General features: G+C 67.5%; 53 protein-coding genes (2 of these 53 only partly in view). 39 read left to right on the forward strand and 14 right to left on the reverse strand.

The features are described from left to right. The 3 genes from moaA to fdhD form a co-directional block, all read right to left on the reverse strand. Window positions 1–2: a 2-nt sliver of a GTP 3',8-cyclase MoaA gene (moaA, locus tag WT53_RS29800; RefSeq protein ID WP_034209319.1), read on the reverse strand. Its footprint begins 1123 nt before the window's first position; only 2 of the gene's 1125 nt are visible here; only part of the start codon is in view: it crosses the left edge, with 2 bases visible at window positions 1–2; its stop codon lies off the left edge, out of view. 217 nt (window positions 3–219) lie between these two features. Then, window positions 220–1434, reverse strand: a complete 1215-nt coding sequence (gene glp, locus WT53_RS29805; RefSeq protein ID WP_060262551.1) for a gephyrin-like molybdotransferase Glp — start codon at window positions 1432–1434, stop codon at window positions 220–222. After that, window positions 1431–2294, reverse strand: coding sequence for a formate dehydrogenase accessory sulfurtransferase FdhD (gene fdhD / locus WT53_RS29810; protein ID WP_034209317.1), 864 nt, complete (start codon window positions 2292–2294; stop codon window positions 1431–1433). The genes glp and fdhD overlap by 4 nt, the downstream gene beginning before the upstream one ends. Window positions 2295–2715: 421 nt before the next feature. Here fdhD and WT53_RS29815 point away from each other — a divergent pair, with 421 nt between their 5' ends. From WT53_RS29815 to WT53_RS29830, 4 genes are all read left to right on the forward strand, one after another. Continuing rightward, window positions 2716–4116, forward strand: coding sequence for a cytochrome ubiquinol oxidase subunit I (locus WT53_RS29815; protein ID WP_034209316.1), 1401 nt, complete (start codon window positions 2716–2718; stop codon window positions 4114–4116). Window positions 4117–4118: 2 nt separating this feature from the next. Continuing rightward, the gene (gene cydB, locus WT53_RS29820; protein WP_034209315.1) at window positions 4119–5126 is read left to right on the forward strand and encodes a cytochrome d ubiquinol oxidase subunit II; all 1008 of its coding nucleotides are present in this window, start codon (window positions 4119–4121) and stop codon (window positions 5124–5126) included. Window positions 5127–5287: 161 nt separating this feature from the next. Then, the gene (locus WT53_RS29825; protein ID WP_034209314.1) at window positions 5288–6208 is read left to right on the forward strand and encodes a bestrophin family protein; all 921 of its coding nucleotides are present in this window, start codon (window positions 5288–5290) and stop codon (window positions 6206–6208) included. Between the two features lie 93 nt (window positions 6209–6301). Then, window positions 6302–6715: a VOC family protein gene (locus tag WT53_RS29830; protein ID WP_034209313.1), complete on the forward strand. Its 414-nt coding sequence runs from the start codon at window positions 6302–6304 to the stop codon at window positions 6713–6715. A gap of 61 nt (window positions 6716–6776) precedes the next feature. Here the strand turns inward: WT53_RS29830 and trpS are convergent, their stop codons facing one another. Both trpS and WT53_RS33945 read right to left on the reverse strand, forming a co-directional pair. Continuing rightward, a complete protein-coding gene (gene trpS, locus WT53_RS29835; protein ID WP_034209312.1) occupies window positions 6777–7790 on the reverse strand; it encodes a tryptophan--tRNA ligase in 1014 nt (337 codons plus the stop codon). Between the two features lie 209 nt (window positions 7791–7999). After that, window positions 8000–8155 (reverse strand): hypothetical protein, encoded by a 156-nt coding sequence (locus tag WT53_RS33945; protein ID WP_179949060.1) that lies wholly within the window; start codon window positions 8153–8155, stop codon window positions 8000–8002. Window positions 8156–8701: 546 nt separating this feature from the next. Here WT53_RS33945 and WT53_RS29840 point away from each other — a divergent pair. The 9 genes from WT53_RS29840 (at window position 8702) to WT53_RS29880 (ending at window position 18952) form a co-directional block, all read left to right on the forward strand. Next, window positions 8702–11587: a type VI secretion system Vgr family protein gene (locus WT53_RS29840; RefSeq protein WP_230624967.1), complete on the forward strand. Its 2886-nt coding sequence runs from the start codon at window positions 8702–8704 to the stop codon at window positions 11585–11587. A gap of 35 nt (window positions 11588–11622) precedes the next feature. Further along, window positions 11623–13698 carry a phospholipase D-like domain-containing protein gene (locus WT53_RS29845; protein ID WP_034209311.1) on the forward strand — a complete coding sequence of 692 codons (2076 nt, stop codon included), beginning with the start codon at window positions 11623–11625 and terminating at the stop codon, window positions 13696–13698. Between the two features lie 107 nt (window positions 13699–13805). After that, a complete protein-coding gene (locus WT53_RS29850) occupies window positions 13806–15368 on the forward strand; it encodes a tetratricopeptide repeat protein (RefSeq protein WP_034209310.1) in 1563 nt (520 codons plus the stop codon). Window positions 15369–15378: 10 nt separating this feature from the next. Next, window positions 15379–15681: a hypothetical protein gene (locus tag WT53_RS29855; RefSeq protein WP_034209309.1), complete on the forward strand. Its 303-nt coding sequence runs from the start codon at window positions 15379–15381 to the stop codon at window positions 15679–15681. Beyond that, entirely contained in the window at window positions 15678–16181 is a 504-nt protein-coding gene (locus tag WT53_RS29860; RefSeq protein WP_034209308.1) for a pentapeptide repeat-containing protein, read from the forward strand. Before WT53_RS29855 ends, WT53_RS29860 begins: the two co-directional genes overlap by 4 nt. Before the next feature lie 675 nt (window positions 16182–16856). Next, window positions 16857–17498 carry a hypothetical protein gene (locus WT53_RS29865; RefSeq protein WP_060262553.1) on the forward strand — a complete coding sequence of 214 codons (642 nt, stop codon included), beginning with the start codon at window positions 16857–16859 and terminating at the stop codon, window positions 17496–17498. Between the two features lie 79 nt (window positions 17499–17577). Next, on the forward strand, window positions 17578–17913 hold the full coding sequence (locus WT53_RS29870) for a RebB family R body protein (protein ID WP_034209306.1): 336 nt from the start codon (window positions 17578–17580) through the stop codon (window positions 17911–17913). A 190-nt stretch (window positions 17914–18103) separates the two neighbouring features. Continuing rightward, complete coding sequence (locus WT53_RS29875) at window positions 18104–18454, forward strand: RebB family R body protein (RefSeq protein ID WP_034209305.1); 351 nt, start codon at window positions 18104–18106, stop codon at window positions 18452–18454. 174 nt (window positions 18455–18628) lie between these two features. After that, entirely contained in the window at window positions 18629–18952 is a 324-nt protein-coding gene (locus WT53_RS29880) for a RebB family R body protein (protein WP_034209304.1), read from the forward strand. An 86-nt stretch (window positions 18953–19038) separates the two neighbouring features. Here the strand turns inward: WT53_RS29880 and WT53_RS29885 are convergent, their stop codons facing one another. After that, window positions 19039–19713, reverse strand: a complete 675-nt coding sequence (locus WT53_RS29885; protein WP_034209303.1) for a Crp/Fnr family transcriptional regulator — start codon at window positions 19711–19713, stop codon at window positions 19039–19041. 382 nt (window positions 19714–20095) lie between these two features. Between WT53_RS29885 and WT53_RS29890 the strand changes: the two genes are divergently transcribed. The 8 genes from WT53_RS29890 (at window position 20096) to argE (ending at window position 26420) form a co-directional block, all read left to right on the forward strand. Beyond that, a complete protein-coding gene (locus tag WT53_RS29890; protein ID WP_257127890.1) occupies window positions 20096–20683 on the forward strand; it encodes an RNA polymerase sigma factor in 588 nt (195 codons plus the stop codon). A 114-nt stretch (window positions 20684–20797) separates the two neighbouring features. After that, window positions 20798–21091, forward strand: a complete 294-nt coding sequence (locus tag WT53_RS29895; RefSeq protein WP_034209497.1) for a RebB family R body protein — start codon at window positions 20798–20800, stop codon at window positions 21089–21091. A gap of 29 nt (window positions 21092–21120) precedes the next feature. After that, the gene (locus tag WT53_RS29900; RefSeq protein WP_034209301.1) at window positions 21121–21732 is read left to right on the forward strand and encodes a hypothetical protein; all 612 of its coding nucleotides are present in this window, start codon (window positions 21121–21123) and stop codon (window positions 21730–21732) included. Between the two features lie 230 nt (window positions 21733–21962). Beyond that, window positions 21963–22409 (forward strand): hypothetical protein, encoded by a 447-nt coding sequence (locus tag WT53_RS29905; RefSeq protein ID WP_034209300.1) that lies wholly within the window; start codon window positions 21963–21965, stop codon window positions 22407–22409. A gap of 325 nt (window positions 22410–22734) precedes the next feature. Next, window positions 22735–24057 carry an NAD(P)/FAD-dependent oxidoreductase gene (locus WT53_RS29910; RefSeq protein WP_034209299.1) on the forward strand — a complete coding sequence of 441 codons (1323 nt, stop codon included), beginning with the start codon at window positions 22735–22737 and terminating at the stop codon, window positions 24055–24057. 83 nt (window positions 24058–24140) lie between these two features. Then, window positions 24141–24578 (forward strand): RidA family protein, encoded by a 438-nt coding sequence (locus WT53_RS29915; protein ID WP_034209298.1) that lies wholly within the window; start codon window positions 24141–24143, stop codon window positions 24576–24578. 8 nt (window positions 24579–24586) lie between these two features. Beyond that, window positions 24587–25264, forward strand: coding sequence for a DUF1028 domain-containing protein (locus tag WT53_RS29920; protein ID WP_034209297.1), 678 nt, complete (start codon window positions 24587–24589; stop codon window positions 25262–25264). Beyond that, window positions 25257–26420, forward strand: coding sequence for an acetylornithine deacetylase (argE, locus tag WT53_RS29925; protein ID WP_034209296.1), 1164 nt, complete (start codon window positions 25257–25259; stop codon window positions 26418–26420). Before WT53_RS29920 ends, argE begins: the two co-directional genes overlap by 8 nt. Before the next feature lie 82 nt (window positions 26421–26502). Here the strand turns inward: argE and WT53_RS29930 are convergent, their stop codons facing one another. Beyond that, a complete protein-coding gene (locus WT53_RS29930; RefSeq protein WP_034209295.1) occupies window positions 26503–27444 on the reverse strand; it encodes a LysR substrate-binding domain-containing protein in 942 nt (313 codons plus the stop codon). Between the two features lie 383 nt (window positions 27445–27827). On the opposite strand from WT53_RS29930, the gene WT53_RS29935 reads away from it, so the two are divergent. Then, entirely contained in the window at window positions 27828–29249 is a 1422-nt protein-coding gene (locus tag WT53_RS29935) for a cytosine permease (protein WP_034209294.1), read from the forward strand. Window positions 29250–29345: 96 nt separating this feature from the next. Here WT53_RS29935 and WT53_RS29940 read toward each other — a convergent pair whose 3' ends face one another. From WT53_RS29940 to WT53_RS29960, 5 genes are all read right to left on the reverse strand, one after another. Continuing rightward, window positions 29346–31625 carry an FdhF/YdeP family oxidoreductase gene (locus tag WT53_RS29940; RefSeq protein WP_034209293.1) on the reverse strand — a complete coding sequence of 760 codons (2280 nt, stop codon included), beginning with the start codon at window positions 31623–31625 and terminating at the stop codon, window positions 29346–29348. 123 nt (window positions 31626–31748) lie between these two features. Continuing rightward, the gene (locus WT53_RS29945) at window positions 31749–34616 is read right to left on the reverse strand and encodes an ATP-dependent Clp protease ATP-binding subunit (RefSeq protein WP_034209292.1); all 2868 of its coding nucleotides are present in this window, start codon (window positions 34614–34616) and stop codon (window positions 31749–31751) included. 631 nt (window positions 34617–35247) lie between these two features. Continuing rightward, window positions 35248–35517, reverse strand: coding sequence for a hypothetical protein (locus WT53_RS29950; protein ID WP_034209291.1), 270 nt, complete (start codon window positions 35515–35517; stop codon window positions 35248–35250). Between the two features lie 104 nt (window positions 35518–35621). Next, complete coding sequence (locus tag WT53_RS29955; RefSeq protein WP_034209290.1) at window positions 35622–36437, reverse strand: family 1 encapsulin nanocompartment shell protein; 816 nt, start codon at window positions 36435–36437, stop codon at window positions 35622–35624. Then, complete coding sequence (locus WT53_RS29960) at window positions 36430–37479, reverse strand: Dyp-type peroxidase (RefSeq protein ID WP_034209289.1); 1050 nt, start codon at window positions 37477–37479, stop codon at window positions 36430–36432. Before WT53_RS29960 ends, WT53_RS29955 begins: the two co-directional genes overlap by 8 nt. A 441-nt stretch (window positions 37480–37920) precedes the next feature. Here WT53_RS29960 and WT53_RS29965 point away from each other — a divergent pair, with 441 nt between their 5' ends. The 6 genes from WT53_RS29965 (at window position 37921) to WT53_RS29990 (ending at window position 43181) form a co-directional block, all read left to right on the forward strand. Beyond that, entirely contained in the window at window positions 37921–38298 is a 378-nt protein-coding gene (locus tag WT53_RS29965; RefSeq protein ID WP_034209496.1) for a LysR family transcriptional regulator, read from the forward strand. Beyond that, window positions 38295–38747 carry a phosphate-starvation-inducible protein PsiE gene (locus WT53_RS29970; RefSeq protein ID WP_034209288.1) on the forward strand — a complete coding sequence of 151 codons (453 nt, stop codon included), beginning with the start codon at window positions 38295–38297 and terminating at the stop codon, window positions 38745–38747. Before WT53_RS29965 ends, WT53_RS29970 begins: the two co-directional genes overlap by 4 nt. A gap of 84 nt (window positions 38748–38831) precedes the next feature. Next, on the forward strand, window positions 38832–39287 hold the full coding sequence (locus WT53_RS29975) for a DUF1269 domain-containing protein (protein WP_034209287.1): 456 nt from the start codon (window positions 38832–38834) through the stop codon (window positions 39285–39287). Window positions 39288–39321: 34 nt separating this feature from the next. Further along, the gene (locus WT53_RS29980) at window positions 39322–39570 is read left to right on the forward strand and encodes a hypothetical protein (RefSeq protein ID WP_034209286.1); all 249 of its coding nucleotides are present in this window, start codon (window positions 39322–39324) and stop codon (window positions 39568–39570) included. Window positions 39571–39942: 372 nt separating this feature from the next. After that, a complete protein-coding gene (locus WT53_RS29985) occupies window positions 39943–41367 on the forward strand; it encodes a PLP-dependent aminotransferase family protein (RefSeq protein ID WP_060262556.1) in 1425 nt (474 codons plus the stop codon). 284 nt (window positions 41368–41651) lie between these two features. Then, window positions 41652–43181, forward strand: coding sequence for an FAD-dependent oxidoreductase (locus WT53_RS29990; protein WP_034209284.1), 1530 nt, complete (start codon window positions 41652–41654; stop codon window positions 43179–43181). A gap of 119 nt (window positions 43182–43300) precedes the next feature. On the opposite strand, the gene WT53_RS29995 is transcribed toward WT53_RS29990, so the two are convergent. Continuing rightward, window positions 43301–43519: a DUF6566 family protein gene (locus WT53_RS29995; RefSeq protein WP_034209283.1), complete on the reverse strand. Its 219-nt coding sequence runs from the start codon at window positions 43517–43519 to the stop codon at window positions 43301–43303. Between the two features lie 358 nt (window positions 43520–43877). On the opposite strand from WT53_RS29995, the gene WT53_RS30000 reads away from it, so the two are divergent. Further along, entirely contained in the window at window positions 43878–45083 is a 1206-nt protein-coding gene (locus WT53_RS30000; protein ID WP_034209282.1) for a zinc-dependent alcohol dehydrogenase, read from the forward strand. 29 nt (window positions 45084–45112) lie between these two features. Beyond that, entirely contained in the window at window positions 45113–45436 is a 324-nt protein-coding gene (locus WT53_RS30005) for a four-helix bundle copper-binding protein (RefSeq protein ID WP_034209281.1), read from the forward strand. Between the two features lie 10 nt (window positions 45437–45446). Here the strand turns inward: WT53_RS30005 and WT53_RS30010 are convergent, their stop codons facing one another. Further along, a complete protein-coding gene (locus tag WT53_RS30010; protein WP_034209280.1) occupies window positions 45447–47045 on the reverse strand; it encodes an ATP-binding protein in 1599 nt (532 codons plus the stop codon). A gap of 294 nt (window positions 47046–47339) precedes the next feature. Here WT53_RS30010 and WT53_RS30015 point away from each other — a divergent pair, with 294 nt between their 5' ends. The 9 genes from WT53_RS30015 to WT53_RS30055 all read left to right on the forward strand — a co-directional run. Continuing rightward, entirely contained in the window at window positions 47340–47702 is a 363-nt protein-coding gene (locus WT53_RS30015) for a hypothetical protein (RefSeq protein ID WP_034209279.1), read from the forward strand. A gap of 185 nt (window positions 47703–47887) precedes the next feature. Next, entirely contained in the window at window positions 47888–48751 is an 864-nt protein-coding gene (locus WT53_RS30020; protein WP_034209278.1) for a BON domain-containing protein, read from the forward strand. Between the two features lie 46 nt (window positions 48752–48797). Further along, the gene (locus WT53_RS30025; RefSeq protein ID WP_034209277.1) at window positions 48798–51590 is read left to right on the forward strand and encodes an ABC transporter transmembrane domain-containing protein; all 2793 of its coding nucleotides are present in this window, start codon (window positions 48798–48800) and stop codon (window positions 51588–51590) included. Then, entirely contained in the window at window positions 51532–52059 is a 528-nt protein-coding gene (locus WT53_RS30030; RefSeq protein ID WP_034185503.1) for a hypothetical protein, read from the forward strand. Before WT53_RS30025 ends, WT53_RS30030 begins: the two co-directional genes overlap by 59 nt. Window positions 52060–52257: 198 nt before the next feature. Then, a complete protein-coding gene (locus tag WT53_RS30035; protein WP_034209495.1) occupies window positions 52258–53007 on the forward strand; it encodes an SDR family oxidoreductase in 750 nt (249 codons plus the stop codon). Beyond that, the gene (locus WT53_RS30040; RefSeq protein WP_034209276.1) at window positions 52998–53609 is read left to right on the forward strand and encodes an HAD-IIIA family hydrolase; all 612 of its coding nucleotides are present in this window, start codon (window positions 52998–53000) and stop codon (window positions 53607–53609) included. The genes WT53_RS30035 and WT53_RS30040 overlap by 10 nt, the downstream gene beginning before the upstream one ends. Continuing rightward, window positions 53606–54808, forward strand: a complete 1203-nt coding sequence (locus WT53_RS30045; protein WP_034209275.1) for a glycosyltransferase family 9 protein — start codon at window positions 53606–53608, stop codon at window positions 54806–54808. Before WT53_RS30040 ends, WT53_RS30045 begins: the two co-directional genes overlap by 4 nt. 3 nt (window positions 54809–54811) lie before the next feature. Further along, complete coding sequence (locus WT53_RS30050; protein WP_034209274.1) at window positions 54812–56557, forward strand: carbamoyltransferase C-terminal domain-containing protein; 1746 nt, start codon at window positions 54812–54814, stop codon at window positions 56555–56557. Beyond that, a protein-coding gene (locus WT53_RS30055; RefSeq protein ID WP_034209273.1) for a glycosyltransferase family 2 protein crosses the window boundary here: on the forward strand, window positions 56554–57148 show its 5' portion. The gene runs 407 nt beyond the window's last position; 595 of the gene's 1002 nt are visible here — the first part of the coding sequence; its start codon is at window positions 56554–56556; its stop codon lies beyond the right edge, outside the window. The genes WT53_RS30050 and WT53_RS30055 overlap by 4 nt, the downstream gene beginning before the upstream one ends.

The following is a 57148-nucleotide window of genomic DNA, read 5'->3' on the forward strand; positions in this document are numbered from 1 at the left end:
ATGAAGTAAGCGGAGGGGCATCGCCGCTCGGCCGTGCGGGTGCCGACGGGTCGGCGCACAGGTCGTGACGAGCCTCATCGTGAGCATAGTCCGGCGGGTTTTCCCGGCAGAGACACAATCGCGCCCGAATGGCAGGAATACAGTTCGCCGCGCGGGACGCGCGACAGGCGCGACGAACGGCGCGAAGGCGTCGCGCCGGGCGGGTAGTCGGCGTCGCGCTCATGCGAGCCAGTGCGCGAATTCGTAGTACGGAACCGCGTCGCCGCGCGCGAGGGTGCGCCCGGCCGGCAGCCGCGCGAGCCCGCTGGCCAGCACGAGCGACGCCAGCGTGCCGGCGCCTTGCTGGCGCAACGTATCGAGCACGGGCGCGCCGTCGGCACCCACCGTACGGCGCACGCGCACGAAGCGCTCGCGCTGCGCATCCGGCTCGAAACCGGTGTCGATCGGCAGCGACGGCACGATCGGCACGCACGCGTCGCGCCCCTGCAGGCGGCGGATCAGCGGCGCGACGAACAGCGCGAACGTCGACATCGCGGCGCCCGGATTGCCGGGCAGCAGCACCACCGGCCGCGTATCGAGCCGCGCGAGCGCGACCGGCTTGCCGGGCTTCATGCGCACGCCGGCGACGATGAACGACGCGCCGAGCGCGGCCAGCGCGGGACGCAGCAGGTCCTTGTCGCCGACCGACGCGCCGCCGACGCAGATCACGAGGTCGCAGTGCGCGTGCAGGTCGCGCAGTGCCCGATCGACGGCGGCCGCCGTATCGGCGGCGTGCATGCACATCGCGACGTCGGCGCCGGTGCCCGCGACCAGCGCGGCGAGCATGGGTGCGTTGCTGTTGTAGATCTGCTGAGGCGCACGCGGCTCGCCGCATGCGACCAGTTCATCGCCGGTCGTCAGGATGCCGACGCGCAGCGTCGCGCGTACGTCGATCCGCGCCATCCCTTGCGCGGCGGCCACGCCGACGTGCATCGCACCCATCCGCACGCCGGCCGGCACGAGCCGGTCGCCGGCGCGCACTTCCTCGCCGCGGCGGCGGATGTGCGACCCGCAGCGTTGGGGCGCGTCGAACGTGACGCCGCCGTCCCGTTCGTGCGCATGCTCCTGCATCACGACGGTGTCGGCGCCGGGCGGAATCAGGCTGCCGGTGAAGATGCGTGCGGCCGTGCGCGGCGCGAGCGGCGCCGGCATGTCGCCGGCATAGCAGCGCTGCGCGACCCGCAGCGGTTCGCCGTGCGCGAGGTCGGCGTACCGCACGGCGTAGCCGTCCATCGCGCTCTGGTCGGCCGGCGGCTGGTCGAGCAACGCGGTCAGCGGCGCGGCCAGCACGTGGCCGGCCGCTTGCGCGACGGGCACGGACGCGGCGGCCTCGAGCGGCGCGAATGCGCCGGCGAATTGCTGCTGCGCGGCATCGAAATCGAACAGGTGTTTCATGACGAGTGGGCCGGGTGCGCCGGGGCAGGCGCCGGTGGGTCGAGGCGAACGGCGGCGGGCGACACGTATTCGACGAAGCCGTCGTTGCGGCAGAAACCGAGCAGCCGCACGCCGGCTTCGCGGGCGACGTCGATCGCGAGCGACGTCGGCGCCGAGATCGTCGCGAGCATCGGGATGCCGACCCGCGCGGCCTTGCGCACCAGTTCGTAGCTCGCGCGGCTCGACAGGAACACGAAACCCGCGCGCAGGTCGGCGCGGCGGCGTGCGAGCCGCCCGATCAGCTTGTCGAGCGCGTTGTGGCGGCCGACGTCCTCGAACACGTCGAGCACGGCGCCGTCGCGGTCGCACCACGCGGCCGCGTGGATGCCGCCCGTCTCGCGCATCAGCGTCTGTCGCGCCGGCAACGCACGCGCGGCGCGCGCGATCGCGTCGGCGCCGATGCCCGCGGCCGTGCCGGCGGCCGCGATCCGCGGCGGGTGCAGGTCGAGCTGCGCGATGCTTTCGATGCCGCACACGCCGCAGCCCGTGCGGCCGGCCAGCGCGCGGCGGTGCGCCTTCAGCGCCATGAAGGCCTGCTGCGACACGGTGAGCCGCACTTCGGCGCTGCCGCGCCGGCATTCGCTTTCGACGTCGAAGACGTCCGACGCGCGCTCGACGATGCCTTCGCTCAGCGCGAAGCCGAGGCCGAACGCGTCGAGATCGATCGGCGTCGCCATCATCACCGTGTGCGCGATGCCGTTGAACACGAGTGCAACCGGGGTTTCGTCGACGACGCGATCGACGGTGTCGCACGCGTCGCCGGCACGATGGCGCGTCACCTGACACGCGGTGCTGCCGGTCGGATCGTCGCGGTGGGTCATGCAGGTTTCTCCAGGCGGGGCGGCCGGCGGGCCGGCCGGGTACGGCGCATGCGCCGAACGACGGGAATCGATGCCGCCGGGCGGGCGCCGAAGGGCGCGCGGCCGCCGCGGCAGGCGTTGCATCACATGTTAAGCGGGGTGAACAGTGCGCCGCAGGCACAGCGCCGCCACGCGGAAAGCAGTACAGCTGACCGTCCCGCAGGCACGGAACATGTTTTCCGTGCACACATCTTCGGCGGCGCCAGCAGCACAGTTTCAGCGCACGTTCGAGTGATTGCGAGTATCGTTGCAAACGCGATATCGTCATTCACGCTTCGATGCCATGCGGGTGACTGTTTGTGTTCGCATGGGTTGTCGCCAAGTCGTCGCGCGATTTCCTGCTTCGGGCGTACGTCCTCACAACCACGAGCAAATTACGGTCATGGAAATCTTCGATGCGTTCCATCTCGCCCGATTGCAATTCGCATTCACGGTGTCGTTCCACATCGTGTTTCCCGCGATCAGCATCGGCATGGCGAGCTTCCTGGCGGTGCTGGAATGGCGCTATCTCGTCACCGGCGACGCCGCCTACAAATCCATGTTCCAGTTCTGGTCGAAGATCTTCGCGATCGGCTTCGGGATGGGCGTGGTCTCCGGCGTCGTGATGGCGTACGAGTTCGGCACCAACTGGGCCGGATTCTCGCGCGTCGCGGGCAACATCACGGGGCCGCTGCTCACGTACGAAGTCCTGACGGCGTTCTTCCTCGAAGCCGGCTTCCTCGGTGTGATGCTGTTCGGTTGGCAGCGCGTCAGCCCGCGCGCGCACTTCTTCGCGACGCTGATGGTCGCGGTCGGCACGCTGATCTCGACGTTCTGGATTCTCGCGTCGAACAGCTTCATGCAGACACCGCAAGGCTACAGGATCGAGAACGGCCTCGTCGTGCCGGTCGACTGGTTCAAGGTCATCTTCAACCCGTCGTTCCCGTATCGCCTCGTGCACATGACGATCGCGGCGTTCATCGTCGCGGGCTTCATCGTCGCCGCGTGCGGCGCGTGGCATCTGCTGAAGGGGCGCCGCGACGAGCCGGTGAAGCGCAGCTTTTCGATGGCGCTGTGGATGCTGCTGGTGCTCGCGCCGATCCAGATCGCCGTCGGCGACGCGCACGGGCTGAACACGCGCGAATACCAGCCGGCGAAGATCGCGGCGATCGAGGGACTGTGGGAAACCGAGAAGGGCGGCACCGCGCTGAACCTCGTCGGGCTGCCCGACATGCAGGCTGAAACCACGCGCTATGCGATCCAGGTGCCGCACCTCGGCAGCCTGATCCTCACGCACAGCTGGGACGGCGAGATTCGCGGGCTGAAGGAATTCCCGCCGCAGGACCGCCCGTATTCGCCGATCGTCTTCTGGACGTTCCGGATCATGGCCGGCCTCGGGATGCTGATGTTGCTGACCGCGCTGCTCGGGCTGCTGCTGAGAAAGGGCGGGCGCCTGTACGAGACGCGCTGGTTCCAGTGGTTCGTGGTGGCGATGGGGCCGTCGGGCATCGTCGCGTTGCTGGCCGGCTGGATCACGACCGAGGTCGGGCGCCAGCCGTGGACCGTCTACGGCGTGCTGCGCACCGTCGATTCGGTCGCGCCGCTCAGCGCGCAACAGGTCGGCGTGTCTCTGCTGATCTTCGTGGTCGTGTATTTCCTGGTATTCGGAACGGGGATCTACTACATGATGAAACTGATGAAGCGCGGGCCGGCTGCCCAGGCCGGCTACATCGAGCTGCACCGGCATCCGGGGCTGCGCAAGAGCGCGCTGTCCACGCCGCTGAACGTCACCGAGGCGGAGTAACCATGCACATCGATCTCCCTGTCGTCTGGGCCGCGATCATCGGCCTCGGCGTATTCATCTACGTGATGCTGGACGGCTTCGATCTCGGCATCGGGCTGCTGTTTCCGTTCTTCGACGCGAAGGCCGAGCGCCAGGTGATGCTCGACACCGTCGCGCCGGTGTGGGACGGCAACGAGACGTTCCTCGTGCTCGGCGGCGCGGGCCTCTACGGTGCGTTCCCGGTCGTGTATTCGACGCTGCTGCCGGCCAACTACCTGCCGCTGATTCTGATGGTGGTCGGGCTGATTTTCCGCGGCGCGGCGTTCGAGTTGCGCGCGAAGGCCAATCGTACGCAGCATCTGTGGGATCTCGCATTCATCGGCGGCTCCGCGCTCGCCGCGTTCTGCCAGGGGATCACGCTCGGTTCGCTGCTGCAGGGCATCCGGATCGTGAACAACCAGTTCGCGGGCGGGCCGTTCGACTGGCTGTCGCCGTTCAGCCTGTTTTGCGGGATCGGCGTGCTCGTCACCTATGCGACGCTCGGCTGCGGCTGGCTGATCCTGAAGGTCGACGGCGAGCTGCAGCGCAAGATGCGGCTGCTGATGAAGCCGCTCACGGGCGTGCTGCTCGCGGTGATGGGCGTGGTCAGCCTGTGGACCGTGATTGGGCTGCCGGCCGTCGCGCACCGCTGGTTCGGCAGCGGCAACCTCGGCTGGTTCCTGCCGGTGCCGATCCTCGTCGTCGCATGCGTGTGGGGCATCTTCCACTCGGTGAAGCGTGCGCACGAGGCCACGCCGTTCCTGCTGACGCTCGCGCTCGTATTCCTCGGCTACACGGGGCTCGTGATCAGCATCTGGCCGAACATCGTGCCGCCGTCGCTGACGATCTGGGACGCGTCGTCGAGCCATTCGAGCCAGTTGTTCGCGCTCGTCGGCACCGTGATCGTGCTGCCGATCATCCTCGTGTACAACGCGATGCAGTACCGCGTGTTCCGCGGCAAGGTGCGCGAGGGCGACATCGGCTATCACTGAGCGGCAAGCAGCGTGACGCGGCGCGGCGCGCGCGTATCATCACGCGCAGCGCGGCGCCCGCCCCGGCATCCGACCGAACAGCGGCCCGCCACGCGCGGGCCGTTGCGCATCGGGTGCGGGCGCAACGGGTTGCGTATTCCTTCGGCAGTCGAGAAAACATCATGATCGTCAGACCACGACAGAACTGGCTCCGGATGCTGTTCGTATGGAACGGCTCCGTGCTGCAATCGATCATTCCGCAGCTCGTGTTCATGGCGATCGTCAGCACGCTGGCGGTCTTCACGAACGGGCGCATCTTCGGCGAGAAGATTCCGCTCAACACCGCGCCGTTCACGCTGTTCGGGCTCGCGCTCGCGATCTTCCTAGGGTTTCGCAACAACGCGAGCTTCGAGCGCTTCAAGGAGGCGCGGCATCTGTGGGGCAACCTGCTGATCGCCGCACGCGCGGTGACGTCGCAACTGCATCGCTACCTGCCCGACAGCGTGAGCGACGCCGAGCGCAACCGGCTTGCCGATCTGCTGATCGCGCTCGCGTATGCGTTGAAACATCAACTGCGTCATACCGATCCGACCGAAGACCTGACGCGCATTCTCGGAGCGGCGCGCACGGCCGCGCTCGGCGGCAAATGCTACAAGCCCGTCGCGATCCTCGACGAACTACGCGGCGGCATCGTCCGTGCACTGGGGCGCGCGCCCGGCAGCGACGCGACCTGCTGGATGTTCGAGACGCAACTCGACGAGCTCGGCAAGTCGGTCGGTGGTTGCGAGCGCATCCTGTCGACGCCGATCCCGTTTTCGTACAGCGTGCTGCTCCATCGCACCGTGTATGCGTATTGCGTGCTGCTGCCGTTCGGGCTCGTCGATTCGACGGAGTTTTTCACGCCGCTGATCTGCGTGTTCATTTCCTACACGCTGATCGCGCTCGAAGCGATTGCGAACGAAGTGGCCGAGCCGTTCGGCCTCGCGCCGAATGCGCTCGCGCTCGATGCGATGACGCGCACGATCGAGCGGTCGGTGCTCGAACTCGGCGATCGGCCGTTGCCCGAGGAATTCGTGCCGGCGTCGACGTATCAGATCACGTAGGCGGCTTGGTCGGTAGTGTAGTCGTCGGTAAGGTTGCTCGGCCGGATCGACGACGGGTGTGTAGACTCGTGCTCGTTCAATGGAGCCAACACCATGCAACTGCTCGATCACGTGTCGATCGGTGTGCCGGATATCGACCGGGCACGCCCCTTCTACGATGCCGTCATGGCTGCGCTGGGCGCGACCAAGGTCTATGACCGGCCCAATGCGCTCGGCTATGGCGAACGTTGCAGCGCGAACGACCCTGCATCGACTTTTCTGGCGGTGTATCTGGATCCCGCCGAAGTCGGCGCGAGCAAGCGGCACTGGTGCTTCAAGGCTGCTTCCCGCGAGCAGGTGCATGCGTTTTTCGAGGCAGGGCTGGCGACGGGCGGACAGTCCGACGGCGCCCCCGGCTTGCGGCCGCAGTACCACGGCGACTACTACGCGGCTTTTCTGATCGATCCGGCCGGCAACCGGATCGAGGCCGTGTGTCACGCGGCGGCGCCGGAGCGCGAGCGGCCGTGACGGCGCTGGAGCGCGAGCGGCCGTGACGGCGCTGGAGCGCGAGCGGCCGTGACGGCGCCGCTCAATCGAAATACGTCAGCCCCATCGCCCCCTTCACCTCCGCGAGCGTTGCGCCCGCCACTTCTCGTGCATGTAGCGTGCCGCGCTTCAGGATCGCCATCACTTCGGCCTTGTCGGCCTCGAACTCGCGGCGGCGCGCGCGGATCGGCTCGATCAGCGCCTGCAGCCGCTCGTTCAGCACGCGCTTGACGACGCTGTCGCCGAGGCCGCCGCGGCGATAGTGGGCCTTCAGCTCGTCGACCTTCTCCACGTCCGGCTCGAATGCATCGAGGAACGTGAACACGACGTTGCCTTCGACCTGGCCCGGGTCGCTCACGCGCAGGTGATTCGGATCCGTGTACATGTCCTTCACGGCCTGCGCGATCTCGTCAGGCGTCGAGCCGAGCGTGATCGCGTTGCCGAGCGACTTGCTCATCTTCGCCTTGCCGTCGATGCCCGGCAGCCGCGTGACCGCCGACAGCACGGCCTCGCACTCGACCAGCACCGGCCGATCGACGGTCGCGTTGAAGCGGCGCACGAGTTCGTTGGTCTGTTCGATCATCGGCAACTGATCGTCGCCGACCGGCACATGGGTCGCCTTGAACGCGGTGATGTCCGCCGCCTGGCTCACCGGGTAGGTCAGGAAGCCGGCCGGGATGTCGCGCTCGAACCCGCGCAGGCGGATTTCTTCCTTGATGGTCGGATTGCGTTCGAGGCGCGCGACCGTGACGAGGTTGAGCAGGTATTGCGACAGCTCGGCGAGTTCGGGCACCTGCGACTGCACGACGATCGTCGAGATCGCCGGATCGATGCCGACGGCGAGGTAGTCGAGCGCGACCTCGATCACGTTGTCGGTCACGCGCTGGCGGCGGCCCATGTTGTCGGTCAGCGCCTGCGTATCGGCGAGCAGCAGGAATTGCCGCGCTTCGTGCTGCATCTGCACGCGGGCGCGCAGCGAGCCGATGTAGTGGCCGAGATGCAGCGGGCCGGTCGTGCGGTCGCCGGTGAGGATGGTCGGGCGGGTGGGTTGCGTCATGGTCGTCGTGGGCTCCGGGTTGTCGAAGCCGCCAGCGATGACGTCAGCGCAGAAACGCCAATGCCGCCATCGCTGGCGGCATCACGTTTGGGACATGCAAAAGGAAACGGGCCGCCTGGGTCAGGCGCGCCACCAGCAATGTGCGATCCGCGGGGTGGGTCGGGTTTCCATCGCGCAAGTATAGCGCAGTGCGTGGGCGGACGCGTACGTCAGCGGATCACCGATTCCATCGCGAGGTACGCGGTTTCGGCGGACGGCCACAGCAGGTACAGCAGGCCGGCCATCAGCAGCAATGCGCCGGCGCGGACGAACGGCGTGCGGTCTTTGTCGCGTGGGGGATGGGTGGGCTGCTTCGATTTCTTCATGCTTGCAGGCGCGGGGCGCGCCACTCCAACGGTTACTGCAACGGGTCGCGAGGAGGCGAGCCGGGGTGTTGCGGGTTCTACGGGGATAAACACGTGGTGCGCCGTTTGATCACGCAATCGATACGTGCGTTGGTTCGGCGCGCGACGATCCAGGGAGGATCGGCCATGGTGTGCGACACGCATGCTATCAGCTTGGCTGCCAGCTGACCGTAAAGAATTGTCGGGCAATGGGCGGGGCGGTATGTGCCGGGATATGGAGGCGTTTACCGTCGCTCACCCGAAAGAACGTAAAAAATTAATAAAATCAATGAATTGATATTTAATTGTTGAAGGGGTCGGATTGACCGATTGTGTGCGCCGCGGTCACGCCATGGACGCCGATGAGACCCATGGCGTTCTCTGCGGCTTCGGTCGAGTGATTGCGCGCTGTTTAGCATGGTGCGATTGTCTTCGTATGAACGTTGCATTTAGAATCGGTGACCAAACAACCAAGCGCGCAGGTGACTCGGCGATCTGAGAGCGCCGTTTCCGAATGCCCATCTATAAGTGAACGTGACCGAAATGCTGCGCGCCTTCGTTGGCACGCTCGATCAGAACAAACGTGCGATCCGGTTTCATTGGGGCCGTCACCAGGATGCGCTGGCGCATGTCCTGGTACCGCAGAGCATCGATTTGACGGAGGGCCTCTGTGTCGGCCTCGAAGGGCACCTGACCTGCTTGTCGTCACGCCCGGATCTGCCGCTCTCTGCATTTTTGGGGTTGCCGCTTTCGGTGCAACTGATGACGGATCGAGGCAAGCCATATCCGATCAACGGGATCATCACGGATGTCCGCGCCGGTCAATCGGACGGTTCCCTTACGTGCGTGCAACTGACATTGAGAGATGCGCTGGGTATTCTCGATCAGCGGATCAACAGCAGAACGTTTCGTTCGATGAGTGTCCCGGACATTCTGGAGACGCTGCTGCACGAATGGCAGCAACGCAGCTCCGCGTTGGCGCAGGCTTTCGATTTCGAACTCGTGCTGGATCGCAATCAGTATCCAAAGCGCGAGCAGACGCGCCAGGCGGGCGAATCGGATGCGGCGTTCATTCGCCGGTTGTGTCGACGCGACGGCATTTTCTGGTACGCCCGGGCAGGCAAGCATGACGGTGCGGCCACGGACACGCCGGTCCATACGCTCGTGTTCTGTGACGATCCGACGAAGCTGCCGCAGGCGGCGGCAGGCCAAGTGCCTTACCACCGCGGTACGCAGTCGCGGGAGCGTGACTCGGTCACGCTATGGTCCACGGCCCGTGCATTGACGCCCGGAAGCGTGCGGCGCGCCAGTTGGGATTACAAGACCGGCAGGATGGCGCAGTCCGAACAGGAGACGATCGTCGATCACGGCGAGGCAGGCAACGATCTCGCGAAGCTGCTGGCCGACTCGGTCATCGACGTTCCGCATGCGGCGGACTCGGATGCCGACCACGAGCGTCTGGCGAAGGCTCGCATTCTGGCACATGAGCATCGCGCCGAATGCGTGCATGCGTCGAGCGACGTCCGGGATGTCTCGCCGGGTTTCTGGTTCACGCTGCGTGGGCATCCGGAGCTCGATACCCGGCCCGAGGAGCAGCGGCAGTTCGTCGTTACCAGCTTGCACCACCGGGCCACCAACAATTTTTCGAAGGCGCTCGACGAGCGAGCCCAGGCGCTGTTTGCCGCGAGTCGCTGGAGTTTCGACGCGTTGCCGGTCGAAGAGGGTACCGGGGTTCGCTACGAGAACACATTCATTTGCGTGCGCCGCGGTGTGCCGCTGACGCCAGCGTACGATCCGCGCGTCGATTTGCCGGCTGTGCATCCGTTTACCGCGAAAGTGGTTGGCCAAGCCGGCGAGGAAGTGCACTGCGACGAATTGGGGCGCATCAAGGTGCAGATTCTCGGTTTGCGCGGGGACGATCATGCCCACGCGCAAGGTGCCGGCACCAGCGGAACCGAGCGGGACAGCGCGTGGGTGAGATGGGTCAGCCCCTGGGCCGGCCCGAACTACGGCATGGACATGCTGCCGCGCGCGGGAATGGAGGTGCTGATCGACCATTTGCACGGCGACCCCGACAAGATGGTCGTGACCGGGGTGCTGCACGGCGGTCCCAACATGCCGACCACGTTCAGCCACACCGGTTCGCTTCCGGGCAATCGCTATCTATCCGGCATCAAGACCAAGGAGATCAAGGCGGATCGCTACAACCAGCTGCGTTTCGACGATACGCCCGGCCAGATCAGCAGCCAGCTTGCCAGCGAACACACCTATACCCAGCTGAACCTGGGCTACCTGACGGAGCCTCGTAACGATGGCAAAGGGGCGCCTCGTGGCGACGGTTTGGAGGCCAGAACCGATGCCCAGGCGGTCATTCGCGCCGCGAAGGGCGTCTACGTGACCGCGCAGCAGCAGGGGCGTGCCGAAGGCAAGATGCTTGAACGTACGGCATTGCAGACGTTGATCGAACAATTGCAGGAACTGGTACGGAACCTCGGCGATGCGTCCGCTGCGAACGACGCTGACAATACCGACCTCGCACGCATCGAGAAGATCACATCGCAGATCAAGGGCTGGGATGCTGGCAGCAACGTTGACCAGGGCGGCGGCGGCTCCGGCGGCGCGCCGATGGTGGCAATCGAGGGGCCGGCCGGCGTGACCGTCGCGAGCCAGGACGCCATGGTGCTCGGGGCGCAGACCAACATCGATGCAGTGAGTGCCGGCAACACGCAAATCAGCGCGGGGCGCCGCCTGTTGATGCGCGTCGGAGACTGGATGAGCGCGTTCGCGGCCAAGGGAATGACGCTGGTCACGGCAGACGGGAAGCTGCGGATCGAGGCGCACAAGGAGGATGTGGTGGTGAAGGCCGCCAAGCGCATCATCCTGGAGGCAGGCGAAGAAATCGTGTTCCGCTCGCCGAAGGTCAATACCCAGGCGAGCGACGAAGCGTCGATCAACGGCGGGTCGAGCTACAGCCAGTGGAATGGCGGCGGCGTTGTGCATGGCACGAGCGGCGTATGGCGCGAACATGCGGCGTCGCACAGTCTCGTCGGGCCGGACAACAAGGCTGTGAAAGCGCCCGATCCCCTGACCTTCAAGGAGTTGGAGCAACAGGACAGCCTCGCGGTAGTGCTCCGTTCCCACCCGAACGATGGCCGGCCGCTTGCCTATGAGCCGTACACGCTTTACAAGGGAGCGGCCAAGATTGCGGACGGCGTGACCGACGAGCATGGTCAACTGATCATCGCGAATCACCAGAAGGGTACGTCTTCCTATACGGTCAAGCTGCACAATGGGCACGAGATCGAGGTGCCCGTGATGGAAGGAGGGTTGAGCGACGACGATCAACTGGCCGCACAGGGATGGCGGGCGGTCGACGGCGATCCGGAATCGCGCCAGCGCCACGCAGAGGGCTGACCGACGATTTGCTGCAGTTTTCGACGAGAAACGTGATGTCCGATACCAATACCCAAAACAAATCGAAGGCGCCGGTCGATGTCTGCAAGCGTCAGACGGTCGCTAGTGCGCAGTGGTTTCTGGAAAAGCAGGCGGACTACTACGCGCCGCCTTATGAAAAGAATAATCTCGACGTATTCATTTGCGGCGAGGACGCATTCATGCAGATTGCAGCCGACTTGAAGGCCGCCAAGCATAGTGTCGAAATCATTTGCTGGGGTTTCGACCCGGGCATGGAACTGATCCGCAAGGGCACGGTTTGGCCGCGAGGAGATACCTGGGGCGGTCTGCTGCGCGATGTAGCCGCCGGGAAATTCAACAACGGCAAGCCGGTGCAAGTGCGTTTGCTCTCGTGGTATGGCTTCATCGGTAGTCTCGGTTCGAACAATATGCCGGGCCACAGCAGCGGTCGTTTGAACTATGAAGAAAAGATGGCCATGATGGTCGGCGCCGCGGGTGGCATCTATTTGCCAACCGACAAGCCACCTCAACCGCAGACGCCTCAGGAGCGACGTGAGGACTTCAATGCGCGGTGGTACGACGATGCGTTTGCCGGGCGATTCCCCACCCTGTCGGTTCGTACCCGAGATGGCAATAGCAAAGCGGTTCACGAAAGTCTGGCGGGCGAGCCGGGTAAACGCGATTTCACGGAAGTGTTGGGTCTGGAGAAAGTGGCCACGGATCACCAGAAGACCATTCTGATTGACTACGAGTACGATGGCGGTGCGCACGCAGTAGGCTATGTAATGGGCTTGAACAGCGTGACCGACTATTGGGACACACAGCAACACCTTTTCTTCGATCCACGTCGCGGTGAGTCATGGGAGGGGGCGAACGACGCTCAACCGGGTCTGAAGCCTTTCCAGGATTACGCTAGCCGTATTAGAGGTGAAGCGTTGGTGGCGGTGAGCAAGAACTTCACCGACGCGTGGAATCGCGCCAAGGGCAAGGGTGCGAATATCTCGAGAACGCACGATTTCAAAAAAGTACCGGCGGGCCTGACGCGGAATCTCGGTACGCCGTGTCAACGGGCGCAAGTCGTCCGAACGCAGCCCGAAGAAAAGGACAAATCCATCAAGGCGTTGTACGAGCAGGCGACGTCCTTTGCAAGAAGCTATATCTACGTCGAGAATCAGTATTTTCAATATACGGAATGGCCGAATAAGCTGAAGGAGTGGCGAACCGAGTTCCTTGCGTGCAGCCAGTCAGCCGGACGGAAGCCGTCGGACATACCGAACCTGCACGTGATGGTTGTCATTCCGACACCCGAGCGGATACAAATGGTGCCGCGTACGCACGATACGGTTAAGGTTCTGGGGCACGGTACCTCCATGCCTAATCAGGACAAGGCAGTCGAGGATGAGCTCGCCCGCAACCGGCGGCAGCAAACGGAGTGGGACGCCTATGTCAAGCGGCAGAAGGCGAGCGGCGGGAGAATCGATCCCGATCTTTACCCGGCACCGCTTTCGCCCGCGGCGCAAAGCGCCAAGGACCTTGGCGATAAGGCGTCTCTTGCTAAATCGCTCGATCAAATGGGCATTCGCACGCTGGTGGGTAGCCTGTGGGCCTTCGACCGCAATTGGCGCAATTCCAAGTTGAATACCGAGACGGCGAAGCAGCAGGCTGATTGGGATGAATATGTGAAGAAGCAGCAAGCCAAGGGCGAATTGCCCGATCCGGACCGAGCGCCGATGCTGCCGCTGTCGGCACAGTTGATTGCGGCCCGGTACAGAGAAATCTATATCCACAGCAAGTTGCTGCTGATAGACGATAGTTTCTTCACGCTCGGTAGCGCCAACCTGAATTTACGGAGCATGGCGGTTGATGCGGAGATCAATGTGGGCAGTGATGATCGTGCCAAGAGTACCGATTTGCGTAAGCGGGTTTGGAAGCTTCATACCGGCGGCAAACATGATGGTGGCGACGGTAGTCCCGATGCAATCAAGGAAACATTCATGAAGTGGCAGAAGCTCATGGATTCGAACGTCATGCAAAGAAAGAGAGGTCTGGATCTGTCGGGCTTCCTGATGGCGTTCCAAGACGAGCGCACGTCAAGCGTTCGGCTGGCTTAATGCGCGTCCCAATCATGCGAGTTTTGATGAGTTCTACAACGTCCAAGCGTTTGCGCCTGGCGGGCGCGTTTTCTCTTTCTTTGTTTTTTGCATGTACGGCCTGCTCGATGAACGATTCCCTGCCGCGAAATATGTCGCTCGACGCTTTCAATCCACATCGCGAATCGTTTGATTGCGTGCACGAAGCTGCCGTGGTTCCGCCTGTTGATCCGGAGGCCGATCGCTGGAATCAGCAGGCGATGAAAATGACGAGCGCGTTGCTGTGGCCAAACCAGCGTGATTATGCGGGTGCCGTCGCGCTGTGGACCAAGGCTGCCGAGCGCAAGCACTGGAAAGCCATGCTGAACCTTGCAAATGCCTATGCTCAGGGGCTGGGTGTCGACCGCAACAGTGAGCGTGCCGTGCAGATCACCGAGCAGGCGATGAAACTGGGTATTCCTGCTGCCTACGATCTGATGGGGACTTATTACATGAACGGGGTTGGGGTAAAGCAGGATTCCAGCCGTGCGTTCGCATTCTGGCAACTTGCTGCGGACAAAGGCAGCCCGAGCGCCATGGCTTATTTGGGTAGCAAGCTTGACGCAGTCTACGACGACCCGAAGTCGGGCTTCTGGGGAAATCGAAAGGTTGCACTCAAAATGCTTGAATGCGGTTTCGCTCAAGGTAATGGAGATGCAGCATATGCTCTCGGAACAACGCTCGTCGGTTCCGATAAATCGCTCGGTGAAGACAACGCGCAAGCCCTCAAGGTTCTGCATGAAGGCGTGAAATACGGGAGTGCCAAGAGCGCGGCGTATCTGTTCGGTGCGTTTGACGACGGCGATCCCGTGGTCGGCAATGTGAAGGATCGTGCCCGTGCCGAGCGCTACAGTGTCCTTGCCGATCGTCTCGAGCGCGACCCCGACCTGCGTCTGCCGAATCTGGACAAGGTCGTGCCGCTACCGCCCACCAAGCTGCCCAAGTGGGATGGCAACAAGGAGATGTTGATCGACGCGGCGAAGGCGGTGACGTCCATGCCGGTGTCGCCGGTCAAACCCGCGGCGCATCCCGCGTCTCTGCGTACGGGGCGCGCCTATGTGCCCGACGGCTATATGCTGCCGGAGAGGCCGCAGGTCGCCGTTCCTCCACAGGCGGAAACGACGGCCGCTCCTGTCGGTGGTTACTGGCTCGCTCAACTGAAATATCCGACCACCGAACGCCATTTCGCATGGAATGCGGCTCAGGTACCGATGCATTACCGGAACGAGGAACTGTTCGATCGGAGCCGCCCCGGTTTGATGCCCGAGGACGGTCGGATCTTCTTCCACTATGTCGGGGATGCGATTCCGATGCCTGTGCAGCCGGTGGAATCGCATCCGCGTGTGACGCAGGGTATTGCGCGCGTCGCCGAATTTCCCGACCCGGCCATCCGGTGTCGCGGCACACGCACGTGCCCGGTGACGGGCATCTGGCAGGCCGGTGTGGCAGACGATCATCATCGGGCGGCCACGTTCAATCAGTGGTATCGCCAGGCCTACGTGTTGCAGGGTGATGCGTTCCCCGACCCACGGGCCATGCATCTGGACGTATCGCCGGCGGACGTGACGTGGACGTGGTGGAACGAAGCCAATCACCTTGGATTCGCGAAGCTGCCTCAGGTCAGCGTCGGCAACCCTTCCGAGAACGCTTGACGGAGCAGAGATGCGTAAATCGACGATTGCCGCTACGGTGTGTGTCGGAGGGCTGATCCTGGCTGCCTGGGGCGCGATTGCAACAATGGGGGCCGTGGCGCAGATCAGCGGAGGTAGCTACGGTTCGCACGATGTAAGCGATTTCGCGATCGAGAACTTCCTGTTTCTCGGTCCGCTGCTTGCGTTGGGTGGTCTGGTCGCATGGTTCGCCAGCCGAGATTCGGCAACATCCGACGACGATGGTGATGAGCAACCGTCGGGCAAGGATGAGCGCAATCCGGCTGCTCCCGCGCACCGGGACGCAGGCCAATGAGCAGTGCCGAAATAATCCACAAGCACGATCAGTGGCGCAAGGGCGTGGGCGGCATGCCTGCGGGACTGTCTGGTCAGGCGGACAGCTCTGCCTATGCCGGCCTCGATCTGGGTCTCGCGCAATTTGTCGGTAGCAGTTTCAGCGGCAGCAGTTTCACCGGAACGTCATTCCGGCAGGCCGGCTGGACGGGTTGCCGGTTCTCGGCGTGCACGTTCACCGGTTGCGATTTTGCGGAGATTGCGATTTCCGGATGCACATTCGTTGATTGCAGCTTCAACGACGCTGCTTTTCAGGGCAGCGCTTTCAACGACGTGAAATTTCTCGGATGCAAGTGGAACGGTGTCAGGTTCGACGGCAACACGTGGCATTCGGTGCAGGTACTGAACTGTACCGGCACCACGATGGAAGCTCACGGCCTCAAGGGGCTCGACGTCGACTTCACCGGAAGCTATTTCGAGCATCTGGCCTTCGAGGATACGGAAATCAACGGCGGGCATTGAGTCGAGATTGCCTTCGTTGCGGGTTTCGTCGACGTAGCGGCAAGTCGGCCCGCGATGGTTACTCTCTGCGTACTCGGTCGCGTACCGCAGCGCTACTGAAAATGGCGCTCCGTCGGATCAGCGTGCGCGCATGCTTGGCACCATCCCCAAACCGCCCGATATCGGCTCGTCGATACCAGAAAAAAACATCATTCCGCGTAAAGAAGCATGCCAGCGATCGGGTGCAGCCGCCCGCCGATCGCCCGCCGCAACGCGCTTGTGCGTACCAAAGGTGTCCGTTCAATGTCGCTAAGGGGGCAGGTGGACTGATTTGGGTTCCTGATACTTGAAAGAATTGTCGGGAACAGTCGCGGCCGCGCGTGTGCTGTCCGCCCGCTCGAACGGCATGTAGTTCGACCAATGCGCGCCTTCTCGCGCGTCCGGACGCCGGCGACCTCGGAATCCTCGCGCACGCCGCCCGCCCGCGGTGCCGACCGACTTCACAGCCCCCTCGCACGGTTCGTCCCTGCAACAGTCCCGCCGAAATTTCCGGCCGGGCCGTCGCACATCCCTTTCCCGGAGAACCCCATGCGATATCCCTTGCAGCATACCGACCAGCCCGTCGTCGCGCGGCGCCCATCCGAACCGGAACCTCACGCACCCGCGCCGCGGGCGAATCTCGAGGAGGTATGAGCCATGAGCAACGACACACTCGCCCCCCTGCTGCGCCAGATCGCGGAGAAGCGCCTGGGCCGGTCGCTCGAGCCGGGCGATGAACAGGCATTGCTCGCGCGGCTGTCGAGCGGGCAGGGGAACCCGTCGGCGCCCGCCGCTGGCCCGGCCACGCAGGCGAGCGCCGCGAAGCCACCCTTGCCGCAGTTGAAAACCCGGCGCGAAGCGCGCGAACAGATCAAGCATTTTCTGCAGCTCAACCAGCAAAAGGCGTACGAGAAGATGCGCGGCATCCTGCAGACGATCGACATGCAGAACGAGACGACCCTCGGCATGCTGGCATCGGAACAGCAGAAGGTGTCGGGCGTACTCGATGCCCACACACCGAACGACGACGCGCAGGCCTCCGGCGCGGCGGAGATCCAGGACAGCACGCGCGAGGCGCTGATGATGATCGGGGAACAGCTAACGGGCCTGATTCGGCAGGAAATCGAAACCTGCTTCCGCCAATACGGCGATGCGCTCGCCGAACGGCTTGCCGAACGGCTCGCCGTCAGGCTCGACGCGATGGAGGACAGGTTGCGAACCATCGGCGCCGATCCGGCCGAACCGTCCGAACCCGCCGCCGCCGTTCACGATACGCCCGGCCCAGCGTCCATGGAGTAGCACGCGGGTCATGCGGCCGAACGCGGAACCGGCCGGCCCCATGTGCGACCTCTCAACTACGTGAACCAAGGAGCTACAAATGGCTGATACGTGTCAAGTGTGCCAGGTCAATCCCGCGATTACCGACGCGGTCACACAGGTCAACGTCAAGGTGGTCGCGGAAGCGCCGGCAATGGCGATGGGCTCGCTGTACCAGGCCCAGAGCCACTCGCTCAGCATCCTGTTCGAGAACGCGGTGCAGCAGCAGTCGCAGGCCGCGATCCAGTCGCAAACGTCGACGAACGTGGGGACGATGCAGCTCTACACGATCGGGCCGGAAAGCGCGGGCGCGGCCGCCACGGAGATCGGCGCGAACGGGATCATTTCCATTCTGGCCGACGTGATCGCGATCGGGAAGGCAGTGACCAAGCAGTAAGGCCTCATCGCAGCGCCGCGGTCGAGCGGCGGCGCAGGCGGCACGCGCCGCCGATACCGCCGCCGCGCCGCGGAGTCGCAGCATGACCGCCGGTGCCTGACCCACGGTGCCGTGCGGTGTTCCGGAGCAAACGACGGAGCGGGCAGAGCCGATTCGATGCGGTGTCCGCTCGACAACCAGGAGAAATACGATGCCGAATGACGCAAACGACCAGAAGGACCCCTGCAAGACTTGTACGGTCAACGCCGCGATCACCGACGCGGTCACGCAGACCAACGTCAAGGTGGTCGGCGAAGCGCCGGCGATGGCAACGGGCTCGCTGTACCAGGCCCAGAGCCATTCGCTCAGCGTGCTCTTCGAGAACGCCGTGCAGCAGCAGTCGCAGTCCGCGGTGCAACTGCCGACCTCGACGAACGTGGGCACGATGCAGCTGTACACGCTCGGGCCGGCGAGCGCCGGCGCCGCCGCGACGGAAATCGGCTCGAACGGCGTGCTGTCCGTACTGGCCGACGTGCTCGCGCTCGGCAAGGCGCTGGCCTGACGCGTAAGCCGGCGTCGGCGCCGGGCGGCGGTCCCGCGGTGGCTGCCGCCCGGCGCCCGACGTCGTGTCGACGCCCGTGGCGGCGGGACGCCCCGCCGCGCATCGACGGCGCCGACCGACCCCCCGACGCCTTCATGACTGCGCCTCGGCGGCGCGCACACCAGGAGCAACGACATGCCGGAACAGGTTTCCCCTGCGATGACCGATGCAGTCACGCAAGCCAACGTCAAGGTGGTGGGCGAAGCGCCCGCCGTGGCCTTGGGCACGCTCATGCAGTCGAACAGCCATGCGTCCGCGATCCTGCTTCACAACGCGGTGCAGATGCAGGCGAACCAGGCGGCGTCCAATCTTGCCGCCACGACCGTCGGCATCATGCAACTCTATGCCGGCTCGCCGGTGGCGCTGGCCAGCGCGGCGCGGTCGGCGAACGACAACTTCGTATCGCAACTGGCCGCCGTCGCGCAGTTGATGAACGCCATCGGCCACGGGCGCGGCTGACCCGCGGCTGACCGTTACGGCGCGCCGCGCAACCCACCTGCCCGCACGGCGGCGCTGCATGACGCATGCGCTTGCCGGGGCGGGTGTCAATTGGCGTCGGCGATGGTCCGGAGCCGCTCCGGTTTCTCGATCGTCACGCCGTGTTCGTGTAGCCGGATCAGGCCGTCGCGCTGCATCTTCTGCAGGCTGCTGTTCAGCCGCGGCCGGCTGACGTTGAGCATCGCGGCGAGGATGCTCTGGCTCTCCGGCAGCGGCACCTCGAGACCATTCCCTTGCATGCGATTCAGCAGATGGCGCGCGAGCCGTGCTTCGAGCCGGTACAGGCACGCCGACTCGACGAAGTCGCTCAACTGGTGAATGTGCCGGCACAGCTGGTCGTGGACGCGCGCCATGAATTCCGCGTTGGCCTGCAGCGGCGCGAAGTGCTGGCGATGCAGCAGCAAGACGCGGCAGTCGGCACTCAACTGGGCGGTGAAGCTGCGCCGGTGCGCGCGAATCAGCGTGTTTTCGCCGATGAGGTCGCCCGGTATGGCGTGGCCGAGAATGATCTCGCGGCCGCCGGGTTCGTGCAGCGTCTTGTAGACGCGGCCATGGCGCACGAACGCGATGAAATCCTCCGGATCGCCCTTGAAGAACAACAGGCGATTGCCGTGTTCGGGCCAGGGCGTGACGTGCCGCTCGATGTGGGTGAGCAGACTGTCCGGGAGATCGGTCAGTATCGGTATATTGCGCAGCGTTTGAGCGTCAGCAAGGGCAGGCATGTTTTCCGCGCGAGGTTGTTTGACGATGCGGCCACCTAGCGAAAAACGCTGCCTTCGGCATTACGTGAAAAATGAATAACGAAAGTATTGAAATAATCGGCAGGCAATCCGGACAAGGCGGCATTTCGGCGGCAAGCGCGCTGGATCGACCGACATGAAAAGCAGCATGCCGACGCACGGACGCATCGCGGCGGTAGTCGTTCTTTTTCATCGCAATGCCGTTATTCGGTCAGGCCCGACGGCGTATCTGAAACGACGGATCGGGCTATGCCGGTGAATTAAAATTTCCGTTCATAATAATCAAGAAAATTTACCGAAACCGATTATCGTTATATCGGTGTTACGCGGGTAACAGCGCCATTCCCGGTGTCGAATCGATTCTGTGTTTTCCATAAAAAAAGGAAGACACGGGATGACAACCTCGAACCAGCACGCTGCCCCGACGCCCGAGTCTTCGGCGCAGCAGCTCGATCGCACGTGGCGGGAAATGCAGGGGAAATTGCGGCGTCGCGCGCGCCTGTTGTGCAAGGGCGATATTCACCGTGCCGACGAACTGCTTTCCGATACCGCACTCAAGGTTCACATTTACCTGCAGCGCTCGCCCGAACGCGTTCGCAACCTCGCGGGCTTTCTCTTTCTGGCGCTGAATCACGCATTCCTCGATGGCGCGCGCCGCCGTCTGCGCGAAAGCGGCATGCTCGAATTCGACCCGGCCTGGGACGACGATCACGCCGTCGAGCTGGCCGGCCACGCGCCGTCTGTGGAGCAGCAACTGCTGCTTCGGCAGCAGCTGCTGCGCCTCGAGCGGGCGCTGTCGATGCTCTCCCCGCAGCAGCAAATGCTGTTCACGCTGAAGTTCGAGGAGGACCGACCTTATCTGCACATCGCCGCGACGCTCGGGATCAACGAGCCGCTTGCCAGAAAACGCGTCGAGCTGTTGCGCAAGAAGTTGCGCGAGGAACTCGCGTGAGCGCGTTCACGAATGCCGGTAGCCAGCGTTCCTGACTGCATGCACGGCGTCGATGGCCTGCCGGCCCGCCCGTTCCTTCAATCGCATGCCGGAGCCGAGATCCGAGGAGGCCTCGTGGCAGACAAAGTCAATGAGCAGATTACCGACGCGCTGACGCAGACCAACGTGAACGTCGTCGCGGGATCGCCGGCCCAGGCGCTGGGCATGCTTTACCAGATGTTCAGCCAGGCCGTCGGCATCTCGGCGCAGAACATGACGCAGCAGCAGGCGGCGCTGAACCAGATTTCGAACGCCGTCGTGTCGAAGGCGGTGGCCATGATCCTGTCCGTCGAGGCGTCGCCGAAGCCGCCATCGGGCGGCGCGGCGCTGCCCGCGGCGGCCGGGCCGCAGACGGGCCCCACGCATTAGGACGCGACGACTATCGGGACACCTAAGTCATGAACATGAAAGGTCTTTTGGATGGACGCGGAACAGGCGCGACGCAAGCGCCGGATGACGTCGCTAACGCCGCAGCCGAAGCGACGACGCAGGCCGATGCCGCGCCGCACGCCGCTGCTTCGGCAGCCGGCAAGCGTGCATGGCCGATCAACCGGCTGCGCAGGTTCACCGATGCGCTGAAGGCGCCGGACCAGATCGCGGGTGCGACCGGGGGCGCCCCGTCGGCGCTGAAGACCGTGCAGGCGATCAACGCGGAGGCGGCGTCCTACGCGACGACGCAGATATCCGTCGGCCCGAACATGATGATCACGCAGGCAGGCGGCATGGTCGCGCAGGCCGCGGCCAACTACTTCGAAGCGTCGACGTCGCTGGCGATCGCGGGCAAGAGCGTGCTGATGAAGGATCTGGCGCAGAAGACCATCGACGAGGACGTGAAAGGCATGGCGATGGATGCGGTGGGTCTGCTGTTGACGGACCTGTTCGTCGCGACCGCGGCGGTCGTCGCGGGCGCCGCGGAGGCGATCGAAGGCGAGGCCGCGAGCGTCGCGCTCGACAGGATCGACGAGAGCCTGCAGAAGTATCAGGCGTTGCTGGACAAGAAGGGCACGTAGCGCACCTGGCGCACGCAGCGCGCGGCGCCGATGACGAACGTCGCGGGCCATCGCGTCGTGTGAACCGCGGGGCGATCGCCTGCCGCGCGTGCGGCGACACAGTATCGATCGACACGACCCGCCGGACCGTCCGGGCCGATGCGGGATGTGAGCGGCGGGCACGACGCACGTTCCGGTTGAACGCGTCGCGGCCTGCTACCGGCAGTCCTGTCCAGTCATGAGGGGAACCCATGTCCTACATCATTGAGAACGTACGCGGTCCCGCGCCGCTGCGGGTTGGCGAGCGCAAATGGGGCGATGCGACGGAGATCGATTTCGGCGCGATGACGAGCTGCATCGCGCTCGTCGAGCAGACGCCGGGCCAGCCGACACTGGTGCGCGGGATCCATCTGTCTATCGTCGGAGACGGCGGCACGAACGTCTACGACACGGCCGCGGATGTCGCCGGGCAGGTCGAGACGATCATGCAGCAAAGCGGCGACATGCGAGCGTGCGTCGGGCGCATCGACCTCTGGCAGGCCAGCACGTCGCAAAAGGTGCAGGATTTCTTCGTCGCGTTGATGATGAGCCTCGACATGATCGACTGGGTGCAGGTGCCGGACGGCAACCTGCGGGTGCGGATCCACGGCGGCGTGATGCAGTATCAAAAGGGCACCGACGCCTGGACCGACGTGTAGTCGGCACCGTCCGTGCAAACCGGCGCCCGCGATGCGCGCGGGCGCCGGCGACATATCGTTCGATGGTGCCGACTATCGAGTCGCTCGCGTCGACGCATCCGTTTTTTCGGCTCCGATACGTGGGTGTCGGACGGCTCCCTGCCGGCATGCCGCTTCGGACTGCGTGCACGCACGTCGCCCGCCACCGGCCCACGCCCCAGCTTTTTGCTCGTCAACACCAACAAAAAACCTCGTTTCGCCCCACGCAGCCTGTCAGCAGAATGTCTCCATTCCCGCTCACGCGACCCCGCGCGTCGCATGAGCCGCACTTCAGAAGGAGACAGCCGTGGCAGTCGAAACAACCGCAATCGATACGCTCGTCGTCGGCGCCGGGCAGGCCGGCGTGGCCATGAGCGAGCATCTGGGCAAGCTGGGCGTGCCCCACCTCGTGCTGGAGCGCGACCGTATTGCCGAACGCTGGCGCACCGGGCGCTGGGATTCGCTGGTCGCGAACGGCCCCGCCTGGCACGACCGGTTCCCGGGCCTCGAATTCGACGGTCTCGATCCCGACGCGTTCGCATCGAAGGACCAGGTCGCGGACTACTTCGAAGCGTATGCGCGCAAGTTCGACGCGCCGATCCGCACCGGCGTCGAAGTGAAGAACGTGGTGCGCAACACGGGCAAGCCGGGCTTCGTCGTCGAGACGTCCGACGGCACGATCGAGGCGAACCGCGTGGTGGTCGCGACGGGGCCGTTCCAGCGCCCGGTGATTCCGCCGATCGCGCCGGACGACGCGCGCGTCGTGCAGATTCACTCCGCCGACTATCGCAACCCGGGCCAGCTTCCGGCCGGCGCGGTGCTGGTGGTCGGCGCGGGTTCGTCGGGCGTGCAGATCGCCGACGAGCTGCAGCGTGCGGGCCGGCAGGTTTACCTGTCGGTCGGGCCGCACGATCGCCCGCCGCGTGCGTATCGCGGCCGCGACTTCTGCTGGTGGCTCGGCGTGCTCGGCGAATGGGACAAGGAAGTCGCGACACCCGGCCGCGAACACGTGACGATCGCGGTGAGCGGTGCACGCGGCGGCCATACGGTCGATTTCCGCGCGCTCGCGAACCAGGGCGTGACGCTGGTCGGGCTGACGAAGTCGTTCGACGGCGGCGTGGCCGTGTTCGAACGCGATCTCGCGTCCAATCTCGCGCGCGGCGACGAGAACTACCTGTCGCTGCTCGACGCGGCCGACGCGTATGCGGCCCGCAACGGCCTCGACTTGCCGGAAGAGCCGGACGCACGGCGCATCCTGCCGGATCCCGACTGCGTGGCGCATCCGATCCTCACGCTCGATCTCGCCGTCGCAGGCATCACGTCGATCGTCTGGGCCACGGGCTACGCGGTCGACTACGGCTGGCTGAACGTCGACGCGTTCGGGCCGAACGGCAAGCCGCAGCACCAGCGCGGCGTGTCGAAGGAGCCGGGCATCTATTTCCTCGGGCTGCCTTGGCTGTCGCGACGCGGCTCCAGCTTCATCTGGGGCGTGTGGCACGACGCGAAGCACATCGCCGATCACATCGTCACGCAGCGCAAGTACCTCGCGTATCACGACGCGTCGCAGCGCCGCGCAGCCGCGCAAGCGGTGCGGCTCGACACACGCCTGCTCGCCGAAGCGGCGAACTGATCGCCTGACGAACAGACCCATCCCGCCGCGTCGCGACGGCTTCCGGCGCGGCGGGCGACCCCACCGACACTCGAAGGATCTCGATGAGCCAGCCTACCCATACGCGTATCCGGATGTTCAACACGAAGGATACCTATCCGAACCAGACGCTCGACAACGACCTGTGCCAGGCCGTGCGGGCCGGCAACACCGTCTACGTGCGCGGTCAGGTCGGCACCGATTTCGACGGCAACCTGATCGGCCTCGGCGACGCGCGCGCGCAGGCCGAGCAGGCGATGAAGAACGTCAAGCAGTTGCTCGAGGAAGCCGGCAGCGACATCACGCATGTCGTGAAGACGACGACCTACCTGATCGATCCGCGTTATCGCGAACCCGTGTACCGGGAAGTCGGCAAGTGGCTGAAAGGCGTCTACCCGATCTCGACGGGGCTCGTCGTCTCCGCGCTCGGGCAGCCGCAGTGGCTGATGGAAATCGACGTGATCGCGGTGATTCCCGACAACTGGCAGCCGAGCCACGCATAGGGGTCGACATGACTTTCTCCATCGTCGGGCGCTGCCCGGAGACGGGCCAGCTCGGGATCGCGATCAGCTCGTCGAGCATCGCGGTGGGCGCGCGCTGCCCGTGGGTGCGCGCGGGCGTCGGCGCCGTCGCGACGCAGAACATCACGCTGCCGGCGCTCGGACCTCAGGTTCTCGACCTGATCGAACACGACCTGCTCGCGCCTGCCGCGGCGCTCGACCGCGCGTTGAGCGCGAACGGCTGGAGCCAGTACAGGCAGGTCACGGCGATCGACGGGCAGGGGCAGACGGCATGCTTCACCGGCAAGGAGGCGCTCGGCACGCATCACGCGGTGCAGGGCGAACAATGCGTGGCGGCCGGCAACCTGCTGGCCGCGCCGGCCGTGATCGACGCGATGGTGCGGGCCTTCGAGCAGGCGTCCGGCCTGCTCGCCGACAGGCTGCTGGCCGCGATGCACGCGGCCATGACGGCCGGCGGCGAGGCCGGCCCGGTGCATTCGGCCGCGTTGAAGGTGGCCGGCGACGTGACCTGGCCGATCGTCGACCTGCGCATCGACTGGGCCGACGCCGATCCGATCGGGCAGCTCGATGCGCTGTGGCGCGCGTATCGACCGCAGATGCAGGACTACCAGACACGCGCGCTGAACCCGACCGCCGCGCCGAGCTACGGAGTGCCGGGCGATGAGTGATCCGTCGAGCCGCGCGTTGCTCGAACGGCTGATCGGCTTCGCGACGGTCAGCCGCGATTCGAATCTCGAGATGATCGGCTTCATCCACGACTATCTCGCTGGGTTCGGTGTGCCGAGCGAACTGTTCTACAACGCGGAACGCACGAAGGCGAGCCTGTATGCGACGATCGGCCCGCGCGATCGCGGCGGCGTCGCACTGTCGGGGCACACCGACGTGGTGCCGGTCGACGGGCAGGCGTGGACGGTCGAGCCGTTCCGGCTGACCGAGCGCGACGGCCGGCTGTACGGCCGCGGCACCGCCGACATGAAGGGCTTCATCGCGTCGGTGCTCGCGGCCGTTCCGGCGTTCGTCGCGCGGCCGCTGAGCCTGCCGGTGCATCTCGCGTTCTCGTATGACGAGGAAGTCGGCTGTCTCGGTGTGCGGCCGATGCTTGAACGACTCGCCGCGCGCGAACATCGTCCGCGGATGTGCCTGATCGGCGAGCCGACCGAACTGAAGCCGGTGCTCGGTCACAAGGGCAAGCTCGCGATGCGCTGCCACGTGAAGGGCGCCGCGTGTCACTCGGCCTACGCGCCGTCGGGCGTCAACGCGATCGACTATGCGGCGAAGCTGATCGGCCGGCTCGGCGAGATCGGCGCGGCGCTCGCGCGGCCGGAACGGCACGACGGCCGCTTCGATCCGCCGTTCTCGACCGTGCAGACGGGGCTGATCAAGGGCGGCCGCGCGCTGAACATCGTGCCGGCCGAATGCGAATTCGATTTCGAGGTGCGTGCGCTGCCGGATTTCGATGCGCACGACGTGCCGAGAACGCTGCAGGACTATGCGGAATCCGAACTGTTGCCGAGGATGCGCGCGGTGCAGCCCGATACCGACATCCGGCTGCAGCCGCTCGGCGCGTATCCGGGGCTGGCGACCGCGCCGGACAGCGAGGCCGCGCGCCTGCTCGCGCTGCTGAGCGGGTCCGACGCGTTCGGCACGGTGGCGTTCGGCACCGAGGGCGGGTTGTTCGGGCAGGCCGGCATTCCGACCGTGGTGTGCGGGCCGGGCAGCATGGATCAGGGACACAAGCCCGACGAGTTCGTCACGCTCGAACAACTGCATGGATGCGACGCGATGCTGGGCCGTCTGGTCGCGTATCTCTCGTCCGCCGCTTGAACGGGCGGCCGGCACGCACGCGCCGCACCCGGCGGCGCGCGTGTCGTCCTCGTCCTGTTCCCGATCGTCGACCGTGCCGCCGCTATCGAGCCGATGGCGGCGATTGCGCCGATTGCGCGACGATCTGCGCGAGCCGCTCGCGGCAGAAATCGACGAACGACTGCGCCTGTTTCGTGAGCTGACCGCGCTTCAGCCGTGCGCTCACGAGCCCGGACGGGCTGACCGTTTCGCTGAGGCCGATCGTCACGACGCGCTGGCCGTCGTACGTATAGTCGGAATGCGGGCGCGTGACGAGCAGCGAGAAACCGAAGCCGCGGCCGACCATCCCGCGCACCATCTCGATCGACGGCGAGCCGAACACGATGTTCGGCGTGAGCCCGAGCTCGTGAAACAGGCTGACGAAATACGTGCGGCTCGGCTGCACGTCGAGCAGGATCATCGGCTCGATGCACAGGTCGCGCAGCGACACGTGCGTCTGGCCCGCGAACCGGTGGTGCTCCGGAAGCAGCACGTACGGCTGCTGCGGCGGCATCAGCGGCTCGGTTTCGATCGTGCCGTCGAGATCGTGGTCGTACATCAGTGCGAGATCGAACGTGCCGGACGTCAGCCCCTGCACGAGTTCCTGCTGGTCGCCGTCGCGCAGCCGGATGTTCACGCCCGGGTAGCGCTCGCGAAAACCCGCGATCAGTTGCGGCAGATAGAGCGGCGCGACCGTCTCGAAGCAGCCGATGTCGATCTGCCCGGTGATCACGTCGTTGTCGGCGAGCGCGTTCTGTTCGAACTCGTGCGCGATGCGCAGCAGTTCCTGCGCTTTCCGGTAGAAGCGCGTGCCGCTCGGCGTCAGCGACACGCCCTGCGCGTGGTGGCGAATGAACAGCTTCACGCCGAAGCTCTCTTCCAGCCCTTTGATCGCGCTGGAAATCGACGGTTGCGCGATGAAGAGCTGACGCGATGCCTCGGCGACGCTGCCGGATTCGACCGTCGTGACGAAGTATTTCAGTTGCCGCAAAGTGTAGTGAGCCACAAGCACCCCTGATGCCCGGCCCCGGCGTGCCGCCGCGGGCGCATGCTGTTGGATTCGCGTAGCACCTTACCTGAAGTCGTTCGGCGCCGAAATTTCCGCTGCAGAGCTTTTTCGTATGTCGCGGAAATATTTTTAGTATTTTCCGGTCCCGATGCGCATGGCGCACCATCGTCTCCAGCCTGGATCGCGACGAGGCCGCGTGGGTGCCGGCAGGACACGTCATCCGTCCCCGCCTGGCGGCGCACGCGACGCTTCGTTCGGCGCCGCCGCGTGCATGCAGCGCGGCGGCGCTCGCGTATCCGGACCGATTGCCGGCGCGCCCCCCGACGCGCGCCGGCGCACACGGCACGCGCGCATCGCCGCGCAGGACTGGAGACATCACCATGACGAACGCGGAACGCAATGCGTCCCCGATGATAGAAAAGCACACGATCGGCTATGTGCCGCCCTCGGAACGCCACGGCAAGGTGCGCGACCTGTTCACGCTCTGGTTCGGCGGCAACATCGCGCCGCTGCCGATCGTGACCGGCGCGCTCGGCGTGCAGATGTTCCACCTGAACCTGATGTGGGGCATCGTCGCGATCGTCGTCGGCCAGGCGGTCGGCGGCGTGCTGATGGCGCTGCATTCGGCGCAGGGGCCGCAGATGGGGATTCCGCAGATGATCCAGAGCCGCGCGCAGTTCGGCTCGTGGGGCGCGCTGCTCGTCACGGTGATCGCGGCCGTGATGTACGTCGGCTTTTTCGCGTCGAACATCGTGCTCGCGGGCAAGTCGGTGCACGGCATCGCGTCGTCGGTGCCGGTTCCCGTCGGCATCGTGATCGGCGCGGTAGGCTCCGGGCTGATCGGGATCGTCGGCTACCGGTTCATCCACATCCTGAACCGGATCGGCACATGGGTGCTCGGCATCGGCATCGCCGTCGGTTTCTGGATGATCCTGTCGCACGTGAGCACCGCCGATTTCCTGACGCGCGGCGGCTTCGACTTCGCGGGCTGGCTCGCGACGGTATCGCTGTCGGCGCTGTGGCAGATCGCGTTCGCGCCGTACGTGTCGGACTATTCGCGCTATCTGCCGGAAAACGTCGGCGTCGCGTCGACGTTCTGGGCAACCTATCTCGGCTGCACGATCGGCTCGACGCTCGCGTTCGTCTTCGGCGCGGTCGCGGTGCTCGCGGTGCCGGCCGGCGCGGACACGATGGATGCGGTCAAGCAGGCGACCGGCCCGCTCGGCCCGTTGATGCTGGTGCTGTTCCTGCTGAGCGTGATCAGCCACAACGCGCTGAACCTGTACGGCGCGGTGCTCGCGGTGATCACGTCGGTACAGACGGTCGCATACAAGTGGATTCCGACCGCGAAGACGCGCGCGGTGGTGTCGGTCGCGATCTTCGTCGCCTGCTGCTATGCGGCGATCGGCGCGTCGACGAACTTCGTCGGCAACCTCGTCGATCTCGTGCTCGCGCTGCTGGTCGTGCTGGTGCCGTGGACGGCAATCAACCTGATCGACTTCTACGTGATCCACAAGGGCAAGTACGACATCCAGTCGATCTTCATGGCGGACGGCGGGATCTACGGCCGCTTCAATCCGCAGGCGCTGCTCGCGTATGCGATCGGCATCGTCGTGCAGATTCCGTTCATGAACACGCCGATGTACGCCGGCCCGATTCCCGCCCATCTGGGCGGCGCGGACCTGTCGTGGCTCGTGGGCCTGCTGCTGACGTCGCCGCTGTACTACTGGCTCGCGACGCGCGACAGCGCGTATCGGCGCCGGCAGACGGGCGCGACGATGCCGCCGACGGCGGCACGATGAAGAAGGGGCCGCCGCGTCGCTCGCGCCGCGGCGGCGAGCGGTGGCGGGAGTCGGGCAGGCACGCAGCGGGCTACGTGGCGCGCGCCTGCCGCGGCATCACACGACGGCGGAGCGCACGACGCGCACCGGCACCGACTTGTACGACGGCGTGCCGCTTTCCTTGTCGATGTAATCGAGCGGCACGAGCACGTTCGCTTCCGGGTAGTATGCCCCGACCGAGCCCGGCGCGATGTCGTACTCGATCGCGGTGATCTTCTCGAGGCGCAGCGTACGGCCCGATGCGGTGACCGTCTCGATGTCGACGAGGTCGCCGTGTTCGAGCCCGTACTTCTCGAGATCGGCCGCGTTCATGAACAGCACGTCGCGCCGCCCGAACACGCCGCGATAGCGATCGTCGAGCCCGTAGATCGTCGTGTTGTACTGGTCGTGGCTGCGCAGCGTGATCAGGCGCAGCACCTGTTCGGCGCCGAGCACGTCCGCGTCCTCCTTCACGCCCTTGTAGACCGAGAACATCGCCTTGCCGGTCGGCGTCGGCCACACGCGCTCGGTGGGCGGCAGCGGCAGGCGGAAGCCGCCCGGCGTGCGAATGCGCTCGTTGAACGCCTCGAAGCCGGATACCGTCTTGTCGATCAGGTCGCGGATGCGATCGTAGTCGGCGATCAGGTCGAGCCATGCGACCTTGCTGTTCGGCAGCGTCGCGTGTGCGATGCCGGCCACGATCGCCGGCTCCGAGCGCAACTGGTCCGATGCGGGCTTGAGCTTGCCGGCCGACGCATGGACCATCGACATCGAATCCTCGACGGTGATCGACTGCCGGCCGGTGGCCTGCATGTCGAGCTCGGTGCGGCCGAGCACCGGCAGGATGAAGGTTTCCTTGCCGACCAGCAGGTGCGAACGGTTGAGCTTCGTGCCGAGATGCACGCTCAGGTCGAGCTTCGCCATCGCCGGGAACGACTGTTCCGGATCGGGCAGCGCGACCGCGAAGTTGCCGCCGAGGCACAGCAGCGCCTTCGCGGTGCCGTCGATCATCGCCTGCATCGCCTGCACGGCGTCGTGCCCGTGCTGCGCGGGCGGCGTGAAGCCGCACACGTCCTCGATCTTCTTCAGGAATTCGGCCGACGGCTTCTCGGTGATGCCGACCGTGCGGTTGCCCTGCACGTTCGAATGACCGCGCAGCGGGCACACGCCGGCGCCGGGCTTGCCGATGTTGCCGCGCATCAGCAGCAGGTCGGCGATCAGGCGCACGGTGGCCGTGCCCTTGTTGTGCTGCGTGACGCCCATCCCGTACGTGACGATCGTCGCGTTCGACTTCGCATACGCGAGCGCGACCTGTTCGAGTTGCGCCTGGCTCAGGCCGCTCGCGCGTTCGATGTCGTCCCACGACGTGGCGTCGAGATCGGCCGAGAACGCCTCGAAGCCGCTGGTGTGCTGCGCGATGAAGTCGCGGTCGAGCACGTTGCCTTGCTCGGCCTCGAGCCGCAGCAGCGCCTTCATGATGCCCTTCAGCGCGGCCGCGTCGCCGCCCGCATCGACCTGGTAGTACGTCGACGCGATTCGCGTCGAGCCGAACGACGCCATCTCGATCATGTCCTGCGGATCGGCGAAGCGTTCGAGCGCGCGCTCGCGCAGCGGGTTGAACACGATGATCGGCACGTTGCGGCGCGCGCACTCGTGCAGCGTGCCCATCATTCGCGGATGGTTCGTGCCGGGGTTGTGGCCGATCGAGATGATCAGCTCGCAGTGGTCGAAATCCTCCAGCGACACGGTGCCCTTGCCGATGCCGATCGATTGCGGCAGGCCGACGCTGGTCGGCTCGTGGCACATGTTCGAGCAGTCGGGGAAGTTGTTGGTGCCGAGCTCGCGCGCGAACAGCTGGTACAGGTACGCGGCTTCGTTCGACGCGCGGCCCGACGTGTAGAACTCGACCTGCTCGGGCGGCAGCGCGCGCAGCACTTCGCCGATGCGCGCGAATGCGTCGTCCCATTCGATCGCGCGGAACGTGTCGGTCGCGCGGTCGTAGACGAGCGGATGGGTGAGCCGGCCCATGTTCTCCAGTTCGTAGTCCGACATGCGCAGCAGCGACGACACGGTGTTCGCCGCGAAGAACTCGGGCGTCACGCGCTTGGTCGTCGCTTCCCACGTGACGGCCTTCGCGCCGTTCTCGCAGAACTGGAACGTCGACTTGTGCTCCTTGTCGGGCCACGCGCAGCCGGGGCAGTCGAAGCCGTCGGGCTGGTTGGTCCGCATCAGCACGATCGGCGCCTCGATGGTTTCCATCTGCGTGCGCACCGCATCGGCTGTCGCGCGAAGCGCGCCCCAACCGCCGGCGGGCCCATCGTATTTCCTGATGCCTGGCACTTCGCGTCGATTTGTCATGTGAATCTCCAATAGCCGGGCCCGGTGCGGGCGGCTCGGTTGCGCCGTGTCGCGGCGTGGGGCGGCTCCGTCCGGCGGACGGAGCCGGTCATGCGTGCCCCGGGTGGCGGGGCATGCGTTTTTCTAGCGGGCGTCCTTCTTCGCGCCGGACGACTTCTTGCCGGGCTTCGCCGTGGGCGGCGGGGCGTCGGCGGGCGTGTCGTCCGGCTTCGCGTCGCCGGTTGCGTTGGCAGCCTTGCCGGCCTTGCCGTTCGCTTCAGGCTTGCCGTCGGCGTCCTGCTTCGCGTTCTTCGTGCCTTTTGCTGCCTTGGTGTCCTTCGCTTCGGGCGCGGCGAGCTTGTTGAACTTCACTTCGTCGCTGTCCTCGTCGTAGTCGACTTCGCACCGGTCGCCCGACTTCAGCCGGTCGGCGAGGATCTCTTTCGCGAGTCGCGTCTCGATGGTCTGCCGGATCTGGCGCTTCAGCTCGCGCGCGCCGAACTCCGGCTGGTAGCCGGCTTCGGTCAGGTGCGCGACGAGCGAGTCGCCCATCACGAGCGTGATGTCCTGCGCGGCGGCCGTGCGCACCACGCGGTCGAGCTGGATCTGCACGATCGCGCGGATGTCGTCCTTCGACAGCGCGTGGAAGACGATCACCTCGTCGATCCGGTTCAGGAACTCGGGCCGGAAATGCCCCTTCAGCACCTGCATGAGTTCGTCGCGGATCGCCTTGTCGGTCTTGCGCGCGGCTTCCGGCTGCGTGAGGTTGTCCATGATGATCGCCGCGCCGAGGTTGCTGGTCGCGATGATGATCGTGTTGCTGAAATCGACCACGCGGCCCTTGCCGTCGGTCAGGCGGCCGTCGTCGAACACCTGCAGCAGCACGTTGTAGACGTCCGGGTGCGCCTTCTCGATCTCGTCGAGCAGGATCACGCTGTACGGGCGGCGCCGCACGCGCTCGGTGAGCTGGCCGCCTTCGTCGTAGCCGACGTAGCCGGGCGGCGCGCCGATCAGCCGCGCGACCGCGTGGCGCTCCATGTATTCCGACATGTCGATGCGGATGATCGCCTGCTCGTCGCCGAACACGGTCTCGGCCAGCGCCTTCGCGAGCTCGGTCTTGCCGACGCCCGTCGGCCCGAGGAACAGGAACGTCGCGATCGGCCGGTGCGTCTGGCCGAGCCCCGCGCGCGACAGCCGCACGGCATCGCTGACGGCGACCACCGCATCGCTCTGGCCGACCACGCGCTCGCGCAACTGCTCTTCCATCTTCAGCAGCTTCTGGCGTTCTTCCTGCGTGAGTTCGGACACGGGGATGCCGGTCAGTCGCGACACGACCTCGGCCACCGATTCGACGGTCACTTCGAGCGTCTCCGAGCCGGTCTTGCGCTGCCACGCCTCCATCATCTCGTCGACGGCCTTCTGCTTCGCGTTGATCTGCTCTTCGAACTGTTTCGCTTCGTCGAAGCGCTTGCGCGAGGTCGCATAGTCCTGCTCGCGCTTCAGTTGCGCGATCTGCGCTTCGCCTTCCTGAATGTCGACCGGACGCGACGTCGCGCCGATCCGCACGCGCGCGGCCGCCTGGTCGATCAGGTCGATCGCCTTGTCGGGCAGGAAGCGCGACGTGATGTAGCGGTCGGCGAACTCGGCGGCCGCGACGAACGCGTCGTCGGCGAACGTCACCTGGTGATGCGCCTCGAGGCTGTCGCGCAGCCCGCGCAGGATCACGATCGTCTGCTCGACGCTCGGCTCCGGCACGAACACGGGCTGGAAGCGGCGTTCGAGCGCGGCGTCCTTCTCGATGTACTTCTGGTATTCGTTGAGCGTCGTCGCGCCGATCAGGCTCAGCTCGCCGCGCGCGAGCGCGGGCTTCAGCACGTTCGCGATGTCGAGGCCGCCTTCGCCGCCGCCCTGGCCCGCGCCGACGATCGTGTGCAGCTCGTCGATGAACAGGATCAGTTCGTCCTGCTTCGCCGTCACTTCGTCGATCAGCTGCTTCGCGCGTTCCTCGAATTCGCCGCGATACTTCGCGCCGGCCACCATCGAGTTGATGTTGACTTCGACGAGCCGCTTGTCGCGCAGCACTTCGGGCACGTCGCCGTTGACGATCCGCTGCGCGAGCCCTTCGACGATCGCCGTCTTGCCGACGCCCGGCTCGCCGATCAGCACCGGATTGTTCTTCTTGCGGCGCGCGAGCACCTCGATCGTGCTTTCGATTTCCTGCGCGCGGCCGAGCACCGGATCGAGCTTGCCCTGGCGTGCGATCGCGGTGAGGTCGCGGCCGAACTTGTCGAGGTTCGGCGTGCCGGTCGGCGCGTCGACGCGGCCGTCCTCGGCGCCCTTGCCGACCACCTTCACGACCTTCTGGCGCAGCGCCTCGGGCGTTACGCCGTATTTCTTCAGCAGCGTGCCGGCGACGCTGTCCGGCACCGATGCGAGCCCGATCAGCAGGTGCTCGGGGCCGATGTACGAGTGGCCGAGATCGCGCGACGCCTGGAACGCGTATTGGACGGCCTTCTTCACGCGCGGCGAGATCGACAGCTTGTCGAGCGGCGCATCGGGCGCGGCCGTGCCGGTGTGCGCGTGCTCGTCGATGTACGACCGGATGTCTTGCGGCGACAGCTTCAATTCCTTCAGCAGCGCGGCGCAGACGTCGGTGTCGGCGAGCGCGTACAACAGGTGCTCGGAATCGAGCTCGCTGCGGCGCAGCTCGTGCGCCTTCTCGGCCGCGCGCTGCAGCAGTTCGAGCGTCTGTTCGCTGAATGCGTCGGTCGGGTCGACCGATTCGCGCGGAATCTCGGCGGCGAGCGGCGATTCGTCGCCGAGGCCGCCGAACAACGACGACGGTCCGCCGCCGCCCAACAGCGAATCGAACGGATTGAGCATGCTCTGATGCCGCATCAGCTGGCGGAAGTGGTAATCGCAGATCGAGATCGTCTTGCGCTCGCCGTCCTGCATCACGGTTGCGCGCGCGACGGCCGGCCGGGCGTGACAGATATCGCAAAGTGCGGGCATGGTGGTCTGGCTCCTGTCGGTGAAGGTGGGGCGAAGGGTGAAGCCCGATGCGGTGCGGCGCTCACGCGCGCCGACCGCGCAGGCACGACACGCACCGCGGCGGCGCGCGGGCCGCACCCGTGCGATCGCGCAGCGCGCGCCGGCGTGGCGCACGGTCGCGGTCCGGGCGGAAAGCGCGCGTGCCGAGAGGAGCCCACGGCATCGCTTCGACTGCGTTCAAAATAGCGAATCGGCGCGGGCCATCCAAGACACAGTTCCATGCCGGACCGGCCGTGAATTGCACCCTCACATGGGCGCGCGATTCGACGGCAAGGAGTACAGACGGGCGCGCGCACGGCGGCGCGGGCCGCCGGCGGTGGAAGGGGGCGGGAAAGCGGTAAAGGGCGGCGGGCGAACGGCGCGGTGCGACATGGGCGCGCAGGGCGCCGGCAGCCGGCAAACCGTGAGCGAAAGGGGGAGAGAAGCGGGGAGTGAAGCGGCGAGCGAACCGGAGTGCGACACGCAGCGCGGGCGCGAACCGGCTACGCCCGGCCCCGCGCGCACCGCAGCCGGTGCGCGCCGTGGGGCCGGCGCAGGCGAGCGCGGGGTGCACGGTACGCGCCGGACATCGCGCAACCGCGGTCGACCGCGATCAGTCCGACAGTGTCATCGCGAGCCGTTGCCGTGCGATCTGCTTCACGTCGGCCGAGAGCGTCGCATTCGACAGACCATTGGCCCAGACGGAGAACGAATCCTCGATCAGGTTGCGCGTGTCGGGCGGCAGCTCGGCCAGCATCAGCGACACGACGGTAAACAGCACGGCGGTATCGCCGGCCTGGCTGCCCGCGTTGGCATCGACCTTCTGCTGCAGGGTAGCGACGGACGCTTGCAGCGCCTGTAATGCGTCATTCGATTCGCTCATGACATCCTCCATGCGAGATGGGCTGGATCGGCGACGAACCTGCGGCCGGCAGCGCGAGCGTCGCGCGCGACGCCCGGGCGGGCATCGCGCGCCGGCAACCGCGCTCAGGCGGCCGCGCCGTCCTGCGGCGCCACGGCCACCGATGCCTCGCTCGTCAGCATCAGGAACGTGAACGTTTCGCGCAGGTACAGGCGGACGCCCTTGTCGGTGTGGCTCGTGTAGCCGATCGACACGTCTTCCCCGAGGTGCAGCTCGTAATCGCCGCCGCGCGTGGACAGCACGCAGCCGCCGCTGATCGCCGGCGCCCAGATGATTTCGCCGCTGACGATGCGTTTGATGTGGCCGAGGACCGGATAGCCCTGGTCGCGCGCTTCGCTGAGCGCGGTGTACGCGTCCGACCCGAGCACGACCGAGTACGGGCCGTCGACGCCGGCGAGGCGCAGCGCCTCCAGCGCGTCGCTGATCGCATCCGGGTACGCGCTCACGTCCGCCGGCAGCGTGAGCCGGCGGTTCGACGTGCCTTCGCGGATGCCGACGATGCCGGCCGCGCGGTAGCCGTCGAAAATCGCGTTGTCTTCGGCGAACGCGAGCCGCTGCGCGGCTTCCTTCGCCGGCTGCCAGTCGGCGTCGCGCGCGCCGCGCTCGACGCTGTCGATCGCGTCGCGGCTCAACTCGAACGGCACCGTCAGCTCGACGATCGTGCGCACTTCGCGCAGCCGCGCGTTCACGTGCTCGCGCGGCGCGGCGACGTCGAGCAGGTGCCCGGTGCCGACGGCCGACAGCTCGGGGCCTGCGGGGCCGTCGACGTCGACGACGCGGCGGCCGGCCACCGAGCGTTTGAAGGTGCGCGCCACTTCCTCCTCGATTTGTTCCCAGGCGGCGGACGAGATCGGGGCGAGTTCGCGGTGCAGGTTATTCATAGGTCGGGATTCCTTTCAGCGAGCCGATGTTCAGCGAGCCGTCGCGCGGCGGCGCGGACGGCGCGGATTCCGGTTGGGCGGCGCCGGCGGCCGGCGCCGCGCGATCGGCGAGCGCTTCGAGCAGGTCGGCCGACGGCACGAAGAACAGCGAGCCGGTGACCGCGCGGCTGTAGTCGAGCAGGCGGTCGTAGTTGCCGGGCGGACGGCCGACGAACATGTTCTCGAGCATCCGCTCGATCGGCGCCGGCGAGCGCGCATAGCCGATGAAATAGGTGCCGAATTCGCCGGCGCCCGGGCGCCCGAACGGCATGTTGTCGCGCAGGATCTTCACTTCCCGGCCGCCCTCGTCGAGCGTGGTCAGCGAGCTGTGCGAGCACGACGGCTTCACGTCCGGCGCGAGCTCGATGTCGGACAGCTTGGTGCGGCCGATGATGCGCTCCTGCGTCTCGACCGCGAGCGCGTTCCAGCCGGCCATGTCGTGCAGGTACTTCTGCACGAGCACGTAGCTGCCGCCCGCGAATTCGGCATCCTCGTCGCCGATCACCGTGAAGTCGACCGCCGCGCGGCCTTCCGGATTCTCGGTGCCGTCGACGAAGCCGATCATCGCGCGCTGGTCGAAATTGCGGAAGCCGTGCACTTCGTCGACGACCGTGACCGCGTCGCCGAGCGCGCCGAGCAGTTGCGTCGCGAGCTCGAAGCACAGGTCCATCGCTTCGGCGCGGATGTGCAGCAGGATGTCGCCGGGCGTCGCGACCGCGACGCGCTGGCCGGCGCCGAATTCGCGGAACGGATGCAGCGACGCCGGACGCGGCTCGCCGAACAGCGCATCCCATGCATCGGAGCCGAAGCCGCATACGCACGTGAGGTTGCCGCCCGGTACGCGCTTGCCGACCGAGCGCACGAGCGCGGCGATGTCGCCGCACCACGAACGGATCGTGTCGGCGTGATCGGCGCCGGGATTGATCGTCGCCACGAGAAAGATCGCGCTGCGCGTGATCGTGCTGTGAACGGCCTGGGAGATCGGGGGAGGGGGCGTCTGCATCGCGGCCTGCCGGTCAGTCGGGTCGGGACGGACGGGCCGCGGCAGCCGCGGCGCGCGAAGGCGAACGGTTGAACTGTGTCATGCGACGGTTCTCTGTGCTCTGTGTGACATGCGGATGAAGGACGTTGCGCGGGCATCGCGCAACGGGCCGCAGCGGCGGCGGCCGCCCCCCGGCGCGAAGGGAAGGCGGACGGTGGCGCCGCGCGTTCGCCCGGCGCGTGAACTGCCGCACCGCGTAACGTCGTCGAGCATGCAATCTAGCAGCTTCGGCGGGTCTTTGGAACACGTATCGACGATCTGTCATTCGAATGGATCAAACCGGGCCGGGTTTTGTGCGGCGGCGGCGCAGCTGTACTCCTGACGCCCGCGGCGCTGTGCTCTTGAGCGTGCGTGTCGCGTGCAGTAGATTAGGTTCCGCTCCGCCCGACGACGGCCATCATGATGAACCTTTTGGAAGCGATGCGTATTTTCGGTGCAATCGTCGAGCAGGGCGGGCTGCGCGGCGCGGCGTCCGATCTGAAGCTCGACGTCGCGCAGGTCGATGCGCGGCTCGATGGCCTCGAACGCTATCTCGGCTGCCGGTTGCTGCTGGATCGCGCGGGCGACGATGTCGTGTGCACCGATGCCGGCGTCGCGTTTTACGCGTGTTGCCGGCGGACGCTGTCCGCGGTCGCGCAGGCGACCGGCGCGAGCGCAGCCGATGCGTGCGCAACGGTTTCCGGTCCGCCCGTCGCGGGCTTTCCGTTACCCGACACCACCCGCCGCGGCGACGCGGCATCGATCGCACCCTCTACGACACTGCACCGGTCAACGCGTTGAATACGTCCACTGCATCCGCCGATACGACCGCCGAGCGCATTCGTCGCCGCTTCGGTCATTTCCTGCACGCGGCCGAGCTGGCCGGGCTGGTCGTGATCGGGCTGGCGACCGCGTTCGCGATGACGCAGGAAGCGTGGAAGGTCGTGCTCGCGGGCGAAGTGTCGCTGACCGACCTGCTGCTGATGTTCCTGTATCTGGAAGTGCTCGCGATGGACCTGCGCTATCTGCGGCTCGGCCGGCTGCCGGTGCGGTTTCCGCTGTTCATCGCGATGACGTCGCTCGCGCGCGACCTGATCCTGCGCGGCGCGACCGACAGTCCCGAGCGGATGCTGATGACGACCTTCGGAATCGTGCTGCTCGCGGTGGGCGTGCTGATCCTGAGTTTCGGGCAGCACCGCTTTCCGGCGGACGTCGACGATGTCGAGGACGACGTGCATGCCCGCAAGTAACGCGCGGGCGGCATGCGGAGCGAACCCCGGCGCGCCGCGCGAGGTGCGGCGGTCCTACCTTCATCCCACCACACGAGGTGTCGCATGACCAGGCAATTGATCGTCGCCGTGTTCGGCGGCGTCGACACGGCTCGGCAGGCCGCGAACGATTTCGACGCGCTGTCGGAGAAGAACGAAGGATTCCACATCGAGAACGGCGTCGTCGTCGAGAAGGACGCGAACGGCAAGCTCGCGGTGCTCGACGCCGAATCGCGGCCGTTCAAGGGCGGCGTGATCGGCGCGATCGCGGGCGGGTTGCTCGGCCTGCTCGCCGGGCCGCTCGGCGTGGCGACCGGCATGGCGGCCGGCGCGGGCGCCGGCATGCTCGCGCACGCGGCCGGCAATGCGCTGCTCGACGGTGCGTTCGTCGAGACGGTCGCGGCGCGGCTCGTGCCCGGCAGCGTCGCGGTCATTCTCGAAGCGAAGGAGGACACGCCGTTCTCGGTCGACAACGTCGTGACGGGATTCGGCGGCAAGGTCTTTCGCCAGGCGCTCGATTGAGCGCGTTCCTTTCGAACCGATTCGGGGGCATGGCATGCGTATCGATCAATCGTACCGGCGCTTCGACATCGCGGCGACGCTGTCGCCGCTGCCCGGCAACCGCGCGATCGCGGTCGTCGACGTGACGACCGACGATCCGGACCGCATCGCCGATCTCGGCACCGGCCAGTTCCTGCAGATCCGCAAGTGGATCGAGTCGAACGACGTCGAGCTGCTGACGGCGGTGTTCGACGAGTGCAAGGTCGCGATCGACCACTACGCGGACAACGTCGACGACGCGTGAGCGCGAGCGAGCCCGCGCGTGGCCGGGCCTCGCATTACCGCCGGCGCCTTCGGCACCCGCGGTACTTCATGACATGACGTGCGCGGCGAACGGCCGCGGCGCGGCCGCGCCGTCGCGTTCGCATCTGTTCACCACGCCGGCCGGATTTGAGTTTTCCTCGCCAAACTGTCACTTACATTCGCCGAAATGACGCAGTAGGATGCCGAACCTTGTCTTGATGAGATTCGCATTGCTATCCGCCTTCAATTTCGGTAACGGACGAGGTCCGCACCGGGACACCCGCGCCCGGCGACGGCTATCCGGCTTCATGCGTCGGCGTGGCCGTACCGCTCGTGCGGGGCAGGCCGGTTCATCGCTGGCGGGGCGAGGCGGATGAAGCTCTACGAGAAATTTGCAAACGACGTAGAGCGACTCATTCGGCAAGGGGTATATCGACACGGCGATCGTGTGCCGTCGGTGCGGCAGGCGAGCCAGCAGCACCGGATCAGCATCACGACCGTGCTGCACGCGTATCTGCTGCTGGAGAGCCGCGGGCTGCTCGAAAGCCGGCCGCAGTCGGGCTATTTCGTGAACCTGCGTCGCGACGACGGTCATGCGCCGGTGCGCGAACTGCGACCGTCGAAGCCGATCGCGATCTCGTCGTCGGTCGACGTGAGTCGGCTCGTTCTATCGACGCTGCGCTCGATCGGCACGGACGACGCGGTGCCGCTCGGCTCGCCGTATCCGGACCCGAGCCTGTTTCCGTTCGAGAAGCTGAATCGCTACGCGTACGCGGCCGGCCGCGACAAATCGCTGTGGGGCGTGACCGACGGATTGCCGCCGGGCCACCCGCGGCTGATCCGGCAGATCGCGCGCCGCTACCTGGAAAACGGGATGTCGGTGGATCCGAACGAGATCATCGTGACGGTCGGTGCGACGGAGGCGATCAACCTGTGCCTGCAGGCGGTCGCGAAGCCGGGCGACACGATCGCGGTGGAGTCGCCGACGTTCTACGCGATGCTGCACGCGATCGAGCGGATGGGGATGAAGGCGATCGAAGTGGCCACGCATCCGGAATACGGGATCGACATCGCGGCGCTGGCCGCGATCGCGAAGTCGCAGCCGATCGCCGCGTGCATGGTGATGCCGAACTTCCAGAACCCGCTGGGCTTCCAGATGCCGGACGAGCGCAAGCGCGAACTGGTTGAGTTCGCAACCAAAGCCGGGATGCCGATCATCGAGAACGGCGTGTACAACGAACTGTATTTCGGCGACACGCATCCGAGTTCGCTGAAGTCGTACGACCGTAGCGGGATCGTGCTGCATTGCTCGTCGTTCTCGAAGAGCCTGACGGCCGCGTACCGGATCGGCTGGGCGCTGCCGGGGCGCTATCGCGAACAGGTCGAAAAACTCAAATTCCTGAATACGCTCGCGACGCCGTCGTTGCCGCAGCTCGCGATCGCGGAGTTTCTCGAGCGCGACGGCTACGAGCATCACCTGCGGCGCTTGCGCAAGGCGTATGCGCAGCAGGCGAACCTGATGCGCGCGATGGTGTCGCGGTTCTTTCCGGAGGGCACGCGCATGTCGAGCCCGGCGGGCGGCTACGTGTTGTGGGTCGAGTTGCCCGCGCAGGTCGATGCGATGCGGTTGTATCAGCTCGCGCTGGAGCAGGGGATCACGATCGGGCCGGGCTACATGTTCTCGATCACCGACAACTACCGGAACTTCATCCGGCTGAACTACAGCAGCCCGTGGTCGCCGGAGATCGAGCACGCGGTCGTCGTCGTCGGGAAGCTCGCCGCAGCCTGCGTCGGCTGAACGTACCGCCGCGTGGTGCGCCGTCATCGCGGCCGGTACGGCTGCGCGCCGGTGCTCGGAGAGCGGGCGCGCGTCGGCACGCGGCTTGCGATGGCTCACACGGCGGCGGCCGCTCGCGGAGCGGCCGCCGTGTTGCGCCGCAACGTCGATCGCGTGCTATGCCGATCATGGATCGCGTCCAGGCTACAGTCGGTGTTTACGTGCGCTGCGGGGCGTCTGTGCCTGTTCTTTCCAGGACGGATGTCGATAATGGAATCGTTACCTGACTTTCCGGGAGTCACGTCATGACTGGAAGCGATGCTGCGTCCTCACCCGATCTCACGCAAGGGATCGCCCTCGACGATCTCGCCGACGGCGCGCTGATCGAGGGCCATGTCGGCGACGCGGCGGTGCTGCTCGTGCGCCGCGCCGACGAACTGTTCGCGGTGGGCGCGCAATGCCCGCACTACGGCGGCCCGCTGGCCCAGGGCCTGCTGGTCGGCGACACGATTCGCTGCCCGTGGCATCACGCGGCGTTCTGCCTGCGCACCGGCGAGATGGAGCGCGCGCCGGCGCTCGACGGGCTGCCGTGCTGGCGCGTCGAGCGGCGCGACGGTCGCGCCGTCGTACTCGATGCGCGGCCGGTCGCCGTACCGGCTGCGCCGAAGGCAGCCGGGCTGCCCGCGTCGGTCGTGATCGTCGGTGGCGGCGCCGCTGCGATCGCGGCCGCGGTGACGCTGCGGCAGGAAGGCTATCCGCATTCGATCACGCTGCTGAGCGCCGACGCCGATCCGCCGTACGACCGGCCGAACCTGTCGAAGGATTACCTCGCGGGCACCGCGCAGGCCGACTGGCTGCCGCTGCGTGCGCCGTCGTTCTATGAGGAGCAGCGGATCGACGTGCGCTGCAACACGCGGGTCGTGCGCATCGATCCCGCGCAGCGGGCGGTCGAGCTGGCCGACGGCGGCCGTGTCGACTACGGTGCGCTGCTGCTCGCCACCGGCGCCGAGCCGAACCGATTGAACGTACCCGGCGCCGATCTGCCGCACGTTTGCCTGCTGCGCTCGCGCGCCGATTGCGATGCGCTGATCGGCAAGCTGGAAACGGCGCGCCGTTGCGTGGTGGTCGGCGCGAGCTTCATCGGGCTCGAAGCGGCCGCCGCGCTGCGCACGCGCGGGCTCGACGTGCACGTCGTCGCGCCGGATGCGCATCCGATGGGCCGCGTGCTCGGCGATGCGCTCGGCGACACGATCAAGGCGCTGCACGAGGCGCACGGCGTCGTGTTTCATCTCGGCGCGACGCCCGCGCGGATCGGGCCGGACAGCGTGACGCTGTCGAACGGCGACGTGCTGCCGGCCGACGTCGTGGTGGTCGGCATCGGCGTGCATCCGAACGTCGGGCTCGCGCAGGACGCGGGGCTCGCCGTCGAACGCGGCGTGACGGTCGACCGCTTCCTTCGGACGAGCGCGCCCGACATCTACGCGGCCGGCGACATCGCGCGCTGGCCCGATCCGTTGACGGGCGAGCGGATTCGCGTCGAGCACTGGGTCGTCGCCGAGCGGCAGGGCGGCGTCGCGGCGCGCAACATGCTCGGCCAGCAGCGGCCGTTCGACGCGGCGCCGTTTTTCTGGAGTCAGCAGTACGACCTGACGATCCGCTATGTCGGCCATGCGGAGCAATGGGATCGCGTGGAGATCGACGGCGACCTCGGCGCGCACGATTGCTCGATCGGTTACTGGCGCGGCAACACGCGGCTCGCGGTCGTGACGATCGGCCGCGATCTCGACAACCTGAAGGCCGAAGCGGCGCTCGAGCGGCAGATGGCCGCCGCGTGACGGCGGCATGACGGCACCGGCCGAACCGTCGATGGAGGCGCGACGAACCCCGACGTCCGTGCATGTTTCGAAACCGGGTTCGCGCCGCGCATCGCGACGCGCGGATGTTCCGGGCGTCGTTACCGATCGCGCGTCCTGATCATCACGCGCCCCTGGTCGATGCCGCCGCGCAGCGCTTCGTCGCACGTGAGCCATTCGGGCGTGACGAGTTCGGGCGCGGGCAGATCGACCGGCGCGCCGTCGCGGAAGATCCGCACCTGCGCGACCCACGCGCCGTTCGCGTTGCGCGTCGCGTCGACGCGAATTTCGTGATCCATGAAAGTGTCGGTGGCTTGCATCGGTCGGGGCCCTCCGTCGTGCGCGAACGCGGTGCGTCGATCGTATCAGCCACGCGCGACGTGTTGTCCTGTTCCGATATCGACGCGCCGCGCGCCGCTGGGCGGCGACGCGACCGACAAGACACCGTCGCTCGGCGCCGAACCGACGCTCGTCGAAGCAATCTCGAACGCGCGTGACGACGGCAGCGGCAGCGGCCCGTCGACGGACCGACGCGCCGGCACGCCCCCTCCTCGAAAACAAAGCGCTTCCTGTCCGTGCATCGCGGCGCGCCGCACGCGCGCTGCACAGGAGCATGCCTTGCTCGATCGGCTCGACGGTCACATTCACCGTTTCCGCTTTCGACAAGGAGGGCCAGACATGAAAGCAGTCGTATTTCACGGCATCGGCGACATTCGCATCGACACGGTGCCCGATCCGGAAGTCTCCGAGGCGACCGACGCGGTCGTGCGCCTGACCGCCAGCGCGATCTGCGGCACCGATCTGCACATGGTGCGCGGCACGCTCGGCGGCATGAAGCCGGGCACGATTCTCGGCCACGAAGGCGTCGGCATCGTCGAGGCGGTCGGGCGCGACGTGCGCAACCTGCGGCGCGGCGATCGCGTGCTGATTCCGTCGACGATCGCGTGCGGCAGTTGCGCCTACTGTCGCGCGGGCTACACCGCGCAATGCGACGCCGCGAACCCGGGCGGGCCGCGGGCAGGCACCGCATTCTTCGGCGGGCCGGCCGATACGGGCCCGTTCGACGGGCTGCAAGCCGAATACGCGCGCACGCCGCTTGCGCACGCGAGCCTGATCCGGCTGCCCGACGCGATCGACGACGATCGCGCGATCCTGATGTCGGACATTTTCCCGACCGGCTATTTCGGCGCGCAGCTCGCGGAAGTGAAACCGGGCGACACGGTCGCCGTGTTCGGCGCGGGGCCGGTCGGCCAGTTCGCGATCGCGAGCGCGAAGCTGATGGGCGCCGGGCGCGTGATCGCGATCGACCGCATCGCGTCGCGGCTCGAGATGGCGTGCGCGCAGGGCGCCGAGATCGTCGATTTTTCCGAGGACGATCCGGTCGATACGGTGCTGCGGCTGACGGGCGGGATCGGCGTCGATCGCGTGATCGACGCGGTGGGCGTCGACGCGATGCGCGCGACGCACGGGCCGGCGGCGGCCGATCGCGACGCCGCGCGCGCGTTCGATGCGGAAGTCGACGCGATCGCGCCGCACCGCAAGCCGGACGGTCGCAACTGGGTGCCGGGCGACGGGCCGTCGCAGGTGCTGCAATGGGCGGTGCGCGCGGTCGCGAAGGCCGGCACGGTCGCGGTGATCGGCGTGTATCCGCCGGCGGCCCGCGTGTTTCCGATCGGCGAGGCGATGAACCGCAACCTGACGATCAAGATGGGCAACTGCAATCACCGGACGGTGACGCCGCCGCTCGTCGAGCTCGTGCGCAGCGGCGCGTTCGATCCGCTGTCGGTGCTCACGCGCTGCGAGCCGCTGACGAACGCGATCGACGCGTACCGCGCGTTCGACGTGCGCGAACCGGGCTGGATGAAGGTGAAGCTGGCGCCGTGACGACACCAACCTCAACCGGGAGCACTGCAATGACGGATCGATACGACAACTGCATGGCCGCGTGCGACGCCTGCGCGCACGCGTGCGACACCTGTGCGGCCGCGTGCCTCGCGGAGCGCGACGTGCACGCGCTGGCCGGCTGCATCGCGCTCGACATCGAATGCGCGCAGCTGTGCCGCTTCGCGTCGGGCGCGATGGCGCGCCGCAGCGCGTTTGCCCCGCGCATTTGCGGACTGTGCGCACACGCGTGCGACCTGTGTGCGGCCGAGTGTTCGCGGCATGCGCACGAACATTGCCGCCGCTGCGCGCTCGCATGCGAGGCCTGCGCGGCGATGTGCCGCGCGATGGCCTGAGCACGGGCGCTTACGGCGTGCCCTGAACGTCGCGCGCGACGCGCTGAAGCAACGCATCGAGCACGGCCATCTCGACGGGCTTCACGAGATGGTCGTCGAAGCCCGCGCGTTCGGTGCGCGCGAGATCCGACGCGCGTGCATGGCCGGACAGCGCGACACAGATCGTGTCGCGCAGCGCATCGATCGCGCGCAGTTTCTCCAGCAACGCGAAGCCGTCGACGTCCGGCATCGTCAGGTCGAGCAGCATCAACTGCGGCGCATAGTCGCGCGCGAGGGCCAGCGCGTCGGCCGCGTTGTACGCGACGCGCGGCGCATGGCCTTTCAGTTGCAGCAGCACCGCGAGCGTGTCGGCCGAGTCGCGGTTGTCGTCGACGATGACGACGCGCAGCGGCACGACGGCCGGCTGAGCGGGCGCGGCGGGCGTGCGCGGTTCGGCGCGCTCGTTGCGTTCGTTGCGCGCCGTTTGCACGATCGGCAGCCAGACCGTAAACGTCGCGCCGTGGCCGGGCCCGTCGCTCGCCGCGACGATTCGCCCGCCGTGCAGCTCGACGAACGACCGGCAGATCGCGAGACCGAGCCCGAACCCGCCGGACGGAGAGCGGCCCGACGCACCTTCCTGCTGGAACAGGTCGAAGATCGTTTCGAGCGCGCCGGGTGCGATGCCCACGCCGTGATCGACGACGTCGATCGCCACCGACGATCCGTCGATACGCGCGCCGACGTCGATCCGGCCGCCGTGCGGCGAGAATTTCGATGCGTTGTCGAGCAGGTTGTGCAGCACCTGGACGAGCCGTGCGTCGTCGCCGTGCAGCACCACGGAATCGTCGGGCAGGTCGACACGGATCCACTGCCCGCGCGCGGCCAGTTTCGGCTGGATGCTCTCGACGCCGCGGCACACGATGTCGCGCACGGTGACGGGGCGATCGTCGAGTTCGACCTTGCCGGCCGTGATGCGCCCAACGTCGAGCAGATCGTCGACGAGCCGCGTCAGTTGCCCGACCTGACGGTGCACGGCGTCGCGGCATCGCGCGAGCTCGGGTGCAGGATCGGGCAGGGTCTGCAGCACGCCGACCGAATTGCGCAGCGGCGCGAGATGATTGCGCAGCTCGTGCGCGAGCATCGCGATGAACACGCTGAGCCGGTGCGTCGATGCTTCGAGTTCCTCGAGCCGCTTGCGCTCGGTCATGTCGCGCGTGATCTTGATGAAGCCGCACAGCTGGTGCGTCGCGTCGCGCACCGGCGTGATCGTCACGCTCGCCCAGAACTGCGTGCCGTCCTTGCGCACGCGCCACCCTTCGTCCGCGAAGTGGCCGTGCGCGGCGGCCAGCGCGAGCCCGTGCGCCGGCCGGCCGGCCGCGATCGCGTCGGACGGATAGAACTGCGAGAAGTGCCGGCCGACGATCTCGGCGGCGCGGTAACCCTTGATGCGCTGCGCGCCGGCGTTCCAGGTCGCGACGTTGCCCTGTGGGTCGAGCATGAACACCGCGTAATCGGTGATCGCCTCCACCACGGTCTGGAACCGGAATTCGGCGAAGCGGTGCAGCAGGTCCCGCGCGTCGTGCGAGCCAGGCGGCAGAGGCGGGTGAAGGTCGGCGTCGTCGTTCGTCATCGGTGGGCGGCAGGTCCAAAATGCGGGCGGCCGAATACCGTCCGCCCGCCGCCGGACACGCCGGGGGCGGCTACGCGAACCGGATTGGCACGTCCGAAAGAATAAGGGAACTCGATTCGGCTGATCAATGGGTGCGCATCGGCCGTGCCGTCCACCGCACCGCGAGCCGGATTCGCGCCGGCGCGTCCGACTACGGCCGGCGCGGCATGCCGATTGCACGACGGTTCGGTCCCCCTGCCGTGCCGCGGCCGTCCGGCCGGCTGCACGGCAGGCAAGCCAGGCAAGGAGATCGACATGAACAGCACGCTGAATCCCGACAACGAACCGGCCGGCCCGGACGACGACAACGCCAGCCGCGGCCGCGACGGCCGTGCGCTCGGCCCGAGCGACTCGTCCGACAGCGGCAGCGACACGGCGGGCGCGCGGCGCCATCCGTTCGACGTCGACTCGCCGCTCGACGATCACGCGCTCGAACGCGGCGACGCCTTGCTCGACAGCGATACCGACCGCGCGGGCACCGGCGAGCGCGCGTCGGCGGACGGCGACTCGACGCTCGAGGAGGGTGCCGACATCGAGCCGGACCGCACCGAGCGGCTGAGCGAGCCCGGTCGCACGGACGAACCGGACGACGGGGGCGGCCCCGGCGGCGCGCCGTGACACCCGGCGCGCAAAAACTGCAATCGCGTTGCAGATTGGGGCGCGGACGGCTTCCCGGCGCTGCGGTGCCCAACCGTCGCGGCCCGGCAACGGCCCCGGCACGCGATTTGCATTGACCCGACCGATGCGCGCCGCGACGCGGCATGGGGCCATGCGCGGCGCAGGCGCGATCAAGGAGAGACACGATGCAACGACGATATCCCGGACGGCATGGCGCGCGTGGCGGCCCGCCCGACTGGCAGGAGCGCAACGAACGCGCGTACCGGGGCGCCGGCGAGCGCGGCATCCCGGACGACCCGGCGCGATGGCCGGAAGAAGACGATGAATCGGCCTACCGCCGCTTCGCGAGCGAGGACGTGGGCCCGGAAGACTGGGGCAGCGAATGGACCGAGCGCGCCGCGCGCCCGGCCGACCAGCGGCGCGGCGGCGCCGGCCCGGACTGGCCGGGCGGCGCGCGCCAGCCGGCGCGGGACCCCGAGCGCGGCTACGGCGGGACGGGTCGTCGCGCGGAGGGCCGCGAAGGCCGGTACGGCGACGAACGCCGGGAATTCCGCGGTCAGCACCGGATGGGCTGGTACGGCGGCGAGCGCGACGTTGGCGACCCTCGCGGCGACCCGCGCTACGGCGGCCGCGCCCCGGACCTGTCGCGGTTCGGCAGCGAAGCCGAACGCGATGCGCTGCGCCATCGCCGCGGGCCGAAAGGCTATACGCGCTCGGACGAGCGGATTCGCGAGGACGTGTGCGAGCGGCTCGCGCATGCGCTCGAGATCGACGTGAGCGATGTGGCCGTGCAGGTGAAAGAGGGGCGCGTCGAGCTGGACGGCACGGTGCCGGCACGCTGGATGAGGCACGACATCGAGGATCTGGCCGACGGCTGCATGGGGGTGCGCGACGTCGAGAATCGCGTGCGCGTGCGCCGCGACGGCGAACACGATACGGGCATGGTGCTGCATCCGGATCAGCGGACCGTCACGCCGACCCAGCCTGCCGTGCGCGACCCCGAGCCCGGCACCGTCGTGCCCGGCCGCGAGCGTGAATCGCGCCACTGACGGCCGTGGGTGAAACGGCTCGACCCCGACCGCGGGCAACGCGTGCATGACGACCGGAATCGACGACACGCCGACCAGGCACCATGATGCCCTCGCACCCCGCGCGCGCGGCGACGCGCGTGGCTTGCGGCTGCGGATCGCGGGCGAACTGTGGCGCGCGATCTGGCGTTACCGCGCGCGCGTGCTCGCGGCGATCGGGCTGCTGGTGCTCGCGAAAGCGGCGGCCGTGTCGGTGCCGCTGCTGCTCAAGGACATCGTCGACGGTTTCGGCCGCGTGGCCGGCCAGCCGCTGGCGTGGCCGGTGCTGCTGCTGTTCGCGTACGCGGTCGTGCGCTTCGCGTCGAACGCGCTGAACGAAGTGCGCGACATGACCTTCGTGCAGGTCACTCAGCATACGGTCGCGTCGTTTACCGTGCGCACGTTCGGTCACCTGCACCGGCTGGGCGCGCGCTTTCATGCGCAGCGCGAGACGGGCGCCGTCGTGCGCGACCTCGAGAAAGGCACGGCCGGCATCGGCTACCTGCTCGGCGTCGCCGTGTTCACGATCGTGCCGACGGCCATCGAGATCGGCTCGGTGCTCGTGATCGTGATCGGCAAGTACGGCGGCGGCTTTACCGCGATCATTCTCGTCACGTTCGCCGTCTACGCGGCCTATACGGTCGTGTTCACGCGCCGCCGCATGCGTTACCAGCGGCGTGTGAACGCGCTCGAGGCCGAGTCGAATTCGCGGGTGGTCGACAGCCTGCTGAACGTCGATACGGTCAAGTACTTCGCCCGCGAGGACGTCGAGCGCGACCGGCTCGATCGCGTGCTCGACGCGTGGCGCGAAGCCGGCGTCGACAACCAGTACGCGCTGTCGACGCTGCATATCGGGCAGAGCGCGTGCATCGGCGCGGGGATCGCGGCCGTGATGCTGCTCGCCGGGCAGCAGGTCGCGCGCGGCGCGATGACGATCGGCGATCTCGTGCTGATCAACGCATACATCATCCAGATCAGCCTGCCGCTGAACGCGCTCGGCTTCGTGTTTCGCGAGGCGAACGATGCGATGACGAACGTCGAGCGGCTGTTCGGGCTGCTCGATGCGCGCGGCAAGCCCGGCGAGGATGGCGATGCGCCCGGTGCGCAGCCGCTCGTCGTGCGCGGCGGCGCGATCGAGTTCGAGCATGTCGACTTCGGCTACGAGCCGAGCCGGCAGATCCTGTTCGACGTGTCGTTCCGCATCGAGGCCGGGCAGACGATCGCCGTGGTCGGCGGCAGCGGCTCGGGCAAGTCGACGCTCGCGCGGCTGCTGTTCCGGCTGTATCAGCCCGACGCGGGAACGATCCGGATCGACGGTCAGGACTTGCGGCTCGTCACCGAGCGCAGCCTGCGCGACGCGCTCGGCATCGTCCCGCAGGACACCATCCTGTTCAACGACACGCTCGCGTACAACATCGCATACGGCAAGCGCGATGCGACCCGCGGCGAAGTGGTCGCGGCCGCGCGCGGCGCGCAGCTCGACGCGTTCATCGAGCGGTTGCCCGACGCGTACGACACGCGCGTCGGCGAGCGCGGCGTGCGGCTGTCGGGCGGCGAGCGGCAACGTGTCGCGATCGCGCGCGCGTTGCTGAAGGCGCCACCGATCGTCGTGTTCGACGAGGCGACGTCGGCGCTCGACACGCGCTCGGAGCGCGCGATCCAGCAGGAGCTGATGCGCGTCGCGCAGCATCGCACGAGCCTCATCATCGCGCACCGGCTGTCGACGATCGTCGATGCCGATCGCATCCTCGTGATGGAGCATGGCCGGCTCGTCGAGCACGGCACGCACGACGAGCTGCTCGAAAGCGGCGGCGTGTATGCGCAGATGTGGTCGCTGCAGGCGAAGCAGCGCGAACTGGAACGCACGGAGGCGAAGTTCGCGCGCCAGCCGGTGCGGATCAACCCGCTCGTGTCGCAGGTGCTCGATGCGCTGGCGGAGGCGGCCGCGCAGCGCGGCGTGCCGGTGTTCCGCCACGTGTCCGACGAGGATCTCGTCGTCAAGGCCGATCCGGCCGCGCTGCGGCGCTTCGTGTGGGAACTGTGCCGCGGCGCGATCGACGCGAGCAGCGGCGGGCAACTCGAGGTGCGCACGGCGCGCCACGATCCGGAAGCGCGGATCACGATCGCGTGCGCGGGCGTCGACGCCACCGAACTGTCGCTGATCGATCTCGAACGATTGCAGGACACGATCGAGGAGGCCGGCGGCTACGTCGTGCGCGAACGCGACGATGTCGGCGTGACGCTGCACCTGTCGCTGCCGCTGTGCGCGGTGGCGCCGGCGTCGATGCAGCCGGGCGGCGCCGTGCCGAACGCGGACGCCGGCGTGGCGGCGACGGCCAGGCCGCTCGACGGCCTGCGCATCGCGTGCGTGGACGACCACGATGAGGCGCGCGACGCGCTCACCGCACTGCTGCAGGTGGCCGGCGCCGACGTGCACGCGTATGCGTCGGGCCAGGCGTTGCTGGACGACCTGTGGCGCGCGCGCCGGGCCGACTGGCCGGCGCTGCTCGTCTGCGACATCGACCTCGGCGACGACGAGGAGGACGGCTATACGGTGATGTCGCGCGTGCGCCAGCTCGACGCCGCGCGCGATCGCGACGGCCGCGCGCCGCTCGAGGCGCTGGCATTGTCCGGCCATGCGCGCGATCGCGATCGCACGCGCGCGGTCGAAGCCGGTTTCCATGCGTACCTGACCAAGCCCGCGGTAGCGGCCGACCTGATCGCGGCGTTGCGTGCGCTCGCGTTTTCCTCCGGAGAAATCCATGCCGAACCTTCTGAATCCGACGACACCCGAAGCCCTGAACGCGCGTCGCGGCGGTAGTGCGTTCGCCGACCGCCAGGCCGCGGTGGCGGCCGTCGAGCTGCTGCTGCCGAGCCTGGCCGCCGCGCTGCAGAGCGACTTCGTCGGCGACAGCGGCTGCCTGCACATCGTGATCATGGACCCGGCGCTCGGGCCGCACGACGCGGCGTTCGAGGACGCGATCCTGTATGAATTTTCGCTGCCCGACCCGAAGGACTGGGACGCCGACTATCGCGCGTATGCGCGGGCCAAGGCGCGGCTGTCATGGGAAACGGGCCGCGACGGCCACGTCGTGCAGGCGCTCGAGCCGTACCGGCTGCGCGCCGGCGACACGAACCTGTGGGGCGGCGTCGCGCTCGGCGGCATCGTGGTCGGCGTGTCGGGCGCGCAGCCGTGGTTCGACGAGGCGTTCGCGGGCTGCATCGCGCACTGCCTGCGCGCGCTCGCGAAGCACCGTGCGCAGGCGACGCCCGACGGGCTGGCGATCTGAAGGGGCCGCCCAGGCGCGGCCGCCCGGGACCCGTTTTTACAGCCGGTTATAAAAAAGCCAGCGCGGGCGCGGCACGGCCCGATGCGGCGCGGGCGCGCGCAGGCCGGCACGGTTTTCGCTGTACCTCATCCACGGACGGTTGTCGCGACAAGCGTCGCCGTCAGCCGGATTGCTTTCCGACATCGACAGGAGGTGCAGGTGAACGCGACTCACGATCCAGCCAGACCGCCGCTCGCCGGCCGGACCGCCCTCGTGACCGGGGGCGGCCGCGGCCTCGGCGAAGCCATTTGCGAAGAGCTTGCGCGCCATGGCGCGCACGTGGTGGTCGCCGATCTCGACGGCGATCGTGCGGCGGCCGTCGCGCAGCGGCTCGAACGGCACGGCGGGCAGGCGGTGGGCCGGCCGCTCGACGTGCGCGACGAAGCGTCGGTGCTGCAGGTCGTGCACGATGCGCGCGAGTCGCTCGGCGACCTCGACGTGATCGTCAACAACGCGGCGATCGACGTGACCGCGCCGATCGACGACGTGAGCGTCGACGCGTGGCAGCAGGTGCTGATGACCAACCTGTTCGGCCCATACCTGATGTGTCACGCGGCCGTGCCGATGATGAAGGCGCGCGGCGACGGGCATATCGTCAACATCGCGTCGACCGCGTCGAAGCGGGCGTGGCCGAACGCGTCCGCGTATCACGCGACGAAGTGGGGGTTGCTCGGCCTGTCGCACGCGCTGCATGCCGAACTGCGGCCGAGCGGGGTGCGCGTGTCGGCGATCGTCGCGGGCGGGATGCGCACGCCGTTCCTGCTCGACCGTTTTCCGGACATCGACGAGGACACGCTGCAGCCGCCGGAGCACGTCGCGGCCGCCGTGCGTTTCGTGCTGACCCAGCCGCCGGGCACGGTCGTGCCGGAACTGATGGTGCTGCCGATGAAGGAGACGTCATGGCCCTGAAGCGCGAACGGCGGCTGCCCGGCGCGGTGCTGCTCGACAAGGACGGCACGCTGCTCGACGACGTGCCGTACAACGTCGATCCCGCCCGGATGCGCCTCGCGCCGGGCGCGGCACGCGCGCTGCGTACGCTCGGCGCGACCGGCATGCCGCTGGCGGTCGTGTCGAACCAGTCGGGCGTCGCGCTCGGCCGCTTTACCGAAAACGAGCTTGGCGCGGTCCGCCAGCGTCTCGCCGAACTGTTCGAAGCGAACGGTGCGACGCTGGCGGATTTTTTTTACTGCCCGCATCACCCGCGGGGCAGCGTGCCGCGCTACACCTGTGACTGCATCTGCCGCAAGCCGCGCCCCGGCATGCTGCGGCGCGCGCTGGCGGCGCTCGGCGCCGTGCCCGAATGGAGCTGGATGATCGGCGACATCCTCGACGACGTCGAGGCCGGCCGCGCCGCGCGCTGCGGCACGATCCTGGTCGACTGCGGTCACGAGACCGAGTGGCGCGTCAACGCCGCGCGCACGCCGCTGCACGTCGTCGACCGCATCGACCTGGCCGCCGACATCGTCGTGCGCGAAGCCGTGCGCCGGCACGGCTCGGGAGTGCGGCGATGAACATGGCCTGGAGCCGCGCCCGCCGCATCCTGTGCGTGCGGCTCGACAGCATGGGCGACGTGCTGATGACGACGCCCGCGCTGCGCGCGCTGAAGGAAAGCGGCGCCGACCGCCGGCTGACGCTGCTGACGTCGCGCACGGGCGCCGCGCTCGCCACGCATCTGCCGATGGTCGACGACGTGTGGCGCTACGACGCGCCGTGGGTCAAGCATCCCGACGTGCGCGGCGACCCGGTGGCCGATCTCGACATGATCGACCGGCTGCTGGCGGCCCGCTTCGACGCGGCCGTGATCTTCACCGTCTACAGCCAGAATCCGTTGCCCGCCGCGATGATGTGCTGGCTCGCCGGCATTCCGCTGCGGCTCGCGCATTGCCGAGAGAACCCGTATGAACTCCTGACCGACCGCGTGCCCGAAACCGAGCCGGAATCGCACGTGCGCCACGAGGTCGCGCGTCAGCTCGCGCTGGTGCGCACCGTCGGCGCGACGACGTCGGACTGGCGGATGGCGTTCGACCCGGGCGACGCGGCGCGGCGCGCGCTGCACGCGCGCTTGCAGGCCGCGTTGCAACGCGTCGGCGGCGCACGCGGGCCGGATGCGCGGCGTGCGCGCTGGCTGGTCGTCCATCCGGGCGCGAGCGCGGCGTCGCGGCGCTGGCCGGCCGAGCGTTTCGGCGAAGCCGCCGCCGCGGTCGCGCCGCTGTTCGACGGCATCGCGGTGACGGGCAGCGCGGGCGAACGCGAGCTGATCGACGCGGTGTGCGAACGCGCCGGGCCGCGCGCGGTGCCGCTCGCCGGCGTGCTGCCGCTCGGCGAACTCGGCGCGCTGATCGAGACGGCCGATCTGCTGCTGTCGAACAACAGCGGCCCCGTGCATCTCGCGGCCGCGCTCGGCACGCCGGTGGTCGACCTGTACGCGCTGACCAATCCGCAGCACACGCCGTGGCGTGTGCCGCACCGTGTGCTGAACGTCGACGTGCCGTGCCGCAACTGCTACCGCAGCGTCTGCAACCAACCCGGCCATCCGTGCCTGCGCGGCGTGAGCGTCGACGACGTGGTCGCCGCCGTGCACGCGTTGCTGCACGGCCGCGCGCGCCATGCGCAACGCGCGGCCGCGCGGGCTGCCGCGCACGGCGGCGAGCCGGTCGCGGCGCACGCGTCGAACGTGCTTCCGTTCGCGCACGTCATCACGAGGAACTGACGCATGCCTGACCCGATCCATACGCTCGGCATCAACGCCGCTTTCCACGACAGCGCCGCGTGCATCGTGCGCAACGGCGTCGTGATCGCGGCGGCCGAGGACGAACGCTTCACGCACGTGAAGCACGCGAAGCGCCCGGTGCCGTTCTCGACCTGGGAGCTGCCCTTCCACGCGATCGACTATTGCCTCGCGGAAGCGGGCATCACGCTCGCCGACGTGGACCACGTCGCGTATTCGTACGACCCGTGGCTCGAACTCGACCGCGAAGGCACGGAGCCGGCGCTGACCCTGCCGCTGTCGCCGTCCGCGCATGCGCCGCGCGCCGACGGCGCGTCGCCGTGGCATCCGCTGTTCCTGTCGTCGATCGTCAACGCGCCGCGCCAGCTCGCGGGCGGCGCGCCGCATCATCTGCAGCGGCGCTTTCGCGGCGTCACGCACGACGGGCCATTCCGCTGGCATTTCATCGAGCACCATCTCGCGCACGAGGCGAGCGCGTTTCTCGCGGCGCCGTTCGAGCGCTGCGCGGTGATGACGATGGACGGGCGCGGCGAGCGCGCGACGACCAGCTACGGCGTGTTCGACGGCCGCACGTACCGGCGGCTCGGGCAGGTCAACCTGCCGCATTCGCTCGGGCTGCTGTACGAGCGCGTGACCCGCTATCTCGGCTTCCTGCACTCGTCCGACGAATACAAGGTGATGGCGCTCGCGTCGTACGGCAAGCCGGTGTTCGCCGACGAGATGCGCAAGCTGGTGCGGTATCGCGACGCAGGGCGCTACGACGTGGTCGACGGCGATCTGGCCGCGCAATTCGGCCCGCCGCGCGAACGCGGCGGTCCGATCGAGCCGCATCACTGCGACATCGCGCACGCGTTGCAACTGGTGCTCGAAGAGACGACGCTGCAGGCGGTCGACTGGCTGGCCGCCGAAACCGGCGAGCGGCAGCTCGCGATGGCGGGTGGCGTCGCGCTGAACTGCGTGATGAACGCGAAGATTCGCGATCGCGGCCCGTTCGACGACGTGTGGGTGCAGCCGGCCGCCGGCGACGCGGGCACGGCGCTCGGCGCCGCGCTGTGGACCGACTTCCGGATGCGCGGCGAGCGCGGCGGCTGGCGGATGGATCATGCGTATCTCGGGCCGGCCTACGACGACGATGCGATCGAGGCGTTCCTGAAGGAAGCGCAGCTGCCGTACCGGCGGCTCGCCGACGTCGCCGCGCAGACGGCCGCGCTGCTCGCGGCGAATCGCGTGATCGGCTGGTTCCAGGGGCGCATGGAATTCGGCCCGCGCGCGCTCGGCGCACGGTCGATCCTCGCGTCGCCGATCGACCCGGACATGCAGCGCAAGCTGAACCGGATCAAGGATCGCGAGGATTTCCGGCCGGTCGCGCCGGTCGTGCTCGAAGACCGTGCGCATCACTGGTTCAGCGGCGGGCGGCGTACGCCGCTGCGCGCGCCGTTCATGCTGTTCGTGTACGACGTCGTGCCCGAGCGCGCCGAGAGGATTCCGGCGGTGCGCCACATCGACGGCACCGCGCGCGTGCAGACCGTCGACGAAACGCAGCACCCGCTGCTGCATGCGCTGCTGACCGAGTTCGACGCGCTCACCGGCGTGCCGGTGCTCGTCAACACGTCGTTCAACACGCGCGGCGAACCGATCGTGTGCTCGCCGCGCGACGCGATCGAATGCTTCTGGACGTCGCCGCTCGACGCGCTCGTGATCGGGCCGTTCCTGTTGGAGAAACCGAGATGAACGCGCGCGACACGCAACTGCCGCCGGTCGTGTCGGTGGTCGTGCCGACCTATCGGCGGCCCGACCTGCTCGCACGCTGCCTCGACGCGCTGTGCGTGCAGGTGTTCGATCCCACCACCTACGAGATCGTCGTCGTGGACGACGATCCGGCCGGCAGTGCGCGCGCCGTCGTCGATGCGTGCCGCACGCGCGTGACCGACGTGCCGGCGATCCGCTACATGACCGCACCCGACACGCAGGGCCCGGCCGGCGCGCGCAACGTCGGCTGGCGCAGCGCATGCGGCGCGCTGATCGCGTTCACCGACGACGACACGATTCCCGATCCGACCTGGCTGCGCCACGGCGCGGCCGCGCTGCTGGCCGAACCGTCGGCGGCGGCCGCGGCCGGCCGGATCGACGTGCCGCTGCGGCCGTGCCCGACCGACTACGAACGCGATGCGGCGGGGCTCGCGCATGCGGAATTCGCGACCGCGAACTGCTTCGTGCGACGCGCGGCGCTCGAACGCGTCGGCGGCTTCGACGAACGCTTCACGCGCGCGTGGCGCGAGGACGCCGACCTGATGTTCGCGCTGCGCGAGCATGCGGGGCCGA

The sequence above is a fragment of the Burkholderia sp. MSMB2157WGS genome, assembly GCF_001532755.1.
Classification (GTDB): domain Bacteria; phylum Pseudomonadota; class Gammaproteobacteria; order Burkholderiales; family Burkholderiaceae; genus Burkholderia.

Coding starts and splice junctions, on each gene's coding strand:
- WT53_RS29845 (WP_034209311.1), top strand. CDS start 11,623: ATGTCCGATACCAATACCCAAAACAAATCGAAGGCGCCGGTCGATGTC.
- WT53_RS30030 (WP_034185503.1), top strand. CDS start 51,532: ATGCCGAACCTTCTGAATCCGACGACACCCGAAGCCCTGAACGCGCGT.
- glp (WP_060262551.1), bottom strand. CDS start 1,434: ATGAAACACCTGTTCGATTTCGATGCCGCGCAGCAGCAATTCGCCGGC.
- WT53_RS29900 (WP_034209301.1), top strand. CDS start 21,121: ATGAACATGAAAGGTCTTTTGGATGGACGCGGAACAGGCGCGACGCAA.
- WT53_RS29915 (WP_034209298.1), top strand. CDS start 24,141: ATGAGCCAGCCTACCCATACGCGTATCCGGATGTTCAACACGAAGGAT.
- WT53_RS29975 (WP_034209287.1), top strand. CDS start 38,832: ATGACCAGGCAATTGATCGTCGCCGTGTTCGGCGGCGTCGACACGGCT.
- WT53_RS30040 (WP_034209276.1), top strand. CDS start 52,998: ATGGCCCTGAAGCGCGAACGGCGGCTGCCCGGCGCGGTGCTGCTCGAC.
- WT53_RS30010 (WP_034209280.1), bottom strand. CDS start 47,045: ATGACGAACGACGACGCCGACCTTCACCCGCCTCTGCCGCCTGGCTCG.
- WT53_RS29990 (WP_034209284.1), top strand. CDS start 41,652: ATGACTGGAAGCGATGCTGCGTCCTCACCCGATCTCACGCAAGGGATC.
- WT53_RS30050 (WP_034209274.1), top strand. CDS start 54,812: ATGCCTGACCCGATCCATACGCTCGGCATCAACGCCGCTTTCCACGAC.
- WT53_RS29880 (WP_034209304.1), top strand. CDS start 18,629: ATGCCGGAACAGGTTTCCCCTGCGATGACCGATGCAGTCACGCAAGCC.
- WT53_RS30000 (WP_034209282.1), top strand. CDS start 43,878: ATGAAAGCAGTCGTATTTCACGGCATCGGCGACATTCGCATCGACACG.
- WT53_RS29935 (WP_034209294.1), top strand. CDS start 27,828: ATGACGAACGCGGAACGCAATGCGTCCCCGATGATAGAAAAGCACACG.
- WT53_RS29980 (WP_034209286.1), top strand. CDS start 39,322: ATGCGTATCGATCAATCGTACCGGCGCTTCGACATCGCGGCGACGCTG.
- WT53_RS29855 (WP_034209309.1), top strand. CDS start 15,379: ATGCGTAAATCGACGATTGCCGCTACGGTGTGTGTCGGAGGGCTGATC.
- WT53_RS29905 (WP_034209300.1), top strand. CDS start 21,963: ATGTCCTACATCATTGAGAACGTACGCGGTCCCGCGCCGCTGCGGGTT.
- WT53_RS30025 (WP_034209277.1), top strand. CDS start 48,798: ATGACGACCGGAATCGACGACACGCCGACCAGGCACCATGATGCCCTC.
- WT53_RS29875 (WP_034209305.1), top strand. CDS start 18,104: ATGCCGAATGACGCAAACGACCAGAAGGACCCCTGCAAGACTTGTACG.
- WT53_RS29860 (WP_034209308.1), top strand. CDS start 15,678: ATGAGCAGTGCCGAAATAATCCACAAGCACGATCAGTGGCGCAAGGGC.
- trpS (WP_034209312.1), bottom strand. CDS start 7,790: ATGACGCAACCCACCCGCCCGACCATCCTCACCGGCGACCGCACGACC.
- WT53_RS29870 (WP_034209306.1), top strand. CDS start 17,578: ATGGCTGATACGTGTCAAGTGTGCCAGGTCAATCCCGCGATTACCGAC.
- WT53_RS29825 (WP_034209314.1), top strand. CDS start 5,288: ATGATCGTCAGACCACGACAGAACTGGCTCCGGATGCTGTTCGTATGG.
- argE (WP_034209296.1), top strand. CDS start 25,257: ATGAGTGATCCGTCGAGCCGCGCGTTGCTCGAACGGCTGATCGGCTTC.
- WT53_RS29960 (WP_034209289.1), bottom strand. CDS start 37,479: ATGCAGACGCCCCCTCCCCCGATCTCCCAGGCCGTTCACAGCACGATC.
- WT53_RS29865 (WP_060262553.1), top strand. CDS start 16,857: ATGAGCAACGACACACTCGCCCCCCTGCTGCGCCAGATCGCGGAGAAG.
- WT53_RS33945 (WP_179949060.1), bottom strand. CDS start 8,155: ATGAAGAAATCGAAGCAGCCCACCCATCCCCCACGCGACAAAGACCGC.
- WT53_RS29945 (WP_034209292.1), bottom strand. CDS start 34,616: ATGCCCGCACTTTGCGATATCTGTCACGCCCGGCCGGCCGTCGCGCGC.
- WT53_RS29955 (WP_034209290.1), bottom strand. CDS start 36,437: ATGAATAACCTGCACCGCGAACTCGCCCCGATCTCGTCCGCCGCCTGG.
- cydB (WP_034209315.1), top strand. CDS start 4,119: ATGCACATCGATCTCCCTGTCGTCTGGGCCGCGATCATCGGCCTCGGC.
- WT53_RS30015 (WP_034209279.1), top strand. CDS start 47,340: ATGAACAGCACGCTGAATCCCGACAACGAACCGGCCGGCCCGGACGAC.
- WT53_RS29965 (WP_034209496.1), top strand. CDS start 37,921: ATGAACCTTTTGGAAGCGATGCGTATTTTCGGTGCAATCGTCGAGCAG.
- WT53_RS30020 (WP_034209278.1), top strand. CDS start 47,888: ATGCAACGACGATATCCCGGACGGCATGGCGCGCGTGGCGGCCCGCCC.
- WT53_RS29995 (WP_034209283.1), bottom strand. CDS start 43,519: ATGCAAGCCACCGACACTTTCATGGATCACGAAATTCGCGTCGACGCG.
- WT53_RS29830 (WP_034209313.1), top strand. CDS start 6,302: ATGCAACTGCTCGATCACGTGTCGATCGGTGTGCCGGATATCGACCGG.
- WT53_RS29850 (WP_034209310.1), top strand. CDS start 13,806: ATGAACGATTCCCTGCCGCGAAATATGTCGCTCGACGCTTTCAATCCA.
- WT53_RS29885 (WP_034209303.1), bottom strand. CDS start 19,713: ATGCCTGCCCTTGCTGACGCTCAAACGCTGCGCAATATACCGATACTG.
- WT53_RS29985 (WP_060262556.1), top strand. CDS start 39,943: ATGAAGCTCTACGAGAAATTTGCAAACGACGTAGAGCGACTCATTCGG.
- fdhD (WP_034209317.1), bottom strand. CDS start 2,294: ATGACCCACCGCGACGATCCGACCGGCAGCACCGCGTGTCAGGTGACG.
- WT53_RS29815 (WP_034209316.1), top strand. CDS start 2,716: ATGGAAATCTTCGATGCGTTCCATCTCGCCCGATTGCAATTCGCATTC.
- WT53_RS29940 (WP_034209293.1), bottom strand. CDS start 31,625: ATGACAAATCGACGCGAAGTGCCAGGCATCAGGAAATACGATGGGCCC.
- WT53_RS29920 (WP_034209297.1), top strand. CDS start 24,587: ATGACTTTCTCCATCGTCGGGCGCTGCCCGGAGACGGGCCAGCTCGGG.
- WT53_RS30005 (WP_034209281.1), top strand. CDS start 45,113: ATGACGGATCGATACGACAACTGCATGGCCGCGTGCGACGCCTGCGCG.
- WT53_RS30045 (WP_034209275.1), top strand. CDS start 53,606: ATGAACATGGCCTGGAGCCGCGCCCGCCGCATCCTGTGCGTGCGGCTC.
- WT53_RS29950 (WP_034209291.1), bottom strand. CDS start 35,517: ATGAGCGAATCGAATGACGCATTACAGGCGCTGCAAGCGTCCGTCGCT.